43 protein-coding genes, 2 rRNA genes and 1 pseudogene (1 of these 46 only partly in view) are annotated in these 48752 nt (G+C 50.0%); 39 read left to right on the top strand and 7 right to left on the bottom strand.

Translation table 11 applies throughout. The features are described 5' to 3' along the window. From BM412_RS16395 to BM412_RS16345, 11 genes are all read left to right on the top strand, one after another. Nucleotides 1–86, top strand: a 23S ribosomal RNA gene (locus BM412_RS16395); the annotation flags it as partial. 121 nt (nucleotides 87–207) lie between these two features. Next, nucleotides 208–324: ribosomal RNA gene (gene rrf / locus BM412_RS16390) — 5S ribosomal RNA — on the top strand. Nucleotides 325–1020: 696 nt separating this feature from the next. Continuing rightward, a complete protein-coding gene (locus BM412_RS16385) occupies nucleotides 1021–1347 on the top strand; it encodes an Mpo1-like protein (RefSeq protein WP_091220003.1) in 327 nt (108 codons plus the stop codon). Nucleotides 1348–1364: 17 nt separating this feature from the next. Continuing rightward, nucleotides 1365–2612, top strand: a complete 1248-nt coding sequence (locus BM412_RS16380) for an MFS transporter (protein ID WP_091220001.1) — start codon at nucleotides 1365–1367, stop codon at nucleotides 2610–2612. Between the two features lie 188 nt (nucleotides 2613–2800). Then, nucleotides 2801–4612 carry a type 2 periplasmic-binding domain-containing protein gene (locus BM412_RS16375; RefSeq protein ID WP_091219999.1) on the top strand — a complete coding sequence of 604 codons (1812 nt, stop codon included), beginning with the start codon at nucleotides 2801–2803 and terminating at the stop codon, nucleotides 4610–4612. A gap of 91 nt (nucleotides 4613–4703) precedes the next feature. Continuing rightward, nucleotides 4704–5600: an ABC transporter permease gene (locus BM412_RS16370; protein ID WP_256256377.1), complete on the top strand. Its 897-nt coding sequence runs from the start codon at nucleotides 4704–4706 to the stop codon at nucleotides 5598–5600. A gap of 12 nt (nucleotides 5601–5612) precedes the next feature. Then, complete coding sequence (locus BM412_RS16365; RefSeq protein WP_091219996.1) at nucleotides 5613–6491, top strand: carbohydrate ABC transporter permease; 879 nt, start codon at nucleotides 5613–5615, stop codon at nucleotides 6489–6491. Between the two features lie 49 nt (nucleotides 6492–6540). Next, nucleotides 6541–8304 carry a histidine kinase gene (locus BM412_RS16360; RefSeq protein ID WP_177245862.1) on the top strand — a complete coding sequence of 588 codons (1764 nt, stop codon included), beginning with the start codon at nucleotides 6541–6543 and terminating at the stop codon, nucleotides 8302–8304. Nucleotide 8305: 1 nt separating this feature from the next. Continuing rightward, nucleotides 8306–9928: a response regulator gene (locus BM412_RS16355; protein ID WP_177245861.1), complete on the top strand. Its 1623-nt coding sequence runs from the start codon at nucleotides 8306–8308 to the stop codon at nucleotides 9926–9928. A 109-nt stretch (nucleotides 9929–10037) separates the two neighbouring features. Continuing rightward, the gene (locus BM412_RS16350) at nucleotides 10038–10994 is read left to right on the top strand and encodes a 3'-5' exoribonuclease YhaM family protein (protein WP_091219988.1); all 957 of its coding nucleotides are present in this window, start codon (nucleotides 10038–10040) and stop codon (nucleotides 10992–10994) included. Nucleotides 10995–11070: 76 nt separating this feature from the next. After that, entirely contained in the window at nucleotides 11071–12057 is a 987-nt protein-coding gene (locus BM412_RS16345) for a Gfo/Idh/MocA family protein (RefSeq protein ID WP_091219986.1), read from the top strand. 69 nt (nucleotides 12058–12126) lie between these two features. Here the strand turns inward: BM412_RS16345 and BM412_RS16340 are convergent, their stop codons facing one another. Continuing rightward, entirely contained in the window at nucleotides 12127–12999 is an 873-nt protein-coding gene (locus BM412_RS16340; RefSeq protein WP_091219983.1) for an AraC family transcriptional regulator, read from the bottom strand. A 156-nt stretch (nucleotides 13000–13155) separates the two neighbouring features. Between BM412_RS16340 and BM412_RS16335 the strand changes: the two genes are divergently transcribed. The 5 genes and pseudogenes from BM412_RS16335 (at nucleotide 13156) to sigK (ending at nucleotide 16955) form a co-directional block, all read left to right on the top strand. Further along, on the top strand, nucleotides 13156–13482 hold the full coding sequence (locus tag BM412_RS16335; RefSeq protein ID WP_218163147.1) for a UxaA family hydrolase: 327 nt from the start codon (nucleotides 13156–13158) through the stop codon (nucleotides 13480–13482). Beyond that, entirely contained in the window at nucleotides 13479–14642 is a 1164-nt protein-coding gene (locus BM412_RS16330; protein WP_091219981.1) for a UxaA family hydrolase, read from the top strand. The genes BM412_RS16335 and BM412_RS16330 overlap by 4 nt, the downstream gene beginning before the upstream one ends. Before the next feature lie 32 nt (nucleotides 14643–14674). Then, nucleotides 14675–15772: a Gfo/Idh/MocA family protein gene (locus BM412_RS16325; RefSeq protein WP_091220579.1), complete on the top strand. Its 1098-nt coding sequence runs from the start codon at nucleotides 14675–14677 to the stop codon at nucleotides 15770–15772. A 233-nt stretch (nucleotides 15773–16005) separates the two neighbouring features. Next, a pseudogene (locus BM412_RS16320) lies at nucleotides 16006–16200 on the top strand (RNA polymerase subunit sigma-70); the annotation flags it as partial. 53 nt (nucleotides 16201–16253) lie between these two features. Continuing rightward, nucleotides 16254–16955: an RNA polymerase sporulation sigma factor SigK gene (gene sigK, locus BM412_RS16315; RefSeq protein ID WP_091219978.1), complete on the top strand. Its 702-nt coding sequence runs from the start codon at nucleotides 16254–16256 to the stop codon at nucleotides 16953–16955. A gap of 82 nt (nucleotides 16956–17037) precedes the next feature. On the opposite strand, the gene BM412_RS16310 is transcribed toward sigK, so the two are convergent. The 3 genes from BM412_RS16310 to BM412_RS16300 all read right to left on the bottom strand — a co-directional run bounded on the left by BM412_RS16310 (nucleotide 17038) and on the right by BM412_RS16300 (nucleotide 19092). Next, nucleotides 17038–17349 (bottom strand): collagen-like protein, encoded by a 312-nt coding sequence (locus BM412_RS16310; RefSeq protein ID WP_091219976.1) that lies wholly within the window; start codon nucleotides 17347–17349, stop codon nucleotides 17038–17040. A gap of 188 nt (nucleotides 17350–17537) precedes the next feature. Further along, complete coding sequence (locus BM412_RS16305) at nucleotides 17538–18302, bottom strand: glycosyltransferase family 2 protein (protein ID WP_177245860.1); 765 nt, start codon at nucleotides 18300–18302, stop codon at nucleotides 17538–17540. Nucleotides 18303–18321: 19 nt separating this feature from the next. After that, nucleotides 18322–19092 (bottom strand): glycosyltransferase family 2 protein, encoded by a 771-nt coding sequence (locus tag BM412_RS16300; protein WP_091219971.1) that lies wholly within the window; start codon nucleotides 19090–19092, stop codon nucleotides 18322–18324. Nucleotides 19093–19620: 528 nt separating this feature from the next. Between BM412_RS16300 and BM412_RS16290 the strand changes: the two genes are divergently transcribed. From BM412_RS16290 to BM412_RS16260, 6 genes are all read left to right on the top strand, one after another. After that, on the top strand, nucleotides 19621–20010 hold the full coding sequence (locus BM412_RS16290; protein ID WP_143111639.1) for a hypothetical protein: 390 nt from the start codon (nucleotides 19621–19623) through the stop codon (nucleotides 20008–20010). A gap of 177 nt (nucleotides 20011–20187) precedes the next feature. Then, a complete protein-coding gene (locus tag BM412_RS16285) occupies nucleotides 20188–20910 on the top strand; it encodes a sugar phosphate nucleotidyltransferase (protein WP_091219964.1) in 723 nt (240 codons plus the stop codon). A 34-nt stretch (nucleotides 20911–20944) separates the two neighbouring features. Next, nucleotides 20945–21580 (top strand): SDR family oxidoreductase, encoded by a 636-nt coding sequence (locus tag BM412_RS16280; RefSeq protein ID WP_091219962.1) that lies wholly within the window; start codon nucleotides 20945–20947, stop codon nucleotides 21578–21580. Continuing rightward, nucleotides 21573–22580, top strand: coding sequence for a glycosyltransferase family 61 protein (locus BM412_RS16275; RefSeq protein ID WP_091219959.1), 1008 nt, complete (start codon nucleotides 21573–21575; stop codon nucleotides 22578–22580). Before BM412_RS16280 ends, BM412_RS16275 begins: the two co-directional genes overlap by 8 nt. Nucleotides 22581–22610: 30 nt before the next feature. Next, complete coding sequence (locus BM412_RS16270; RefSeq protein WP_091219957.1) at nucleotides 22611–23858, top strand: glycosyltransferase family 4 protein; 1248 nt, start codon at nucleotides 22611–22613, stop codon at nucleotides 23856–23858. A gap of 280 nt (nucleotides 23859–24138) precedes the next feature. Further along, nucleotides 24139–25761, top strand: coding sequence for a glycosyltransferase (locus BM412_RS16260; protein ID WP_091219951.1), 1623 nt, complete (start codon nucleotides 24139–24141; stop codon nucleotides 25759–25761). Nucleotides 25762–26192: 431 nt separating this feature from the next. Here the strand turns inward: BM412_RS16260 and BM412_RS16250 are convergent, their stop codons facing one another. After that, entirely contained in the window at nucleotides 26193–27428 is a 1236-nt protein-coding gene (locus tag BM412_RS16250) for a glycosyltransferase family 4 protein (RefSeq protein ID WP_091219945.1), read from the bottom strand. Between the two features lie 202 nt (nucleotides 27429–27630). On the opposite strand from BM412_RS16250, the gene BM412_RS16245 reads away from it, so the two are divergent. The 15 genes from BM412_RS16245 (at nucleotide 27631) to BM412_RS32530 (ending at nucleotide 43451) form a co-directional block, all read left to right on the top strand. Beyond that, nucleotides 27631–28908 carry a nucleotide sugar dehydrogenase gene (locus tag BM412_RS16245; RefSeq protein ID WP_091219943.1) on the top strand — a complete coding sequence of 426 codons (1278 nt, stop codon included), beginning with the start codon at nucleotides 27631–27633 and terminating at the stop codon, nucleotides 28906–28908. A gap of 28 nt (nucleotides 28909–28936) precedes the next feature. Continuing rightward, nucleotides 28937–29911, top strand: a complete 975-nt coding sequence (locus BM412_RS16240) for an NAD-dependent epimerase/dehydratase family protein (RefSeq protein ID WP_091219940.1) — start codon at nucleotides 28937–28939, stop codon at nucleotides 29909–29911. Next, nucleotides 29908–31071, top strand: a complete 1164-nt coding sequence (locus BM412_RS16235) for a glycosyltransferase family 2 protein (protein ID WP_091219938.1) — start codon at nucleotides 29908–29910, stop codon at nucleotides 31069–31071. The genes BM412_RS16240 and BM412_RS16235 overlap by 4 nt, the downstream gene beginning before the upstream one ends. Nucleotides 31072–31083: 12 nt before the next feature. Continuing rightward, nucleotides 31084–31812 (top strand): GT-D fold domain-containing protein, encoded by a 729-nt coding sequence (locus tag BM412_RS16230; protein ID WP_091219935.1) that lies wholly within the window; start codon nucleotides 31084–31086, stop codon nucleotides 31810–31812. A gap of 5 nt (nucleotides 31813–31817) precedes the next feature. Then, on the top strand, nucleotides 31818–32612 hold the full coding sequence (locus BM412_RS16225; protein WP_091219933.1) for a glycosyltransferase family 2 protein: 795 nt from the start codon (nucleotides 31818–31820) through the stop codon (nucleotides 32610–32612). Between the two features lie 18 nt (nucleotides 32613–32630). Further along, on the top strand, nucleotides 32631–33644 hold the full coding sequence (gene galE / locus BM412_RS16220; RefSeq protein ID WP_091219931.1) for a UDP-glucose 4-epimerase GalE: 1014 nt from the start codon (nucleotides 32631–32633) through the stop codon (nucleotides 33642–33644). 13 nt (nucleotides 33645–33657) lie between these two features. Next, a complete protein-coding gene (locus BM412_RS16215; protein WP_143111638.1) occupies nucleotides 33658–34425 on the top strand; it encodes a GT-D fold domain-containing glycosyltransferase in 768 nt (255 codons plus the stop codon). A 145-nt stretch (nucleotides 34426–34570) separates the two neighbouring features. Beyond that, nucleotides 34571–35275 (top strand): hypothetical protein, encoded by a 705-nt coding sequence (locus BM412_RS16210; RefSeq protein ID WP_091219926.1) that lies wholly within the window; start codon nucleotides 34571–34573, stop codon nucleotides 35273–35275. Next, nucleotides 35266–36123, top strand: a complete 858-nt coding sequence (locus BM412_RS16205; protein WP_091219923.1) for a hypothetical protein — start codon at nucleotides 35266–35268, stop codon at nucleotides 36121–36123. The genes BM412_RS16210 and BM412_RS16205 overlap by 10 nt, the downstream gene beginning before the upstream one ends. 23 nt (nucleotides 36124–36146) lie before the next feature. Next, nucleotides 36147–38456 (top strand): sensor histidine kinase, encoded by a 2310-nt coding sequence (locus tag BM412_RS16200; protein WP_143111637.1) that lies wholly within the window; start codon nucleotides 36147–36149, stop codon nucleotides 38454–38456. A gap of 34 nt (nucleotides 38457–38490) precedes the next feature. Further along, the gene (locus tag BM412_RS16195; protein ID WP_091219916.1) at nucleotides 38491–39150 is read left to right on the top strand and encodes a response regulator transcription factor; all 660 of its coding nucleotides are present in this window, start codon (nucleotides 38491–38493) and stop codon (nucleotides 39148–39150) included. Between the two features lie 138 nt (nucleotides 39151–39288). Further along, nucleotides 39289–40083 carry a CRISPR system precrRNA processing endoribonuclease RAMP protein Cas6 gene (cas6, locus tag BM412_RS16190; protein WP_091219913.1) on the top strand — a complete coding sequence of 265 codons (795 nt, stop codon included), beginning with the start codon at nucleotides 39289–39291 and terminating at the stop codon, nucleotides 40081–40083. After that, nucleotides 40080–40844: a hypothetical protein gene (locus BM412_RS32160; protein WP_177245859.1), complete on the top strand. Its 765-nt coding sequence runs from the start codon at nucleotides 40080–40082 to the stop codon at nucleotides 40842–40844. The genes cas6 and BM412_RS32160 overlap by 4 nt, the downstream gene beginning before the upstream one ends. Then, nucleotides 40834–42966 (top strand): AAA family ATPase, encoded by a 2133-nt coding sequence (locus BM412_RS16185; protein WP_177245858.1) that lies wholly within the window; start codon nucleotides 40834–40836, stop codon nucleotides 42964–42966. The genes BM412_RS32160 and BM412_RS16185 overlap by 11 nt, the downstream gene beginning before the upstream one ends. Before the next feature lie 362 nt (nucleotides 42967–43328). Further along, entirely contained in the window at nucleotides 43329–43451 is a 123-nt protein-coding gene (locus tag BM412_RS32530) for a hypothetical protein (RefSeq protein ID WP_256256331.1), read from the top strand. A 4-nt stretch (nucleotides 43452–43455) separates the two neighbouring features. Here the strand turns inward: BM412_RS32530 and BM412_RS16180 are convergent, their stop codons facing one another. Then, nucleotides 43456–44187, bottom strand: a complete 732-nt coding sequence (locus tag BM412_RS16180) for a class I SAM-dependent methyltransferase (protein ID WP_091219909.1) — start codon at nucleotides 44185–44187, stop codon at nucleotides 43456–43458. A gap of 302 nt (nucleotides 44188–44489) precedes the next feature. Continuing rightward, nucleotides 44490–46025, bottom strand: a complete 1536-nt coding sequence (locus BM412_RS16175) for a sulfatase family protein (RefSeq protein ID WP_091219906.1) — start codon at nucleotides 46023–46025, stop codon at nucleotides 44490–44492. A gap of 105 nt (nucleotides 46026–46130) precedes the next feature. Between BM412_RS16175 and BM412_RS16170 the strand changes: the two genes are divergently transcribed. Together BM412_RS16170 and BM412_RS16165 are read left to right on the top strand one after the other, a co-directional pair. Next, nucleotides 46131–47006 carry a helix-turn-helix transcriptional regulator gene (locus tag BM412_RS16170; RefSeq protein WP_177245857.1) on the top strand — a complete coding sequence of 292 codons (876 nt, stop codon included), beginning with the start codon at nucleotides 46131–46133 and terminating at the stop codon, nucleotides 47004–47006. A 296-nt stretch (nucleotides 47007–47302) separates the two neighbouring features. Continuing rightward, nucleotides 47303–48752: the 5' portion of a response regulator gene (locus BM412_RS16165; protein ID WP_091219900.1), read on the top strand. It continues 122 nt past the right edge of the window; the window shows 1450 of its 1572 coding nt (coding positions 1–1450); its start codon is at nucleotides 47303–47305; the stop codon falls past the right edge of the window.

The raw sequence follows: 48752 nt of genomic DNA, 5'->3' as shown, positions 1-48752 counted from the left end.
GAAAGACGATCAGGTTGATAGGTTCGAGGTGGAAGTGCAGCAATGCATGCAGCTGACGAATACTAATCGGTCGAGGGCTTATCCTACGAACATTCAGCTCGGATGTTCAACTTCGGACAACATCAGCTAAAACAAGACCTTCGCAAAGGTTCGTATCCAGTTTTCAGGGCGTAAGCCTTGTCTATAGTATCGCTAACGCGATCACCGTTTGGTGGCGATGGCGGAGGGGAACCACGCGTACCCATCCCGAACACGACCGTTAAGCCCTCCAGCGCCGATGGTACTTGGACCGCAGGGTCCTGGGAGAGTAGGACGTCGCCAAGCACGATGAACCGACCACAACTATTGTGGTCGGTTTTTCGTTGTTTACGAGCTTAATTACCGATGGCGATGGCAGAGAAGGATGAGGCTGGATCCAATGAGCAGGTCACGGGCACAATCACCTAACCCCATTAATCTCTACTATAATGTTCAAACGGGGCCGCCGGACCTGGTCCTTGAAAAGATTACAGCCACCTAACGGTCATAAATATCTGTTATAAGCCCAGAACACCAAAAATTTGTTATCTAACGGTCAATAATGTCTGTTAGAAGCCATGGTACCCCAAATAAGAAATCTAACGGTCACTAATGTCCGTTAGAACCGAAAATCTGCTCAAAACACTAATGAATCAGCTGTAATGGACAATAGTGACCGTTACAGTCGGGCTAATGGCGATAAATGGCTGTAATGGTCATTTAAGACCGTTACAATTTTATTAGGAGAGTAGGCCCGGCCGCCAAGCACGAATTACCGGGTGGTCGGTTGCTGCCAGCCGCAAACTGCCCAGCCGCAAGCTACCCGGCCGCCCAGCCGGCCCAGCCGGACTCCAGGCAAACTTGCCTGGAGATGCCTCAGCGTCGACTCTACTCCGTAGAGTCGTTTTTTTGTTGTGCGAATACAAGGGATGTGGTACCTTGGATTTCGTAACATAACTTCATCGAAAGAGAACGCTTACATCCGAATGGGGGATAACGTCGATGCAATCATTTCAAAACTACGAGGAATTTTGGCCGTTCTACCTTTCACAGCATCGGAAAGCATCGACAAGGGCTTGGCATTTTGTAGGTACGTCATGTGTACTCTTGTGTGTGGCCGCGAGCTTTGTGTTTCAGTGGTGGTTGTTTCTGCTGGCACCTGTTATCGCATACGGACTGGCCTGGTTCAGCCATTTCTTTATCGAAGGGAATAAGCCGGCCACTTTCGGGCATCCCGTATGGTCGCTGCGGGCGGATTTTCGAATGTATGGTTACATGCTGTTTGGCAAGCTGGGTCAAGAGTTAAAGAAGAATGGCATCAATAAATAACGAGTCGGATCAAGGGGATGCCGCGCGTGTGGAGAAGAATTCAAGGGAATGCGAGAAATTGCTTGCTCTATGAGCCGCTGTTTCTGATCCCATTTAACATGTACATGACGTATGCTTCGATTTATATGCTTGAGTTGGGAGTAAGCGAAACACAGATAGGGCTTATTACATCGATCGGCATGGCCATGCAAATTTTCACTTCCTTAATCAGCGGGCACTTGACTGACAAAATGGGCAGGCGGCGCGCGCTGCTTGTATATGATCTCATTAGTTGGAGCGTTGCGACTTTGATCTGGGCGGTATCGCAAAATTTCTGGTTCTTCCTGGTGGCCGCAGTTGTGAACAGCTTCCAGCGCGTGCCGACTACAGCTTGGTATTGTCTGCTCGTAGAGGATACCGATCCGGAGGATCGTTCCATCGTGTTTACGATTCTGATGTTTATCGGGGTTATCGGGGGGCTGTTCGCACCGCTTGGCGGCTTGTTTGTCAGCCAATTCACATTAGTGCCGGCTATGCGCATCATGTATGTCATTGCCTTCATTGGGATGACCATCATGATGATCGTGCGTCATTTCACGACACACGAGACAGCGATCGGCTTGAAGAAGATGGAAGAAAGCTCAAAAGTCAGCCTGTCGGATACGATAACGGAATACAAAGACGTTATGAAGTTGATCGTAGCGAATAAAGCGCTGATGATTATTTTCGGCGTGTACATCTTGTTCAATTTCCAGATGACACTGCGTAATACGTACTTGTCTGTCTATTGGGTGGATGCCCTTCACATCAATGATTCGATCATTTCCATATTCCCGGCGATTTCTTCGGCTGCCATGATCCTTTTTCTGATGGTGGCTACCCCAAGGCTCAAAGAGCGGCTTGCCAATCAGTATATGATTGCGGGGTTCTTGATTTCGGCGGTGTCTTTCGTCATGCTGCTGACAACCGCACCTGAGAACATTACGGCGACGATCATTAGTACGGTACTGATGGCCATTGGGGGTCTGCTGGCGAGCCCTTATTTGGAGTCCTCCATACAGAATGCAATCGATGACCATAACCGAGCGAAAGTCTTCTCTATTCTGGGCGTGCTTATCCTGATTTTCACGTTTCCTGCGGGCATACTTGGCGGCTGGACGTATACGATCAATGCCAAGTTTCCGCTTGTCTTTATCGTCGTGGCGTTCCTGGCAAGCGTGATTATGATGATCCTGTATGGCAGAAGAACCTCACGAACCGACTTGCACAGCTCCATCTCGGGGTAATAGTTCTTGGTAAAACAAGGAAAAACCGTGCTGCTGATATTGAATCAGCGCATGGTTTTTTACGTTTCAGCAGGAAGTGCGTCAATGTACAATTTGCGATATGAAGTAAAGAATGGAATATATAAACATCAAATACGCGCCTCTATAATTAGCCTTGTAAGCACCACTACAAAGTAAAGGGGTAGAACATGAAACGGTATACAAAGCTAGCAAAAGGCGTTACGCTCTCTCTCGTCCTTGGCATGCTTCCAACGCTGGCTGCTTGTTCCGACAGCAACAACAGCAATCAAGAAGCCGCGAACAATTCAGCAACGAAGACGAACAATCAAGCTGCAAACAACGGTGCGGCAGCAACCAACGAGAAGCCGGCGGCTGATATTTGGAACCTGAAATTCGATCCTCCGATTACGATTACAACTGCGGTTGTAGATGATGGCGCCTCCAGGGGGAATGCTTTCAAGCCCGGTGAGTCCATGGAGGACAATGTGCATACCCGCTGGATGAAAGAAAACATGGGGATCGACATTAAGTTTGATTTTATCGTTACGAAACCGGAAGATTACGATACGAAAATTCGTTTGCTGCTTTCCAGCAACGGGAAGCTTCCTGATGTATTCTCGGCTCCGGGCGACTCGGTTCAGAATCTGATTGCCGCGGATCGGGTTATGCCGCTGGATGAAGCGATAGAGAAATATGCGCATCCGGAATACAAAAAGATTCTTGAGAAATACAACTATGCGCTAGGCGGAGTAAAACGTGACGGCAAGCTTTACGGATTGCCAAGCTTCTTCATGGGCGATGAAGGTACGGTCATGTGGATTCGTAAAGATTGGCTGGATACGCTCGGTTTGCAACCGCCTAAAACGGTAGCTGAACTTGAAAACGTTCTCAAACAATTTACCGAAAACGATCCGGACGGCAACGGCAAAGCGGATACATTCGGTCTGGCAGTACCGTTAAAAGAAGGTCCATGGACATGGATGGGGCAAACGGACGCGATTGTCGGCGCATTTACGAAACAAATGATCAATACGTACGATGTTACCAGCTACTGGAACTTAGGCGATGACGGCAAATTGAGCTACGGCGCGATTCATCCGGATGCGAAGAAGTACCTGGAAACGATGAGGGACTGGATGAGCAAAGGTTACATGGATAAAGAAGCCGGAATCAAAGATCCAATGAAAGCTTCCGAAATGGCTGCCAGCGGCAAAGCAGGCGTTATGTTTGGACCGTTCTGGATGGGCGACTGGCCGCTTAGCGACGTCACCAAACTGAATCCAAAAGCAGATTTCGAGCCATTCGAGCTTCCTGCCGGTGCTGACGGTACAGTTGGCCGCGCTGAGAAGTCGATCACGGGCGGCTTCACAATGTTCAACAAAGACTTCAAAGATATCGAAGCATGGTTCGCTTACTTCAACAAAATCTTCGCTAAAAACTTGGAGCAAGAAGGCGATCCGTACTTCGATCCACGCTTCAAGGACGGTTATCACGAAGGGTACGATTATGTAAATATGGACGGTAAAATCGTCAAAGGGAACTACAAGGACGCAGGCGTGCCGGAAGACAAATGGCCGCTTAAAGACGGCAGCCGCATGGATATGCGTTTCATGATCGCAAGCATCATTGGCGGTACAACGACGATTCCGTTCTCCAATGACGCCCCGATCAAGAAATTCCTTGCCGATCCGAATGCAGAGCCGCTGACGACAAGAGAGTTTGACGTCAAGCAAATGGCGAAGAAGCAAATCATTGCTGCCGGTGTCCGGATGAACCAAGGCATCGAAGAAGGTAAAAACTATTTCACCGGTCCGATGACGGCTACAATGAAATCCAAAGGCGAGCTGCTGAAGAAACTCGCTACGGAGAGCTACCTGAAAATTATTTACGGCGAGAAGCCGCTCGAGTTCTTCGACGAATTCTCTAAGCAATGGCTGGATAACGGCGGCGAGAAGATTACCGAAGAAGTGAACGAATGGTACGCCGAAAGTATCAAATAACAACCATGAAGTGACAGCGTTCAAAACGGGGGAGAGGCTGCTGCAAGCTGTCGCCGATCCCCCGTTTTTCTATGGAAAGGAAGGATGCAGCGTGGCGTCATATTGGAGGAAGACATGGCCGTTTCATTTACTGGTGTTGCCTGCGTTAGTGTTATGTATCATTTTCAACTACATTCCGTTATTCGGCGTCATCATTGCCTTTGAAGACTACCAGCCATGGCTTGGCATTACGAAGTCGGCATGGGTCGGACTGGAGCATTTCCGCACCTTGTTTGAATATCCGGACAGCAAACAGGTGATTTGGAACACCCTCATTATTGCATCATTTAAACTAGTCATTAATTTGTTCGTACCGATCATATTCGCGCTTCTGCTAAACGAAGTTGCCAAAACATACTTCAAACGAATTCTGCAGACACTTGTCTATTTGCCCCACTTCTTATCTTGGGTCATTCTTGGCGGGATCATGATCGATATTCTATCAACGGACGGCGGAATCGTGAATCGGCTGATCGAAGCGTTTGGCGGCAAGAGCATCTTCTTCCTGGGCGATGGCCAGTGGTTTCGGGTTACGGTCATTATCAGCGACGTGTGGAAGGAATTCGGCTTCTCGGCGATTATCTTCCTGGCTACGCTCGTCGGTATTAATCCGGCTTTATATGAAGCGGCAGAGATTGATGGGGCCACCCGTTGGCAGCAAGTCATTTACATATCCATACCCCTCATATTGCCTATCGTGATCGTAGTAGCAACGTTATCTCTGGGTCGTATTTTGGATGCCGGATTTGATCAAATCTTAAATCTCTATAATCCGCTTGTATTCTCGCATGGCGACATTATTGATACGTTTGTTTACCGCGTAGGCTTGAATAATGGTCAATTCAGCTTTGGTACGGCCGTGGGGCTATTTAAGTCGGTAATCGGCTTCATCTTGATTATTGTCAGCTACAGATTGGCTTACAAGCTAGCCAACTACCGAATCTTCTAAAGGAGGCCCGTAATGAAATTTCGCTCCCGAGGTTACGCTGCATTTGCGATTTCCAACAATATTCTGTTAAGTTTGCTCGGCATTCTCTGTATCCTTCCGTTGATCCACGTATTTGCGGTGTCCTTCAGCTCACGTGCCGCAGCGACAGCGAACATCGTCAATTTCTGGCCAATCGGTTTTACAGTGGACGCCTATGCCAAGACATTAGCCAATGAGAAGTTTTTGATGGCCATGTGGATCGGTGCAGAGCGTACGATTCTGGGGACGGTCATATCGATGGCTGTTATTACGATGGCGTCCTACAGTTTATCGAAAACAAGCCTTCGATTTCCCGGGCGTCAAGTGTATACGTGGGTGTTCGTCTTCACGATGTTATTCTCAGGGGGATTAATTCCTTCTTATATTGTGATCAGCAAGCTTCATCTGCTGGACAGCATTTGGGCTCTCGTATTGCCCGGTGCGGTAAGCGTGTGGAACATGATCCTCATGCTCAACTTCTTCCGAACCATTCCGCAGGACTTGGAGGAAGCGGCCTACATCGATGGTGCCGGCCATTTGCGCGTACTATGGAGTGTTTATTTACCGGTATCGATGCCCTCTATCGCGACGTTATCGCTGTTCACGATGGTATCGCATTGGAACTCTTGGTTTGATGGCATCATCTATATGTCGAAGCCGGATGGCTACCCGCTGGCCTCGTATCTGCACTCCATGATTGTCAGCGACAACTTATCCCGAATCGGCGTATCGACGGAATCGATTGCCAACTTCTCGAACCGAACGGTCAAAGCGGCACAGATCTTCATCGGAGCTTTACCGATTCTGATGGTGTATCCGTTTCTGCAGAAATATTTTGTCAAAGGGATCGTGCTCGGTTCTGTAAAATCCTAATCTAGTCGTTATTCATCTCAAAGTGGAACGGATTCGGATGGTGAGCCAGATGAGATTCAGACGTGCCGTAGGCGGCAGAATCAATATTTTTACCAAGATCATGATCGTCATCGTGCTCCTGCTTGTGCCGATCGTGATGATGTACAATTCTTCTAACAAAATAAGCACGGGCGTAGTGGAACGAGAGCTGCTTCAGGTTAACCTGAACCGGCTCCGTTTCTTTGTCGATCAAATGGACACGGAGGTAGACCGGCTGTGGAGAGCGGCTTTCGTCATCGCCAGAGAACCGGATGTCGTTCAGCTTCAGTTCCGATCCTCAAACGCGCAAACCTATTCAAGACTGGAAGCGAAAAAGCTGCTGCAGGAGAAGCTCGACATGCAGTCGACCACCTTAGCCTGGACCAACAAATTGACTGTTTTCTCACCGCCGTCCGGCGTAGCGGTATCGACCAATTGGATGGAAGAGTACAACGAAGCTTACTTTGAGAGTGCGGTTCAAGACTATTGGGATTATCGGCAAATTGTAACGGAACGGGGGCAAGAGATGGCGTTCGTGCGCCATTTGATTCTACCCTTCACCCCGCTGGGAAAGCCCGAAAATCCAAATTTATATGTAGAAGTAACCTTCTCCACGCAGAATCTGGTCAGCATGCTGGAGAGGTTCATGCAGGGCAGCGGCGGCAAGCCTTTCTTGTATCATCCGTCATTTGAAAGCATTCAGACGCATGACTCGGATAAACAGCTCGTCAAGGAAATGACTCGTCAATTCGCCATCCTTAATCAGAATACGCTGAATAAAGAAGGCTCCGTCAAGATTACGTTTCATGATGAGCCCTACCTGGTTAACTATGCTGCATCTGCCGCGTTAGGCTGGTACTTGGTTGATTTTGTGCCGATGAAGAAGGTGCTGCAGCCGATCGATCGGAGCAAACGTATCTTCTATGGGGCAGGATTGCTGCTTCTGGTGCTCGGCGTTGCTGCCGCAGCACTGCTGTATCGGAACGTACAGCGGCCGATATATGATCTCATTCGTGCGGTAAAGTCGCTTCGCCGCGGAGAATACGGGCATCGCATTGAACGTGAGCCGCAGAATGAATTTCATTATTTGATCGAACAGTTTAACTTGATGTCCGACGACATCAAAACGTTAATTGATAAGGTCTATATCGAGGAGCTCCGCGCGAAGGAATCCTCGCTCAAGCATTTGCAAGCGCAGATTAATCCGCATTTCTTATACAATAATTTTGCCTATATTCAAAGTATGGCGCAGCTGGATCGTACGAAAGCAATTGTCGCTTTCACGCAGCATCTAAGCCAATATTACCGCTATACGACGAAGACGGAGCAGCAGCTCACTTTCCTGGCGGAAGAGATGGATCTGCTTCGCAATTACTTGGAAATTCACCGGATGCAGTCGGAACGGCTTCGCTACGATGAACATATTGAAGAAGGCATGATGCAGCTGCTGCTGCCACGGCTGCTCCTGCAGCCGCTTGTGGAGAACGCGATCGTGCACGGCATGGGAGGAAGAAAAGGAGAGTGCCGGATTATCATCTCCGGCTATCGGACGGAGAATGGCTGCGAGCTTGCGGTAGAAGACAACGGAATCGGCATGAAACAGGAAGCACTGGAATCCCTGAGAAGTTCGCTGCAGCAATCCAGTGCGCTGCAAAGTCTCGGATTGTGGAATGTGCACCAGCGGTTAAGGCATTATTTTGGCCCATTATCGGGCTTACACCTAGATCACTCTACGTTAGGCGGACTGCGTGCACGGCTCATAATTATCAATGAGGGAGGCGATTCCCATATTTGAAATGCTGATTGTCGACGATATCCCTTCCCAGGTGGACAGCATTGCGGCAACAATACCGAAGGCGGAGCTTGGTATAGCGCGCATTCATAAAGCGTACTCGGGCGAAGAAGCGCTCGCGATCTTCCGGGAGCATCCGATTCAGCTTGTGATTACGGATATCCGTATGCCGGAGATGAGCGGCGTGGAATTAATCCAAGAGATCAGAAGGATGAACCAGAAGGCAAAATTGATCGTTCTGTCAGGTTATGCGGATTTCGAATATGCGCAAAGCATCGTGCCTTATAATACTTCGGGCTACCTCATGAAGCCGGTTAACCCGGAACAGCTTCGAGCGATGCTGGAGAAACTCGTAGACGAGATTGCGGATGAGTTGAAGGTGCATACTCAGCAGCAGCGCAGTGTATATGCCTACAGAGAAAACCTGCCTTCATTGCGCGGCGAGCTGCTTGGCAGACTGCTAAGTGATGGACGAGTACCGGATGCGGAGCTTCAAAGAAAGTTATCCCTGCTGGAGCTGCCGTTCTCCTCGCAGCAGGATACGGGGATGTTCATCGTACGATTGGAAGGACGCATGCAGGATTATAGAAGAATGGATCGCGCACTGATTGAATATGCGGTCATGAATATGGCGGAGGAAGTGTTTCATGATGCGTTCCATCTCTGGTTCTGCTTGGATCAGAATGAGTATCTCGTATGTGTCGCTTCGCCCATTGCCGGCAGAGACGGCTTATTCTCGGGAATGGACCGCTCGGCGCTGGATTGCCGAGCAGCCAAGCTGAAGAAGAAGGCGGAATCGCTGCTTAACAACAGCTTGTCCATCGCGCTTGCCGTGAATGGGACCGCCTTCCCGGAGGGACTGCCAAAGCAATACCGCATGATCGTGAACGGGATTCGGGCCATCGAGGAGGAACGTAGGCAGAGCGTGTTTCTGCGGGTGGCTGATCAACCGGAGCCGTTCGCAATCGGCAATATGACCTCATTATATAAGCCGCCGCTGCTGCTGCATTTGCTCGATACCGGAAACTGGGCCGGAGCGGACAAGAAGCTGAGCGAGATTTTTAATGAATTGAGAAGTGTACACTATCCGCCGGAGTATGCGAATGAAGCGTATTTTACGATTGCAGGAGCTTATCAATTTATGGCGCACAAGAAGGGGAAGCTGCTGAGTGAGCTTGGCAGCTCTACCTTTGGCCTCATGCCTGCCGCTCCTTCCCTAGCGCAGCTGGAGAGGTGGGCTTACGTAATCTTACGAGGTATTCAGGAGCTGTTTCGCGATCAAGCAGACAAGCAGAAGGTTAGCCTGATTGATAAGGTCCATCATTATGTGGAGCAGAACATGAATGGCTGTCTGTCGCTGCAGACGGTTGCGGCGCATATTGGCTTGCATCCGGCTTATCTGTCGCGAGCCTATCGGGCGGAGACCGGCATTAATCTAAGCGATTATATTCTGAAATATCGGATGGAGCTGGCCACCTACATGCTGCGCAGCAGCGATAAGAAAATCTACGAAATTGCGCAGACGCTCGGTTATCAGGCCGTTCCTCATTTTATCAAGCTGTTTAAGGCGCACTCCAATATGACACCGCAGGAATACCGGGAGCGGGCAGTACTGTCATCGGGGTAGCAGCCTATGGATCGGTTTCATAGGAAATTGCGCGCTTATAAAAGGATTTTGCCATGGCTTTCCCGAAGTTCTAGGAGCTAGGTTGTCGAATGGGTGGAGGGAAATGTGCATGACGATTGTCAAAGATTTACGAGATGGCGATGAATTTGTCGGTTTCTATCTCATTAAAGAGAGTGAAGTGAAGCAAACCAATACGACGCCTCCCAAGGATTTCATGAATGTGGTGCTTTCGGATGCCAGCGGTCATGTGGCCGGGAAGCTGTGGGATGTGAGCGCCTCGGATAAAGAAAACCTGGTTCCGCTGACGCTTGTGAAGGTGCAAGGTGTTGCGCAGCTCTACCGGGAGAAGCTGCAGGTGAAGATCGTTCGCATCCGCAGGACGACGGAAGCGGATGGCGTGCAGTTAACGGATTTCGTAAGATCGGCGCCGGTTCAGCCGGAGGTGCTGCTTGCAGGCATTCATAAGGCCAAAGACAGCATTACGGACAAGGAGATCCGCGAGGTTGTAGACTATTGCTTAAACAAAGTCGGCGATAAGCTGATTCACGCGCCTGCGGCAAAATCGCATCATCATGCTTATTACGCAGGCCTCGTGTACCATATCTCTCGCATGCTGGAGCTGGGTGAGTTCATCTGCAAGCAGCGGCCGTTCTTAAACGCGGATCTGCTGAAGGCCGGCATTATTCTGCATGATATTGCGAAGCCGGTGGAGATGGTTTCCGAGCTTGGCATTGTGTCGGACTATAGCAATTCGGGCAAACTGATCGGGCATATCTCGCAAGCTTCGCTGTGGGTAGCGGAAGCTGCCATGCGCCTTGGGATGGATCCCGATTCGGAGCGTATCATGGCGCTGCAGCATCTCGTGCTCTCCCATCATAATCTGGGCGAATGGGGAAGCCCGGTGCAGCCGCAGCTGGCCGAAGCGCTGGCCCTGCATCATATCGATTCGATCGATGCAAAGCTGCAAATGATCGAGGATGCTCTCGACACTACGGGCAGCCATGAGGCATGGACGCCGCAAATTCGCGGTTTGGAGAATAAAGCCTTCTACCGGCTTACCTTCTAACAGCTACTTCGGAAGGATGGCGGCAGCCGGTTCTTCTTGCTACAATAGAAATTATCACCATTGCCGGAGGATTGTTATGATTAGATTTGGCGTTATCGGAACCAATTGGATTACGGATCATTTTATCGAAGCAGCAAGAGTAGCGGAAGGGTTCAGCCTAACCGCAGTCTATTCCAGAACCGAGGAGCGGGCGGCAGCGTACGCAGCCAAGCATAACATCCCGTTTACATTCACGGACGCTGCCGAGATGGCAGCAAGCAGCGAGCTGGATGCCGTCTACATCGCATCGCCAACCTCACTCCATGCGGAGCTCGCGATTATGTTTATGAGCAAAGGGAAACATGTCCTGTGCGAGAAACCGGCAGCATCCAATACGCGCGAGCTGCAGCAGATGGTCGATGCGGCGAAACAGTATGACGTTGTGTTCATGGAAGCGATGAAGAGCACGCAAATGCCCGGTTTCGCGGCGATCATGGAGAATCTGCCGAAGCTGGGTAAGGTTCGTCGGTATTTCGCCAGCTACTGTCAGTACTCCTCGCGTTACGATGCCTATAAAGCGGGACAAGTATTGAATGCCTTCAAACCGGAATTCTCGAATGGGGCTTTGATGGATCTCGGTGTGTATTGCATCTATCCGCTAGTTGTTCTGTTCGGTCAACCGGATGAGATTCGGGCGAGCGGGTATTTGCTGGAATCAGGCGTGGACGGACAAGGAAGCCTAATTGCGAAGTATGCAGACATGGAAGCCTCCATCATGTATTCCAAAATCAGCAACTCCTCGCTGCTTGCGGAAATACAAGGTGAGGAAGCGACAATGACGATCGACAGCATTAATTTGCCGATCAACATACGCATCAGTTACCGAGACGGCCGGGTTGAAGATGTGTCTAAGCCGGTGGATCGCCCTACGATGAGCTATGAGGTGGAGTCCTTCATCGATTTGATTCAAAGCGGAGAACGGGAATCCAAGCTCAATTCGCATGCGAATTCCTTAGCCGTTATGCGCGTTCTCGATGAGGCGCGGCGTCAGCAGGGTTTGGTTTATCCGGCTGATCTGAAATAATTGAAGAAGCTGCAGGTGCATGAGTGCGATACTCACGCGACTGCAGCTTTTTTTGTGTGGCGAGGGCCATTATCTGGTTCGATCATCCACGCGTTTATAATGTGCAGGGGTGCTGCCGGCCACTTTCTTGAACATGCGGTAGAAATGCGGCAGGCTCTCGAAGCCGCACTGGGACGCAATTTCGGCAACCGTATAATCGGTATCGCCGAGCAGTTCCTTGGCATGCATAATTCGTTTGGCGATGATATATTCCGTTACGTTCAACCCGGTCATCTGCTTGAACATTCTGGAGAAGTAGGAAGGGCTGACGGCTGCACGCGCCGCCAGAGCGGACAAGCTTAAGCTCTCTACCAGATGAGCATCAATGTAGTTCAGCGCCGATTGCAGCCATCCCGGTCTTGATCCGCCAAGCTGCTGCTTAGGTTCACCGGGATTCATTTTGCGATTCGTATGGAGAAGCACGGTTTGCAGCAGCAGCAGCACCGCTTGACTATAGCCGGGTTGACGCAGCAGAAGCTCCTTGTTCATCTCGTCGATGATGGATTCAATCCGATTGCGTTCGGCAGGGAGCAGCTCAATGCGGTAATTTCGTCCTGTCTTGGCCATATCGAAACAGCGCAAGAAAGAGTACGCATCCTTGCCGATCGCGGTCGTTTGCACATATTGCCCGCTAAAGAACATGGCCGATGACGTGATCGGTTCATCCGAATGCGGGAGCGTACGATGAATCGTATTGCCGGGGATCAGATAGAGATCACCGGCCTGCATTTCATAGAAGGTATGATTGATAAAAAACGTGCCGGCGCCGCTGTGGACATAAATGATTTCATACCAGTCATGCAGATGGTCGGGCAGCTCTGATTGCAGGTTCTTCGTGCTGCGCAGAACGAGCTCGATCGGCAGCGAAGTGTCGGGATCAAAATGTTTGCGAAGCGGATTCAACGACTGGCCACCTCCAAGATGTACGTTTAGTTCAAAAAAAGGTATATTTTCAGTGAAATCGATTATTTATATTCTGTTTCTTTGTTTCTATAATAAGACTATATCGAAGCCGAAGAAGATTGTCTATCATTCTGTCAACCGGAAGGTGAAGCTAACGTGGAACACCGAATTGAAACAGGCGCTGACGCGTTGTACATGGACGAGCGCGATCATGTAGCAACAGCGCTTCGCGATATGAAAGCAGGAGAATCCATCCATTATCGCCATGCAGCGGGACTGCTAATGATATCGCTTGCAGAGGATATCCCTTTTGGCCATAAAGTGGCGATCTCGGACATTGCGTCCGGACAGGACGTTCGCAAATATGGAGAAGTGATCGGACGGGCCGTCAAGCCGATTACACTTGGCTGCCATGTGCATGTCCACAATATAGAAGGCATCCGCGGCCGTGGTGACCTGGGAACGAAGGAGGCAGCGCAATGAGTAAGACATTCATGGCGTACGAACGTCCGAACGGAGATATCGGAATTCGCAATCATCTGTTGATCATTCCGACCGTGATTTGTTCGAATCAGGTGTGCAGCCGCATTATGCAAATGGTACCGGGCAGCGTTGCGATTCCGCATCAGCACGGATGCAGCCAGATCGGCGCAGATAAAGAGCGTACGTTCGAGGTGCTTGCCGGCACGGGCAAAAATCCCAACGTTGGGGCAGTTATCATCATCAGCTTAGGCTGCGAGGTTGTAGACCCGATCGCCTTAGCTGAGGAAATCCGCAAAACGGGCAAACCTGTCGAAGTGTTCGATATTCAATCCGTCGGCGGATCGGTTAAGGCCATCTCCTACGGTACGGAATTGGCGAAACGCATGATGGCCGAGCTGGAGAAGGAAGAGAAAGTGCCGGTTCCACTTAGCAAGCTTAAAGTGGCCGTGAAATGCGGCGGCTCTGACGCGACTTCCGGTCTGGCATCCAATCCGGCGCTCGGCGCTGCAGCGGATTCGTTAATCGCAGAAGGCGGATCTATCGTTATCGGTGAAACGACAGAGATCATTGGCGCGGAGCATTTGCTGGCTGAGCGCTGCGTGACGGAAGAGCTGTCCGACCGACTCTACTATATCGTGAGCCGCTTCGATAAAGAGGTTGAACGGATGGGAGCCGACATGCGCGGCGGTAATCCGAGCCCGGGGAACATTGCCGGCGGATTGTCTACGATCGAGGAGAAATCGCTCGGCTGTATTAGCAAATGCGGCAAGGCGCCGATTAAAGGGATCATTGAATATGCGGAGTATATTCCCGAGAACGGGCTTTATTTTATGGATTCGCCGGGCAATGATATTGAATGCGTATCGGGTATGGCTGCCGGCGGCGTTCATATCGTATGTTTCACTACAGGCCGAGGCACGCCGACAGGCGCTGCAGTCGTACCGGTTATTAAAATTACCGGGAATAAGATGATGTTCCAGCGAATGGAAGATAATATGGATATAGACGTCAGCGATATGCTGGACGGAACAGCCAGCCTTGAACAAGCGGGCGAGCGGATCTGGCAGGAAATTGTTGAGGTTGCGGAAGGCAAATGGACGAAAGCGGAAGTGCTGGGCCATCAGGAGTTCAGTATTAACCGGATCGGACCAAGCTTGTAAAATCTAGCGGAGGTGCGTGAGGCGTGAGCGCGATGAAAGAGAATTGGCTGGATTTAGAGTATCGCCCGGCTCTGCCTGCCAATAAAGAAATGGGCATCGGCATTATCGGTGCAGGTGAAATTGTGGACGCCTGCCATCTGCCGGCCTATCAAATGGGCGGCCTTCGCGTTGTCGGCATCTATGACGTGAATCGGGAGCGAGCGGAGCAGCTTGCGGCAAAATTCGGCATTCCGAAGGTCTATAAGGAGCTCGATGAGCTGCTTGCAGACCCGGATGTGCGAATAGCGGATCTTGCCATCCCAGCGAAGATTCAGCCGGAGATCGCGGAGCGGGCAGCGGCGGCGGGCAAACATATTCTCTGCCAGAAACCATTGGCGGAATCCTACCCTGAGGCTGTGCGCATCCAACGGGCATGCGAGCGTTATGGGGTAAAAGGAGCCGTCAACCAGCAGATGCGGTGGTCGCCGAGCATCCGTGCGAGCCATACGATTATTCAGCGCGGCTGGCTGGGGGAGCTGCTGCAGGCTTCGATTCAAGTGAATGTGAAGCAGGATTTTGCCAACTGGGGCTGGTTGCGCGAAATGCCGACGTTGGAATTCATGTACCACAGCATTCACTACATGGATGCGATTCGGTTCCTGTTCGGCACACCGGAGTATGTGTACGCCGACGGAGCGCGCTTCCCGGGTCAACGCACGATCGGGGAGACGCGCACGCTGCTGCACATCAAGTTTGCGGGCGAAGCACGCGGCATTATTCATGATAATCATAACCATATCGCGGACGAAGACGATTGGTATGCGACTTATCGGTTCGAAGGCACGGAGGGCATCATCAAAGGTACGAACGGATCGTTATACAACTATCCGGTTGGCCGGGAAGATACACTCAGCTTCTTTACGAAAGCGATTCATGAGGATTATTGGTTTACGCCGAAGCTGCATGGCAAATGGTTCCCGCATGCTTTCATGGGGACGATGGGCGAGCTGATGCGCGCCGTGGAAGAAGAGCGCGAAGCGGAGAACAGCGTTGCGGATAATTTGAAGACGATGCAGATGGTATTCGGGGCCTATTTGTCCATGCAAGAGAACCGGCCTGTGACGCTTCAAGAGATTGCGGATAACGCATAAATACAGCAGAGCCTTGTCATGCGCAATTGCGCATGACAAGGCTCTTTTTGTCGTGGATACGATAGCTGTAGCAGCCGGCGACCATGGGCACTTGACTATGGAATAAATGCCGTACAGGCACGTATAGGCCGCCGCCCACATACACTGTAGAACAGTCTTCACTGCCCGTAATGGGAGAACGGCTTGTCGTTGTCCTCCTGTTAGAGGCGAAATTGTATGGAGGTGGCTTTTCGATGCCCGGATTGTTTGCGGCGATCGCATTGTTTATCAAACAGCTGTCGCTCCTTGTTTCTTACGTTAAGAACAACGCCTTTCCTCAGCCGCTGCATGAAGAAGATGAGCTTAAGCACCTTCAGCTCATGGCAGAGGGAAATCAAGTTTCGCGCAATCTGCTCATTGAGCATAACCTACGATTGGTTGCCCATATCGTCAACACGTTGTGTACTCAACCCGATGTCAATTCCTTACGGGAGGGATACTAATGCCTGGATTGTTTGCTGCTATTGCGCTGTTCATTAAACAGTTATCGCTGCTCGTTTCTTATGTGAAGAATAATGCTTTTCCGCAGCCCTTGCAGGAGGAGGAGGAAGCAAAGCATATCCAGTTGATGACGAACGGGGACCAAAAATCCCGTAACCTGCTGATTGAGCACAACTTGCGATTAGTCGCCCATGTCGTGAAGAAGTTCGACAACTCGAAGGAAGATACCGAGGATTTGATCTCCATCGGCACGATCGGGCTGATTAAAGCGATCGAATCCTATTCGCCGGATAAAGGAACGAAGCTGGCTACTTTCGCCGCGCGATGCATCGAGAATGAGATTCTCATGCATTTCCGCTCCAAGAAGAAATCCAGCAAAGATATCTCGCTCAATGATCCGATCGGGACAGACAAAGAAGGCAACGAAATCTCGTTAATCGATATTCTGGGCACCGAACAGGACGAAGTGCTTGAGAAGGTGCAGCTGAGCATCGAGAAATCAAAGATCTATCGAAATCTCGATATCCTGGATGCACGGGAACGGGAAGTCGTCGTCGCGCGGTTCGGCTTGGAAACCGGAGGCGAGGAACGCACGCAGCGGGAAATCGCGAAAGAGCTGGGCATATCCAGGTCCTATGTATCGCGTATCGAGAAGCGGGCCCTGATGAAGCTGTATCATGAGTTTTATAAGGTGAAGCGATGACGTTATCGCTTCAACCTTTCGTTCGGCTGTAGCAGTTTGATTTACAAAAGGCCCATAATATGGGCCTTTTGTGTTTCATAATTTAGTTACCGCGGGAGCCATTGGAGCCGCGAGTACCTTGGGAACCATTGGACCCGCGTGTTCCACGGGAACCATTGGAGCCGCGAGTACCTCGGGAACCATTGGAACCGCGAGTACCTTGGGAACCATTGGAGCCGCGAGTACCTTGGGAACCGTTGGAGCCGCGAGTACCTTGAGAACCATTAGAGCCGCGTGTTCCGCGGGAACCATTGGAGCCGCGAGTACCTTGGGAACCATTAGAGCCGCGTGTTCCGCGAGAGCCATTGGAGCCGCGAGTACCTTGGGAACCGTTGCTGCCTTTCGAATTTGCCATCTGCAATCAACCTCCTAACTTATGGAATACTTATATGGTATGTAGCCAATCTATCAAATGTTATCGTTGCATACCTATTTACTAGAGAATGGGCCAAGCCGGATGTTCATCTATCCTCTATTGAAAAGAACCCCTCCAGAGGAATGGAGAGGGCTCTTGACGACCGTAATGGGGCGAATATTTCGTTCTTACTTCTTGCGAAACAGCAATTCGATAAGCGCATCGATACGATTCCGTCTTTTGGAATTGTTTTTCGAACTTTCCGTTATTCCGAGGTACACCTTTTCTTGCCGGTTGTGTTTAGCTTGAATGGAATGTTCATGATATCTATGTTCGTCAGTGACAAAATCAACGGGGTGAAAGTCCCAGTTAGCCGCTAATTGCTGAAAAAACACGGCATCGGCCCAAGCCCAAATCGCAGGGTCGTCATTCCAAGCAGGAACGAGTTGGAAGCAGGATGTTCGATGCATGACGGAATTGTGGTCTATTTTCTCAATGGGTTCTCTTGTAATGCCTACAAGAGGTCTAATACCGCTTTTATGAATTTGATCATCTACGATGACGGCAAAACATTGCTTGCCATACACGATATGAATGTGCTCATTTGTTTCAAACGCCTCGACCATCCTCTCAAATCTCTCCGGATAAAAAATATCGTCATCCGTCAGGTACGTAACCAAATCTCCCGTTATGCGAGGGATAGCCATATTTATGCAAGTCGCATAGCGGGTCGTCTTTCGTCTGTCTTGTTGGCTGACTCCGGATTGGATGATTTGAATTCTGGCATCCGTGCTTGCAATAGCGTGGATCACATCTTGCGTTTCTTGCGTAGAATGATCATCCACGATCCACAACTCCCAATGCGGATACGACTGATCCAGTACGCTCGCAATAGCATCCCTAATCATTACGGGACGATTATAGCTGGTTAATATACAGCTGACTTTAAGCATAACGAAGCTCCTCCCGGTTTTATCGAAAAATCCAGCCGCACGATACATCCCTGCGTAAATCTTTCGTATGGGTCGCACGTTCGCGATACATCTCTTCCAACCTGCGTCTGTCTACATAATGCTGCCAGCCTAACCCATTATCTCTGTACTTCTGCGGGATTCTTGTTTGTATGAACAGCTTTCGTCTGATCATCTCTTCATTCCAAGGACTAAATTGAAAATGCAACGTATAGGCATTCTGCAAATAGATGTCATGATTGCCGGTATGAGTGGAACGATGCCTTCCGATTTCGTATGCGCCATCTGAATACTTATGGATGAATCGATCTCTATGGAATGTTTCCAATTGAATAATGCCATGGTGTCTTTGCTTGACAAGAGGCAAGTTCGCGTCCGGCTCCGGAGGATAGCCGTTATCCAGCGGATCCAGCATCGTAATCCCGGTCGTTCTGTACATGGATAGACCGCTGAGATTCAATTGGTTTACGAACGCAGCTTTATCGCGAACACATAAAAATTCAGTCGTATTCAAAACCATTTTCCAGCCTTGACATTCACGTTCAATTTCCATCACTTCTTGATCGCAGCCAACCAGATCGAAATCCTTATTTCGCGACTTGCGTATTTCCCACTTTGGAGCTAGCTTGCGAATAAGGTCATTGGAACGGTCCGTAGATCCATAGTCAATCATTACACCGTGATCAAACAACCTGTAGTGATGTTCGAGCCACCACCTCAGCATATAACTCTCGTTATAGTAATGACACAGAACGGTCAGCCCAGATGACATTCGTCCATCCCTCTTCTCTAGCGGCTCTTAAATCGGTTTATTTACATTACTCAATAGAATAGGAAACGGATTGGGTAAAGGACACCTGCAGCAAATTATCTTCACGTCAGATATGGAAAGTTCCGCATGTGTCCAAGCACTGAGAGGGGAATGGAATACTATGAAAATAAATCATTGGAAATCAATGGGAGTCTATGTTTTCCAAGATTTAATTTAGGATAGAAGAGAGTGATGAGATTGCCGATTAACAAACTAGCAACAATGGTGAGCAATTCCGGGACAACTTGGTACTCGACTGTAAGCAGAGTAGACGCGATTACCGGAGCGATTACAGGAGTCCCAACCGCAACAAGAAACACAGTAGAAAGCTTTTCCAGACAATACCCTTTTTGGCCCGAACTCATGTACTACCCTGCTGTAAGCGCAACAAACCCTGATTACGTTTGGAGTGTTTCACAGCCTCCGGATGCGCCGTCAAATGCCCCCGGAACGTTGTTTTTTGCCCAAGCATTCGAAATAGGAGGGTCGTTGTTACCCAACTTGGCCCTTAACCATCTCGCTACCGCCGAAGTTTTTTGCGATAACGCCGCTGCCCTATATATGGACGAGATCTTTGCGGTCAATGTATTAGGCGTTATATCACTTGTTTTCGTGAATAATGTGGTGAGCGGTACGATTAATGGCACATTGAGCGATGTCGGTCAAACGAATACAGCGCCGTTTCCTTGGCAAACCATTTCCAAATTCTCCGAAACGTATACGACTATACTTCCGACTACCATTCCACTTTTGACCGAATACTTCTTCGTAGTATCCTTCGAAGCGGTAAACTATTCACCCGATGGCGGTACGATCAATCCTGCAGGACTTCAATATATCGTTGAGCTTTATGACGATATCGGAATCGATAACGGCTAGCTCCGGGCCGAAGAAACGGCTGCCTAACGGCAGCCGTTTTTTCGTGCGTTTTCGGTGCGGGCATAAGCCAATTTTGAACGGGGAAGGTAATCGTCCATAAGCCATCCGAAGAGGATGCATATCATAGCAGCATGGCATTTATCTGAGGTTGAATTCCGAGAAGAAAGGAGTCACGCCATGAAAGGCATCATTTTAGCCGGCGGAACCGGTTCTCGGCTGAGGCCAATGACGAGTATTGTCAATAAACATTTATTGCCCGTCGGCAATTATCCAATGATCCACTATGCGCTCGACAAAATGGCCGAAGCCGGCATTCAAGATATTCTGCTGGTCATCGGCAAGCCTTCCGCCGGTCTTTACGTCGATTATATCGGGAGCGGGGCCTCCTGGAACGTTCAAGTCAGCTACAAAATTCAGGAGTGTGCCGGGGGCATCGCTCAAGCGCTGGGGTTGGCGGAATCATTCGTCAGACCTGGAGAAAAGCTGTTAGTCCTGCTAGGCGACAATCTGTTTGAGGATTCGCTGAAGAGCGTTGTGAAAGACTTCGAAACAAGCGAAATAGGCGCAGAGGTGTTCTTGAAAAAGGTGACAGATCCTCGAAGGTATGGCGTGCCCGATCTGCAGAACGGCCGGATTGCTCATATTCAGGAGAAACCGGAACAGCCTCCTTCCGACTATGCCGTCACAGGCATTTATCTGTACGAATCCGATGTTTTTGAAATCATCCGCGGCATGAGGCCTTCCGCCAGAGGCGAATTGGAGATCACGGATGTAAATAACGTTTACGCAGGCGAAGGTCGGCTGGGTTACAGACTTTTGTCCGGATGGTGGACCGACGCCGGAACGCAACTGTCGCTGCAGGAAGCCGGACTTCGGCTGTCAGGGAATAAGGAACCATGACGGATTAGCTTCCGCGAGGGGAGGAATAGGACGCATGAACATCATGATTACCGGTGCCGTTGGGCAGCTCGGAAGAGACCTGCTCCGTGTTCTCGGGCAAGGGTATACGTATTCGGCTTTTACCGGAAAGGAATTGGATATTTGTGACCTGAAAGCGGTGAAGAAGACAGTTGGCGAAGTGAAACCCGACGTTGTAATCCATGCGGCGGCCTACTCAAGGGCAGATCAGGCAGAGGAAGCTATTGAGCAGGCTTACCGGCTTCATGCGCTCGGAGTCAGCCATTTAGCCATTGCCGCAGAGGCAGCCGGTGCAAAGCTGGTGCATGTCAGTACGGATTATGTGTTCGACGGTACCAAGGGTGAGCCGCACGGCGAATTGGATCGGACCATTTCTCTTACCGTCTATGGCCAATCGAAGCTGCTGGGAGAGCAGTTCGTGCAAGCGGTTTGCCCCCGGCATTTCATCGTGCGTGCTTCTATGTTATCCAGCAATGATGGGACGAATTTCGTGACGAAAATCTTACCGCTCGCAGAGTGTATCGGTCGACTTATCACGACGGAACGGTACGGAACCTATCACGTTTCCAATTGTTCCAAAGCAGCATTGGAGGACATTTTTCGTACGGACCGGACTCATTCCGATCAGAGAGGAGGTATTGCGTTTGAGTGACAGGCCAACGGATTATTATTATTGGATGAAAGATTGGGCAGTCAGCTCCGGATATAACCTAGCGGATGTTTACTGCGAGGTTGCCGTGAACGGTCAATTTCCGGCCTTTGTGGCAACGATTCCCCGAGGCAGGGTATATGGGGATAGCGGAACCGTGATTTCCCCCACAAATGTGCTGATCTGGGAAGTCTCGTACGATTGGAGCAATGATCCTCACAAGCATACGATTTTTCTCAATCATCATTTACCGCCGATCGACTATGTGCCCGGCAGCATTGCGGTGCTCACGAAAATCGGCTCTTCGAACTATTATCACTGGATGTATGACGTACTGCCCCGTATCTATTTGCTTTCCTGCAGCAGGATTCCAGTAGACAAGTACATCGTGAGTCAAGATTTGCAGCCTTTTCAATCTGAAACGCTTGGAATGCTTGGTATCACGACGGATCGATTAATCTACAGCAATAAGCAATATCATATCGAAGCTGAACGGCTGATTGTGCCATCCATCGGTTTTGGTCAGAAATGGGTCTATCATTTCTTAAGGAGCGAATTTCTCGCGCAAGAGCCCAGGCCATCAAGAAGATTGTATATAAGTCGCGGGCACTCGCTCGGAAGAACATTGACGAATGAAGACGAGGTGATCCGAGTTTTACAATCGTATGGGTTTGAGGTCGTCTATCCGGAACACTTGCCGGTGAAAGAGCAGATTAAGCTGTTTTCGGAAGCCGGTTATGTCATTTCACCTACCGGAAGCGCGTTGACAAACCTGACCTTCTGCAGCCCGCAGACCAAGGTGCTTGAATTTTTCTCTCCGAATTTTATGGTCCATGATATTAAACGAATTTGCGAATACGGAGGGCTGCAGCACTTTGCATATACAGGTATCGGCTCAAGGCCTTCGAGTTATGAAGGAACTCCATGGTATTGGGCGGGTCTAGATAACATATACGTATCGATCTCCGATCTTAAGCACCTTTGCAAACAGATGGGCTTATAGAGAATCCGTATCGGAAAGGAAGAACAATCCATGAAAATACTCCTGGCCACCTTCTGGGGTCTGCCTCATGTTGGAGGAGTGGATCTCTATGTCCGGCAGTTGAAGCTGGGACTTGAACAACGCGGGCACAAGGTGGATATTTTGTGCCGGTTTCCCGATGGCAGCGGCTATTCAATCCTGAACAAACGTCGGCATTTACCGAGAAAATCGGTTTATTCTTTAGTGGAATCGAACGTAAAGACGTATTTCAAGGAGAGTCTGCCCGGCTTAGATCCGATCATCCGGGACGCGGAGACGGAACAGTATTGCTATGAGGTGGGGGCGGCTTATTTGGGTGTGGATTCTTATGACATCATCCATGCGCAGGATGTCATCTCCGCACGGGCATTGTCCCGAATAAAAAGGCCGCTATCCGCGCTGGTAACCACCATCCACGGGCACTTGGCAGGAGAATGGTTTCTTTCCCTGTTAAGACAGGGGGACCTGGAGAACCCGGAGCGCAGGGAGCGGCTATGGCAGTATGCTGTGATGCGCGAACAGATTGGATTGAACTGCGCGGATGCGGCTACATTGCCGACCCAGTGGATGAAAGAGATGTTGGTTGACGAATTTGCCGTTCCCGTTGATAAGCTGACTGTCGTCCCGAACGGCATCGATATTAAGGGATTTACGGACCAGCTGCATGGCGGAGCCGATATGCGTTCTTCTTCCGGGAAGAAGGTCATCATTTGTCCGGCGCGCTTCGATGAGATCAAAGGCCATAAGTATCTCATTCGAGCGCTCGCCAAATTAAGAAGGAATAGAGACGACTGGATTTGCTGGTTTGTTGGCAGCGGCGGGCTGGAATTCAAGTTGCGCGAGCTTGTGAAGCTGCATGGTATCGAGGCAGACGTCGTATTTATGGGGACGCGAAGAGATGTGCCGGCTCTACTTCGGCAATCCGACATTTTTGTCCTTCCGAGCTTGCAGGATAATCACCCGTACGCGGTCATGGAAGCGCAAGTTGCCGGAAAAGCAGTCATCGTATCCGATGCGGGAGGCATGCCCGAAATGGTCACTCACGGAGAAACGGGCCTGGTGTTTCCGGTAGGAAATGACGAACAGCTTTATCGGCATTTACATTTGCTCTTAAGCGATGAACAGCTTCGCAATCATATTGCTTCGCAGGCGAGCCATAGCGGAAACGAACGATGGTCGCTGGATGTCATGATGTCCAGGATGGATGCGGTTTACGAGACAGCGCTGAACCGGAAACGAGAAAGGATAGGCGGAATATGAAGGTGCGGTCACGAACGAGCACTTCTGTTAAACGTCCATCGACGATCAACAGGCTGACTAAGCCTGTCCCAAAAAGAACAACGGCAACCAAAATCCCGGGCAAAGATGCCGGACATCTGTATGCCGGGTTGTTTCATATGCCCAGAACCAAGAAGGATATTGACGTTGATCGGAGAGTATGGAAAAAAATTATAGCCTCGTTACCGATTGGTTATCAAATGCCTGATGCTGAAGCGTTGAAAAAACTACATGCGGCCAGCCGGCAACAGGAGGGGGGCACATGAGCGGAAAAACGGCTGCTGCGAGATCCGGCAGACATAAGCGCAGAAAGAAGTTCGCGGAAAAGAAGCGCTTGTCCGGCTCCAGCCTTCCAGGAAGAGAAGCCGGTGAAAGCCGCTTGAAGGTCATGCTGTTCTCGCATATTTGCGGCAAACGATTCATTACGGGTGCGGAAAAGTATTTGTCTTTGCTCGCAAAAGAGATCTCTCAATACACGGATTGCACCTTGGTCGTGCCTGAAGACGGAATCTTGAGGTGGGAAGCCGAGGCAAACGGGATCATAACCGTGATCGAACCGTTCACTATACTATGGTCGATCTACCGTCCCGATGGTAAGCTTGCGCCGACGGAAACCTCCGTCCTAGGCGATGGAAGCCTTGCCATGCTCATCCAATTGCTGCAGCATCGCAGACCCGACATCGTCATTGTGAACAGCTGCGTGAATGCGCTGCCTGCCATGGCGGCCCAATCGCTTGGCATACCGGTTGTTTGGATGATCATGGAAAAAATTCAAGAGCATGAGGCAGCCCCGCAGTCCGCACAATTGATTAATCGGTATGCTGACCTTATTGTAGGGGTTTCCAATCATTCGCTCGCCCTGTTTCGAGAAATCGCGCCGAATGAGAAGCTCATGCTGCTTCCGCCGTCCTCCACGGTTTGCGAATCGGGCTTGTTGCCGAGATTCCAAGCGAATGAGGAGGAAACGAAACGATTCCGATTCCCTGATTACAAGCATCTGATCGGTTTTATTTCGGCAGGCATGCAGCGGGAGAAGGGACTGGAGCATTTTCTGCACATGGCGCTAATGCTTTGCGCTGAGCGGCAGGATCTTTGTTTCCTTTGCATCGCAAGTCCCGCAGGCGATGCCGATTATGAGCGGTACTGCCTGTCTTTGGTCGAGCAGTCTGAATTCCGGGACCGCTTCCGGTTATTGGGCTTCCAGCCCGACCTGGCGTGTATGTACCGTCTGATGGATGTGGTTGTCGTTCCTAGCTTAATCGATGAAGGGTTCGGCATGATCGCTCTTGAGGCTTTGTTATTCGGGAAGAAGACGGTTGCCTATCGTTCCGGAGGGTTGGAGGAAGTATTAACGGCAGCAGGCCAAGAGAGCATGCTGGTTGATAAGGGAGATATCAGCAGCTTGGCCGGCAAGGTACAGGAAGGGCTAAGATCCCGGTCCGCGGAAGTGGATGTCTATCGGGTGGCGCGGTCCTTCGGTATAGAAGCCTATCGGGCCAGATTGGCCTCTTTTATAAGCAAGCTGGGTGTGTTGGCGGCAATGGCGGGTTTGCAGAAAGCTGCCGCATATCTAAGGCCTTTGAAGCCAGGCCGGTTATATCGGGGCAATCAAACCCCATCCGTGTATTTGCTGCAGCTGGGAGCGAAACGTCCTTTCTCTTCCCCGAAAACGTTCAGGCACTGCGGCTTCCGGCTGAGCGATGTAGTTGTTGTTTCGGAGCGCAGGCTATTTGCTTACCCCTTGGGGTTGGAAATTCGGCAAGACCGTTTTTCTTTGGGCCGAGTCATAATGAGGCGGCGTAGAAAGAAGCCAGGCAAACGGAGTCGCAAGGGTAAAACGGTACGAAGGTTCAATACGCGCAAAAAGCTGCGGAAATCTGTCTAACCAGGCACTTCCTCTAGGAGGGGCTTGGGAGGATGAAGAGGCAGAATGGACAAGCCTATGTAATAGAGACTGATCGGTTCCGAATCGTATACGACGATCACTACCGGAACCGATCAGGGAGGGTTACGAGAACTGTTTCATATGATGTACGACGTCACTATCAGGCGCCAGGTAGGAAGAGGGGAGCTCGGCAGCGATACGATCCCAAACGCGGCGTTCCACCTTTAAACGAATCGTTCGGTGGGGGTGAAGAAAGAAACGGTTGTATCTGTTCGCTGAGACGAGGGAAGCGAAGCGGGACTTCTTCCTCTGTTTCTTCCTCCCAATGCGCAAGGCACGCCGGTTTTTTTTAGGCGAGCTCTTACGTCGTCGAACCCGGGATGGCTTTCTCTTCACAATCCCGGTATTTACTTTTTTCCGCACGGCCATGATCATGACCTCCATCTCTTTTGGAGTGCTTTCTCGTAGATCGCCAAGATTCTCTCCGTCATCGTAGGAAGAGACCAATGCTGCAGGCCAAATGCCCTGGACTGTTCGCCAAGCCGGTTTCTAAGATCGTCCTGGCTGAGAACGGCGAACAGATTCCCGAATAAATCCTGATCGTTCCCTGCGGGAAAGATCAACCCGGTTTCCTCATGCGTCACCATTTCCGGAATGCCGCCCGCATTGGAAACAACCACCGCTTTCCCGGCAACATGGGCTTCCATAATGGAGAAAGGGTGATTATCCTGCAGGCTCGGAAGCACGACTACATCCGACTTCTTTAATAGAGCCGGAATGTCATCGCGTTTTCCCAGGAATACGACCTCGTTCTGAAGCCCGTAAGCTGCAGCCTGCTCTTTCATCCTTTCTTCCAATTGCCCATTTCCCGCCAGCCAGCAAACCCAATCATTTCTAACCTTTTTCAAACAAGTCAGAGCCCGAAGCAAATGAAAATGCCCTTTAACCGGATCGAAGCGGGCCGAGCATAAAATGATCTTCTTCCCGCGGGCGTCGGGCGTAACGGCCGGTTTGTTCATCTCATGCAAAAACTCCTCCACATCCATTCCGTTTGGGACCGTCGTCATCCGATTCTCCGGGATAAGAAAATCCCGAATCATGATGCCTTTCAGCCACTCCGTCGGCATGATGGTTTCATGGTTATGCATAATGCCGAAGTGCTCGATAAGCCCATAGTAGTACCAGAGCTGGGTTTTTCGAAAATCGTCGCTCGGCATGCCATCCGCTTGACGTCTTGCGAGACTTTCGGTCGAGAGGCACCCGTGGATGGTAGAAACCAATGCGGTATGGGGGTGGCGGATCCGAGCAAATGCCCGGGCGGAAATGACGTCTTGCGTATGAATAATGTCATAGGCGGCCGGCCGGAAATAAGCGGCTGCCGCTTCGAAGCAATATTTATCGATTTCCATATATTTCACATCTTGATCAAGCCCCGGGAGGTGGTTGGCGAAATACGTATCCGCTTTGGCTGAAATCATGGGCTGAATTTGGTTTTTATTCAGAACCCAGCCCTTATTAAGGATATAAAAGCCGGAGTCATCGGGCATTCTGCAGAAAATATCCACTTCATGCCCTCTCGCTTCCAATCCCCGCTTCAATTGCAATACATATTTTTCCAAACCGCCTACAGAAGGAAGCCCCCAATAGGTGGCAAGCAGAATGCGCATGGTAACCTTCCTTTCTGGTCTCAAGTTTTTACATGTGTATGTGTCTTCATCTCAATCCGAAAGGGACAAAAACCCGTTTTCACAAATATGCGGTCAGGGACAAATTCCTATTTTTCATAAAGTAAGGCAGCTATCTAGCGCTTTGCCGGATCGACGTGCGTACGATGATGGCAGGAGCATTCTACCTGGGAGGGACTCATACATGCAGCCTAATGAACGCTTTAAGATCGCTATCATCGGGCTCGGCTACGTTGGGCTGCCGCTGGCCAGACTTTTTTTGGAGAAAGGCCACATCGTCTTTGGCGTTGATACAGACCCAAGCAAAATCAAGCAGCTTCGGAAGATGCAGCCCTACTTATCCGATCTGACCCGCATGGAACTGAAAGCGATGTTTGCGGGCGGAAAGTTTCAAGTTGGCGTGTCGTACGAAACGGTTGCCGAAGCTGACTGCGTGATTCTCTGCGTGCCGACGCCGACCAATGAAGAGGCAAAGCCTGACTTGTCCTATGTGTTGCAAGCCATGAGACAGGCGGTTCCTTATTTGCGTCCGGGACATTTACTGGTTCTGGAAAGCTCTACCTATCCGGGGACGACGGAGGAAGAACTGAAGCCGTTTATCGAAAAGCGCGGATTTCGGGTCGGCTTAGACGTATTCCTGGCTTATTCGCCTGAGCGAATCGATCCCGGCCATAAAGGATCGGCTTTACAATCGATTCCCAAAGTGGTCGGAGGCGTTACCCCCGCCTGCACGCAATACGCGGAACGTATCTACGGGAAGGTCTTTGACGAAGTGGTCACCGTCTCCAACGCAAGAACGGCGGAGATGACGAAACTCGTTGAGAACTGTCAGCGTTTCGTGAATATCTCGTTTATGAACGAGTTGGTTAAGTTATGCGAAGCCATGGAAATTAACATCTGGGAGGTGATAAAAGCAGCCCGCACAAAACCTTACGGATTTATGTCCTATTACCCCGGTCCAGGCGTAGGCGGACACTGCATCCCCGTTGATCCGATGTATTTGCTTTGGAAAGCAAAGCAATTCAACATCCCGCTGCCTTTCATCGAGTTAAGCCATCAAGTGAACGAAGAAATGCCCGGCTATATCATGGCGCGGATGGTCAAGAGCCTCTCCCCGCTTCCGCTGGACCGGTGCAGCATTATGGCGATTGGCGTAACGTACAAGAAAGACGTCAACGACCTGCGTGAATCCATGGCCCTGAAAGTGATGGAGCTGCTAATGAAGCAGGGGGCTCAGGTGAGTTTCTACGATCCTTATATTGCCGAACTTCATGTAGCGGGAACAACGCTGGTACGAACCCCGCTTACGACCAGAAACGTGAAGAAGAAAGACTGTTTGCTGATTCTTACAGACCATTCTTCGATTCTTTACGACGAGCTCGCCAAGCATGCCAAGCTGATTGTGGATACGCGAAATGCGACGGAAGGCGTGAAGGACAAATCGAGAATAGTCTTGCTCTGAAGAGAGAGTCGGGAGGTGATCTGCATTCATGAACATTCTTGTAACCGGTGGTGCCGGGTTCATCGGATCCCATTTGGTGCGGTCTCTGCTGCAGCAGGGGCACAGAGTCATTACGCTGGATGATTTGTCAGCGGGCCGGAAGTCGTTTCTGCATGATGTTCTTACTCACGAGAATCATACGTTCATTCAAGGATCCGTTTTGAATCGCCCCGTAATCAAGAAATGCTTGGATCAAGTGGAAGCGGTGTTTCATTTGGCGGCCATTCTTGGCGTGAAAAATACGGTGGAAGATCCAATAAAGGTTATCGAAGGCAATATAGACGGTACGAGGCATGTCTTAGAGTTAGCCTTTCGGAGAGGGGTCAAGGTTATCTTTGCTTCAACGTCGGAAATCTACGGCAAGAATACGAAGCTGCCGTTCTCGGAAACATCGGATCGGGTATATGGAGCGACGTCGATCCATAGGTGGTGCTATGCTGCGGCGAAATCCATTGACGAGCACTTATGCTTTGCTTTTGCCGATAAAGGGCTGCCGGTTACCGTTCTTCGTTACTTCAACGCCTATGGTCCAAACCAGACGAATTCGCTGTATGGAATGGTCATCCCTCGATTCATTCATGCTGCGCTAAGAGGGGAGCCGCTGCACGTTTATGGAGACGGGTCTCAATCCCGCTGCTTTACCTACGTGGACGATATGGTGAGAGGAACCGTAAGCGCACTTGGCCGGCAGGCGGACGGACTCGCTTTCAACATCGGATCGGATCGGCCGACCACGATACTTCAATTAGCCCGAACGATCATCCAAATGACAGGCTCGGAATCGCCGATCCAATTCAAAACCTATGACGAGGCCTTTGGGAAAGGGTACGAAGACATGCCGGCACGAATCCCGGATTTAACGCTAGCTGCCGACGTCCTCGGTTTTTCTCCGGGCGTCTCCTTGGAGGAGGGACTCAAACGCACGATTCGTTGGTTCCGAGAGGAGGTTAACCTGCAGCCATGACGGATGTTCCGCTCATCAGTGTCGTCATTCCATGCTACAACTATGGACAGTTTCTGGGGGAAACGATTGATTCCGTATTGAATTCGACGTTCCAGGACGTCGAGATCATCGTGGTCGACGACGGTTCGACCGATCCGGAAACGGTAGACCTGTTGTCCTCCTTAAAGAAGCCGAAAACCCGTTTAATTAAGCAGGCGAATCAGGGGGTGGCTGCAGCCAGAAACAGCGGGATCGTTGCAGCGAAAGGCAAATATATGCTTCCTCTGGATTCCGACGATTTGATTCACCCGACATTTTTGGAGAAGGCATTGTGGATTATGGAACTCTTTCCTAAGGTCGGCTTTGTATCCCCTTGGGTCAAAGCTTTCGGTACGGAGGATTGGGTGCATGATGCCCCTCAATACAACTTCCATACCCAGCTGTTTCGCAATATCACGTGCGGAACTTCCCTATTTCGAAAGGAAGCCTGCATGCAGGCGGGCGGTTATAAATCCGGGTTTGTCGTCATGGGTTACGAGGACTGGGATTTCTGGATTTCGCTCGGCGAAAAAGGTTGGTACGGGTATCAAATTTTCGAAAGGCTCTTCTTGTACCGAAGACACGGACGGTCCATGGTCCATGAAGCGATCGATCATCATGATCAACTGGTCGAACAAATTAAAGCCCGTCATCCGATGCTGTATCAAGAGGATTATCTAAAGGCACTGAAACGAAAGTGGGAGCGTTCGCCGCTGCTGGATATGAGCCCAAGCATTCTGAATGGAAGTGCCTGGCATCATTATTCGACCAAACCGATGTCAAGGCTGCCGAAGTGGCTGCTGCTGATGCCTCAGACGCGTAGAGACCGCTTATCCACGCAATGCTTGAATTTTATTGATGGGCTGCATGCGAACTATTACTCGGTTACTATGGTGGCTACAGAATTTATTACGGATTCGGATATCGATGAATTCAGCTGGCTGACCTCCGATGTTTTTCATCTGTCGCTGTACGTTCCAAAGATTGAATTGAAGCTTGATATCATGGAGCGTTTGATCTCGAAGCTTATCGTTACCCGCGGGATTGATCGGATATTTCTGCTCGGCTCCCGTCAAGGCCATTACTTAAAACCTTATATTATGAATGGGTTCCCGCATATTCCCTATGAAATCATCGAATAAGGGGAGGTTGTTATGGAGTACAGAGACAATCGTTATTTTACGAATGACTTCAGCTACGAGCGATACCTCCTTTCGACGGAGGAAGTAATGGGTTGTATTGATGAAGCGGTACGGGAAGGTAAAGCGTATTCGCTCGCCCGATTCGGTCACGCCGAAATTGCCGAACTGCGGATTTTCCCTGATTTTTATAATGGCATGACCTATTACCGAAGGTATAACGGCCTTGCGGAGCAGAATATTCGCGCGGAACTTATTAAAGCCTTTACCTCTGCGACGACAGTTGGCTTATTGTCGACCGGCGAGAATGCGTCAGGCGCGGAGTATTCCAAGAAGGCATTTGTGGATCTCGGTTTAGGTTTCTATACCATTTGCTCTGCTTGGGTCACGCATCACATGACGAGGGTTCCTCAATTCTGGGATTGGATGAAGCAGTACCGCGTCATTCTGGCAGGCAGAAGAGCGGAGGAGGCTGCGCCGGTTTTTCAAGCGAACGGAGTGACAGTTGTCGATACCGTGAATTTGGAAGGCTACGAACAGTTAGAGACGGCGTATACGCAGCTTTACAGTAACAAAGAGTGGCAGATCGCGATTATTGCGGCCGGCATTCCCGCGACGCTTCTGGCTCCTCGATTGGCTAATGATACAGGCAGGGTAGCGCTGGATTTCGGTCATGCGCTTGATTTAACGATTGACGGCCAAGACGGATTTGATTTTGAAGCACTAGTCAGAAATTTGAGGTGAGCGGGATGGAATCTGAAGTAACGGTACTCATCCCCACGTATAACGCAGGGGGGTTCCTGAAGGAAGCGATTGAAACCGTATATAAACAAACCTACGGGCACTGGAAGCTGATCGTCGTCGACGATGCTTCCACGGACGAAAGTATTGCGCTTGCGAAACCTTTGCTTGCGGACTCGCGCGTTACGTACATGTGCAACGAGACGAACATCGGACAGTCGAAAACGATGAACGTCGGTTTGGCTGCCGTCACAACTCCTTATGTGATCCAGCTCGATGCGGACGACTGCTTCTTTCCGTATACGCTTGAGGTATTGCTGGCCGAGGCTCGTAAGCAGCCTGAGCATGTCGGTCTGGTCAGCGGGAACATCAATTCCATCTCGATCAATCCGAGCGGAGGGTTATTTTTCAACATTGTGACGAAGAATCGTTCCTTCCGGGATAAGTTCGATTTTCTGCTCTCCAATATGTCGCAATGGCCCCGGTTTTACCGGACGTCCACGTTAAAATCGATCGGCGGTTGGCCGACGGATGATCCTTATGAAGGCAGGTATATGGAAGACAAACGGGTGCTGATGCGGTTGATCGAGGTTTGCCATTTTCATTGGATCGACGTGCCGCTGTACATCCACCGCAGGCATCACCACAATCAAACGAATTTGATCGGTATCTACCGCGAGATTACCGAATGGAATATTCGCGATGCCCTGAAACGCTGGGGGGACGAATATGAGCCTGTGTTTGTGAAGGAGAACGGCTGGATCAAGATCGTCGATCTAAAGCCCAAATTGGCAAGTAATTAAGAGAAAGGAGAGGCATGAATGTCTATCCTATTGACCGGTGGAGCAGGCTTTATCGGGAGTCATACTTGCGTGGAGCTGCTGCAAGCCGGTTATGACGTCATCGTCGTCGACAATCTGTCGAACAGCAATCCGGAATCCCTGGTCCGCGTACAGGAAATTGCAGGCAAGCCGCTGCGATTTTACAAGGTGGATCTGTTGGACAGCGAGGGGTTAAGCAGCGTGTTCGCCAAGCATGACATCGAAGCGGTCATCCATTTTGCCGGATTTAAGTCGGTGGAAGACTCGGTAAGAAAGCCTCTGAGTTACTACCACAACAATATTACGGGTACGTTGGTTCTTGCGGATATCATGCATAAATTCAATGTGAAAAAACTGGTGTTCAGCTCATCGGCGACCGTTTACGGCTTGCCGGGTGATGTGCCGATCCAAGAGGATGAGCCTCTCAAGGCAACCAATCCATACGGAAGAACCAAGCAGATGATTGAAGTCATGCTAAGGGACCTCACGGTCGCTGATCCGGCGTGGAGCATTTCGTTGCTTCGATACTTTAATCCTACGGGAGCTCACCCAAGCGGGCGTATAGGAGAGGATCCGAAAGGCGTGCCCAGTAATATAATGCCGTATATTACCCAAGTCGCGGTAGGCAAGCTTCAGACGCTGAGCGTGTTCGGCAGCGATTATCCGACGGCGGACGGTACGGGCGTCAGGGATTATATCCATGTGGTTGATCTGGCCCGCGGCCATCTGAAAGCTCTGGAACATGCGCTGCGTACGGATGGAATCGCCGCTTACAATCTGGGGACGGGAATAGGATATAGCGTGCTGGAGCTCGTGCACGCGTTCGAGAAGGCTGCCGGCTGCGAAGTACCTTATCAGCTGGCGAACCGTCGGCCAGGCGATGTAGCCGTCAGTTATGCGGACCCGCTGAAGGCCGAACAAGAGCTTGGCTGGAAAGCCGAGAAGGATTTGGAAGCGATGTGTGCAGACGCATGGCGCTGGCAGTCGCATAATCCCGGAGGATATGCATCATGAAGGGGGCGCATCTTTGGCCTATCAAGAACTGAATACCGCGCAAGTCATGGATCGACTTCTCTATTCGCTTGACCGCCATTTACCGCTCTCCGTCATATCCGTAGGGGTTACCGAAACGCATGTCCTTGCTCAATATGAGGTTTATTCGGAAGAGCAATTTATGAGCCATCCGGAAGCACATGTTGCGAATCATGCTAACGTAACAAGAGGGCATACACATCGCGGGATCACGTTTCCAAACCTAGAGGCTCGCGATGCTGCGTTAGAAGCGGTGAGAAATGCGGATATTGTCGGTATCAATATTCGGGTATCAAGGTCAGGGGAATTTACCCGACATGTATTTGATGTTTATGGCATAGCGCCGAACTATGTTTTCGAGGCTTACACCAGGCGAGTCATCATGATTTCTCAACAACGGAAATTTCATGACATGCTGACGAACAGAAAGATCTGCATCGTGTGCAGTTATGCGGACGAAGTAAAGAGAGCGTTGGAAAACAGGCTGCAGGCCAGACTGAATTTCCGAATAACGGGCACGATCAACATCGAGCGGTATGAGGATATCCCTCGGGTAAAGCAGGAATTAAAGGCATGCGAATTTGATTTGTGCTTGCTTGCCGCCGGAACGAATGCGGTCATTCTTGCTCCGCATATCGCCAGAGAGTTGGGAAAGGTTGCGCTAGATCTCGGTCAGGGCATGGAAACGTTAATAACCGGCATAATCGAAGGAGAGCAGTGGCTATCCGGACAGATCGAGTTAGCTAAACTCATGGAAATGTAAGGACGCTGTCGGCCGGCACCGGTATATATGAGGTCGCCGGTTGATTTATTCCACTGACGGAACGTTCTCGAGATTGAATTGAGGACGCCGAATTAAGTCATGAACCATTTTTTCCCGGAGTATTCTATACGGGAGGGATGATCATATGGATGTTGACGCTCAGACCAGCTTGTCCCGCCTCATATTCAGCAACTTTCGGAACGCGGACTTGGAGCGAAGGCTGCGCTTGACATCTCCCCGGGAATGCGAAGTATGCGCTTATTGCGGCAACCGATTTGAATCGATGGTGCCGATGAAGCAGCTTGAGCTGTCTCGCTATACCGATTGGCATCTCCATCAAGCCCGAACAAGCGCCTTATTCTGTCTTCCGTGCACGACGGTTCTCAGAACGGATGCCTTTCGGCGGAAAGCTGTCGTTGCCGGCACGAATGCGGTCCGATTCTTGACGGTAGCAGATCCGAAAGATAGAGAAACGCTCGTCCGATCGTTATTTTACACGCCCCCTCGCCCTCCTTTTGCAACTAGCATTCCATCGGATTATCGAAAACATATTACGCTTCGCGCAAAGCTTAATTACGACCAATCGCAGTTTTATGTGCAATTCGGCGAACATTCGGTTCTGCTTATACCCGCTTTACATCGAAACGTGTATGAATCGGCAAACGCTTTGATTCGGTCCGGCGTTTCCTCCGTTCAAATCGAGAGGGGCACGTATGCTCAAGGTAGTTCTCAGCACTACGAGTCTTGTCTCTCGTCCTATCGTCCCTCACCCGTATTAAGGCTAGTATTGGAGCTATCCAAGTTTGACCATCCGCATTGGAAGGAGCAGGAGGGATCGACATGTCCGTAATCGAAACGATTCGCGGCACGGTCAAATCGCTGCAGCCGATTGTTCACGGAGCCGACATTCCGGACGAGGGGATAGCTGCTAAAGGGAATGAGCAATTTTTTCGTAAAATGAAAGTCTGGTATGAAGGGAAGGCCGTACATATCCCCGTAATCAGCGGCAACAGCATTCGCGGCATCATGCGTCGATTAGGCGCGCAATCCTTTCTGGAAATGCTGGAGCTTGATCCGGAACGCATCGGTCGAAAATTGCATTATCTGTTATATTCCGGTGGATCTCTCGAGACAGGCGCGGCGAAAGGAAGGCAGAAAGCAAAGCAGGAACCGAACAGGCCATTCGTCGAGGAGCTTCGGGAGCATATCCCGCTTGCCTCCTTAATGGGCTGTTCCTATAAACGGCAGCTGCTTCACGGCAAATTGATTACCGACTTCCTGGTCCCGATCGTAGACGAAGTGGCTGAGCTGTACGGGCAGCCGAAACCGGGCATTCGCGCCGCCGAAATAACCGATTGGATGTTCTATACCCGGCAGGACCGTTCGGATTATCCGCAATCGGACCGGAACCAAATGATCTACAAAACGGAATATATCGTGCCCAACACGACCTTTGTGCACGGCTTCACTTTAATGGGGGCAAGCGGAGTGGAAACGGCTTTGTTCTATCATCTGCTGGAGGAACTGAACCGTTATGGCAGAGTCGGAGGCAAAGTAGCGCAGGGCCATGGTAAAGTCGAGTTCCGGTATACCTTGCAGGCTGATCGATCATCGGAGCCTTATATCCGCTATATCGAAAAGAACAAAGAAACGATAGCGGCGTTTCTGCAGTCCAATTGGAACAACGGGGAGAACTAGCATTGAAATGAGGGATACCCTTGGTGGTCCGTTTTCATATTAAATATTTGATGCTGCCGATTGTTATTTTTGTTGCGTTCGTATTTATACTGACCATTCAAAAGCCCTATATCGGGATCAAGCTTCATGAGACGGCCGGCGGCGAGTGGCGAATTACCAGTATCGATGCGGATGGTTGGGCGCATAAGCAAAATATTGGAGTGGGCGATTCCGTCATTGAGGTCGATGAGAATGAACCGGGGCTTGCGTCAACGGTCAAAACCTACGGCATTCTCGAGCAGGCGCGCAGCATCGCGGTTGAACGAAACGGCACGGTCGAATCGTACGAGATCCCAAGCGGATTGACGGAGGATCAGTTTAGATTATTCGTGTTGTATCCGGGGTTTACTTTCCTTATTATTATGGCCATCTCGGGATTCATCGTGTTTAAGAAGCCTGATCTTCCCTACTTTTACGGTCTTTTTTTCTTTCTCGTTTTAGTCGGATTGAGTTATGTTTGCGGGGGAGCATCTTCCCAGGGGCATGTATTGCCCGAGTTATTCAGCGGAGCGGCTTTCTTGTTCATTCCCTATTGTTTCCTGCACTTTTTAAGTAGCTACATCCAATCCATTGGCGGATCAAGCATCGTTCCCCCTTTTATTCTACGATTATTCATTGCGCTTAACGGATTGCTGATCGGCATGGAAGCTGTTTTTACACTCCTGCAAGTAAGCTCTGCCTATGAGATCGTAACGCTTTCCCTGCTGAGCTGGTTCGTCACCGAGTGCGCGGTGTGCGTACTGCTGCTGGTTATGGCCGGAGTGCGGAACCGGTTGCTGATCTATAAGACCGAGATCAAAATTATGCTCCTCGGCATATTTTTCTCGTTTGGACCGTTTATCGGACTTTACGCGATTCCGAAGCTAATGGACGGCTCCGGATGGGTATCGGCGGGACAAACCGCGATATTCCTTGTATTGCTCCCTGCAACGTTTATTTATTTGATTACGGCCAAACGATTGCTTGATATTGACTTTTATCTCGGGCGATTTCGCTATAATGCCGGACTAGCTTTCATATTGTCGTTCATTCACTGGCTGCTGGATTCGGTTCTGAGCCACTCGCCGGATCTGGAAATCGAATCGCTGGTCTACTTTCCTCTCATTGTGATCTTAATGCTGTATCTTAAGGAAATGCTGGATTTCCGATTCCGATCCAGGCACTTTATGATGAAAAAAGATTTTCAATTGAGAATGGACCGATTTGCTTCCCGGATTTCGAAAGTTATGAAAGTAAGCGAATTAGAAGAACAATTCATACTGGAAATCAAAGAGGGGCTTGGCATTCAAGCCGTTTCCTTATTGGAGGTGGACCGGCGCGATTCCACCATCGAGTTGATCGTCGGTTATGAGAGGTACCCGATCGAATTGGTGACGAATGCGCTGTTCATAAAACCGCTGCCGCTCGGCGTGATTGAAGTATTGAATAATGGCGCGATCTTATTGGCCGGGGAGAGAATGGGGAAGCGGTGCATCGTATGGATCGGAGAAAAACAAAACGGCACCTCGCTCAACATCGACGAAAGAGTGTGGCTTAAAACCTTATCCCGCTACGTCAGCATCGTTTATGAAAATTTATCCCTCGTTCAAGGTCTTTCCGACGAATTCAAGGATACCGTGAAGCAGCAGTCCGAAAGGAATACGCCGCCGTGGCTGATGCGCTTCATCTTTAATTTGCAGGAAAACGAAAGAAGCCGGTTCGCATTGGATCTGCATGATTCGGTCTTGCAAAATCAACTGTATTGGTACAGAAGAATCGGGGAAGTAACGACTGATTTCGAAATGTCGGACGCGGTGCGGCAGGAAATGATCGCCATTAGAGAAGGGTTGCTCGACGTCATTCATGAAACGCGTTCAACCTGCAATGAGCTTAGGCCGTCTTTGCTGAAGGAGATCGGGCTCGTCGAATCGTTAAAAGAGTTGTTTCATACGATACAGATGCGCGAAAATTTTACGATTGAGTTCGATTACGATGAATTCGATACGGAATTGGACTACGAGTATACGATTGCGATGTACCGAATCATGCAAGAGCTTCTCGGAAACGCCGGGAAGCATTCCAAAGCATCGAAGGTGAAGGTTCACATCTCTATCATGCCGCAGGAAATCTCGTTGTTATATAGTGACGATGGAGTAGGAATAGGCAATGCCAAGAAGCGTGGCGATTTAAGCCGCATCGGGCTTACCGGCATAAAGGAACGCGTGACCAGCCTGGAAGGCAGAATCCAATTTAGCGGGAATAAAGAGACCATTGTCAGGATCTGGCTGCCGCGAATGGTTTCTCCGGTCGATTGACCTGTAGTCGGAAGATCACTGAAAGGAGTGCCCCATGATCAGCATATTGCTTGCAGATGACCATCCGTCGGTCCGAGAAGGGACCATTCATATGCTTGAAAGGGAAAGCGATATGTCCATCACTGCCGTATCTTCGGGAGCGGAAGTACTGGAGATGTTTAAGCAGGCCACGTTTGACGTCCTGCTGCTCGATCTGATCATGCCCGGCATGAACGGACTTGAGGTAGCCCGCAGCATCAGCGAACAAAATCTCGATGTGAAAATACTCATCTATACCGGTTACGATATTGAACCTCATTTTAATCTATTAATAGAAAACGGGGTTTCCGGATTTATCAGCAAACTGTCGTCGCGTGAGCAAATGATCCAATCTTTGAGATGCGCCGTGAACGGGGAGGCGTTGCTCCCGATAAGGCTTCTTAAGCAACTCAGAAGAACCGACATCCAGGTGCAGCACGCCAAAGGGGAGAAATCGCTTGATCGCATATCGATCAGCCCTAAGGAACAGAGCATCCTAAACGAAATTGCCAGCGGAAAAAGCAATAAAGAGCTGGCCGAGATTTTTTTCATGAGCCAGCGTACGATCGAGTACCATTTGACCCGCATATTCGAGAAGTTGAATGTGAGCTCCAGAGGGGAAGCCATTGCAGAAGCGCAGCGGCTGGGATTGATTTCCGGTTTGGACTTGCGGTAAAGGACTTGCGGTGTGCGTATACGGCAACGCTTTTTATATGCGGTAATTTGCGAACACATTGGCGTTCAAGAACTGGAAACGGATTACATATCCTTAAGATTATACAGCTGCTTATACGGCAGCTAAGGATGTGTTGTCTTGATCGCGAATACGATCTTGCTGTTGCGAAACAGGCGGGATTGCCCAGACCGCAACGTTTATCCGAACTACATTCATGGTTGGGTGTACAACGAAATCCGCAATACGCCGGTCGGCCGTTACTATCATGAAGCGCAGACAGCCCCTTTCGCGATTAAGGAAATCCAGAAAGATCGTGATGGCACACTTACGCTCCATTTCATATTTTTTGACGTAAAGGTGATGCTGATATTCTTCCGTCAAGTCGAGAAGGGAAAGGAAGTCCGGTTAGGTCAGGATTATTATTTGGTGGAAGACATCTTCTTGCACCATGATGATCACCCGAAGGCGGGAATCGTCAGCTATGATCTCTTTTACAGCCTTCCTATTGCCGAAAGCATAGAACTGAACTTTCAATATACGGCGTTCAACAGCGGACGTACAACCGTGACGCTGCCGTTCCCGGACAAAATCGTGAACAGCCTCTTAAGCAAATGGAATGAAGCTGCACCGGAAGCGATCGAATCGACCACGGAGTATAGAAAGCGCCTGGAATCCGGCCTGCACATTACCTCCCATCACATTCATTCCGTAACCTATCCGATTCGCAAGGACGTTTCCTTGAACGCCTTCTCCGGAAAGGTAGTATTTCGTAATGCGCACGGAGTTGGCAGCTTGAGGGGCGTCCTTAATCGGCTGCTTCATTTCTCGCACTATTCCGGTGTCGGATGGAAGTGTTCATTCGGTATGGGACGCGTGAATCTGAACTCTCACTCGCTGAAGCTGACATTCGGGGAGAGGAGTCTGCTTCCATGAACAGCTACAGGAACCTTCAGGTCACATTTACGTTAAGCTCGGAAATGATTATTCCCGACCATCCGATTGGCTTTGATGCACTGCTAATGAAGGCGTTAGCCTTGCAGGAGAACCGCTCGCCGGAACAAGGTGAGGACATGTTTTCTTCGCTGGAGCTGCCGATTGAACGTCATCAGGGCTCTTCGCTATATTTGGCTAGCGTAGGGTTCACCCGTTCAGAGGGAAGAAATCTTCAATTCTATACGAAACGTTATGCCGGCGACCTGCCGGAGGATCTTGATATAAGCGGAGGCTATTTCAAGGCGTATCACCGAATCATCTATACGCTGGCTTGTCCGGCGGAGGTCACGTTCTATTGCCGGGGAGTACCGTCCTCGGTACGGGAGCTGACCGCGTTGATTCCTGCATTGGGAGCGAAGCGCTCGCAAGGATATGGAAAAGTGGCAAGCGTTCAAGTGGATGAGATCAAGGAAGACAGAAGCTGGATTTATCGAAATGAACCGATGAGGGCCATTCCCATTCGATATTACGAGGACAAATTACAGCAATGGTATTATGCGTTCACATCGCCGGTTCCTCCGGGTTACGCTCCGGAATCAAAGGAAATTTGTTACCTGCCGCGCCCGAGTTCATGGCTCGATATTTCTGCCGGCAGCGCTCAGGAGCAAGAGGAGCAGCATGCGGATTCGATTGGATCCGCGTCCTTTAAGAAGAAGAGAAGCTTGCGAAAAATATGGAGTGATCGGAGCAATGAAGGATAACCTTAACTACTCAGGGCATCTGACGAAGATCAAGTCCAAAGGGCTGGAGAAGACCGGCTGGTTTCAGCCCGATCAGGGCTTGCCGTTCCGTATCCGGGCAAGAGCGCTCCCGACCGTTTTCCGGAATCTTATTATTGAGGGACTGTACACGACGGAGTCTGTATTTATCATCAATCGTTACCGACTCCTTGCGCCGATCTCCGAGCTGCTCCCGAGCCATTTCGCATCCGGACATCCCATTGCTTTTCAACGTATGTCTCCTCATCTTGACGACAATATCCGGACGCTCATCGAATGCCCGGAGCTGTTGGACCTATGGACGGCCGGCGACAAACAGGCATTCGTTCTACTAAAGAATAGCCTGATTGAGCAGTACACCGTTCCGAATCTTTCAAATTACCTGCTACGGTTCGAGCTCTCTCGCAAAATGCTTCACGAAATCTGCGATACGCTGGGTTTTTCGGCCATTGATCGCATTGAAGGGCAGCCTTATCTATTGAACCGTGTCCCATCCGTTCCCTTCCGGGTTGCCGATATGCTTGCCCTGGAAGCCGGGATCGCGGCGAACAGTCCCAGTCGAATCGGGGCGGCCGTCCAATATGTATATATGCAGTATCTAAACGGGGGAAGCAGCTACATTAGCGGCGACGAATTCGTGAATAGGGTCTATGCCTTATTGGGGAAGTCGCTGCCGAAGGATAACATACGCCTCGAAATCGAACGATTTGCGCAGGAGCAGGATCATGAGCTCATTTGCAGAGGCAATCTGTTTTTCGACCGGCATTTGTATTTTGCGGAAATTCAAATTGCGCAGCGATTAGCCGACCTGATATCGTGTCCTGTATCGAAGCCGGGGGACTTAAGCGGCACGATTCGGATCTTGAGCGGCGCTGGCCGGCTTCCGGAGCTGGATGAGGATCAACATGAGGGGATCGAACGATTTTTCGAACATCCGGTTCTTCTCGTTCGCGGAGAAGCAGGCACGGGAAAAAGCAGCTGGATCGCGTATCTGTTAATTGTATTGCAGACCCTGCTGCCGGGCATTCACATCAAGCTGGCTGCTCCTACGGGAAAAGCCGCGAGACAGCTGGAAGCGGTGACCGGCCATCCGGCTCAAACCATTCATTCGCTGCTGGGGAAGGGAAGAGAGAAAACCAGCCGCATATGGTATCACCATAAGAGAAATCCGCTGAATGCGGATGTGTTAATTATTGATGAAGCCAGCATGGTCAACGAATATTTATGGCGCGACTTGCTCTGGTCCGTGGAGCGCGGGACGAGGCTGGTCTTCGTCGGCGATCCGAACCAGCTGGAGCCGATCGGTCCGGGACGTCCGTTCCTGGATATGATTTCCCTTGGATTCCCTACAGTCACATTACAACGGAATTATAGGAACGACAGCGCGATCCTTTCGCTCGCGCGAGCCGTCCTTCTGGGAGAAGTCGATGCTTCGCATTTGGAAGTAGCGGGCATTCAGACGATTCCTACTGAATCTGTAGAGGAAACCAAAGAAACCATCGTCAGGCTGTACCTGGATAAAGTTAAACAGTACCCGGTCATTACCATGTACAGGGAACAATATAGTCTCGGTACAGACCGTTTGAACGAATATATGAAGCAGCGAATCAACCCGGTGCGCATGGCAGATGGAATGGGAGAAGGCGATCCCGTCATTCAAATGACCAATACATCAAGAGCGGACAATGGCGAGGTAGGACTGATCCGATCCTTTCATCCATCCCGAAGCAGCTGTATCTTATTTGAGCCGGATAAAGAGGTGCACTACACATTTCCGGAGTTAATGAGCGAAATGGAGCTTGCCTATGCCATTACAACGGCTAAGACACAAGGTAGCCAGTACGAAGGAGTCATCATTCCGCTAACCGACATCGGCCTTGAGATTCCGCATCGGCAATCCATGTGGTATAAAAATTCAATATATACGGCGCTGACGAGAGCCCGGAAAGAGTTAGTGCTTATCGGAGATCCTTACATTCTGATCACCGGCGCGCAACGAAAAGGGACGCCGCGCAAAACGATGCTGGTCAAACGAATACAGCGTGTTTTTAAAGGCTCCGGGATTCTCCCGGGCGAAAATGAAAATGCCCTGCCAAAGGGATGACAGACAATTAAAACTAGAGAAGGTTCTAGGATTGTTTTTTCCCTGCTACAAGGGATATTGGCGCGCAGCCGACGCTGCAGCAAATGACGGCGCTCGTCGCAGGTCTCCAAGCGCGACAGAGCTAAACTAGGCCTCGCCAAAATTCCACTTGGCGGGGCCTTTTGCGTTTAGGTGATTGCCGTGAAGCTCCGGCTCTGCAAATGAATGCGCGGAATCGGGTATTATTATCAAGGAATCGGAAATGATCATTGATAATACCAGAGTCTATATACCTATTTTTAATAGGTCTGCGGTAATTACCTAGAAACACACTCGAAAAGTTGAATAGTTTGTAATCCAACTTTAGAGGAAGGAAGCACGGAATGAAACTGCTGATCATTGCACCTGAACAAATTCCGGTACTGCCGCCAATTGGGGGGAGGGGGGCGTTGAGCGTTGCATCTTTCAAATTACGAGGAGCCAAACTGAATGGTTCCTCTTTTTAATAGGTTAAATGATCCGTTCTATTTGAGCCGAAACTTCCGGTGAATCAAGCAGTTTCGATCTATAATCGGAGAGATCGTTGTTTCCAAGTACAAGCAACGAGGTATTCTTATTATTACTGACATTGTCGGATACCGTTAAGTCTCTATAAGTAACATTAAAATGCAACGAACGAAATAATTGTGTGAGCTCATGAAGATTCCATTCCCTTACATGTGACCGATTTGGAGGAGGTCCAAGATGGTTAAAACCTCTTTCGATATCTCTTTCTGGCGTTGACAGCAGACAAGCAGCAGAAAGCTCCATCATCTCTTTAAGATTACCTAACAAAAAAGCCGGATTTACCAAATGCTCAATGACATCTGCACAAATAATAATGGAATTTTTCAGGATCGATTCTTCAATGGGGAGCCTCTGAGGACTATCGAGGTCATGTTCAATCCATGTTCCATTCGGGTACATTTCTCTGCATAACTGAATATTGGTCCCATAATCAATTCCAATAATCTGAAAATCAGGATACATTTTTGATAATTTAAATGCCATACCGCAGCCGATATCGATCACATAGTTGCCATTTAATATCGCACCTAAATAACGGGCAAGAACATATACCTGTGGTTGCCAAATATCATTCTCCACCAAGTCTAAACAATACTCGGGCTGTTCTCTAGACCGGTAACCGCTTTTTAGGTAATAGTTGTTGAGGATTGCACGTTGCATAGCCAGATTATCCAATAGAATCGCTCCTTCTCGTACTATTCTTTAGCCACAACTTAATTTGGCTATATTACTATATTCACGTGTTATTGGACATGCTCGGGCTATAGCATCGCACTGATAGGGTTGACTAGGAATACAATGATTTCAAGGAGAGTTTTGGAATAAATGTAGAAGTAGTCGAATTAATCATGAATCTCAAAATGGAATCTCAGGAAAAGCAAATTAAATCGAAATGTGATCTTGGAAAAGGCTTATAATCGAAGACGGCAGGGGATTAATGAATCCCTTGCCGCCTTTGATTGATTTGCCGGAGCCGCCTATGCGCCCGATATACGAGGCATCGGCATAACTTCTTTCCCAAGCTCGGCCCAAATGTACTTGAGCATCAGCTTGGATTTTAACCCTTCATATTCGGGGTTGTCCCACAAGTTATTTAACTCGTTCGGGTCTTCCTGCAAATCGAAAATTTCGCCGTAGGTTTGATTGTAATAAACGGTGAGTTTGTAACGCTCATCCACGTATGTTTTCTGATGAATCGTCGTTGGCTCATGACGGAATTCGCAAATTGCGTGATCTCTGGCGGAAGAAGCGGCGCCTTTCCATACCTGGCTTTGGTCTACTCCTGTCATCGCAGGCGGAATAGGAATTCCGCTCAGCGACAGGAACGTTGGCGCCAGGTCAACGAGCGATTGAATGGCATCCGATGTTGCTCCTGCGGGAACATGTCCCGGATAACTCACAATAAACGGCAGGCGAATCAAGTCCTCGTAATGGAAGCCGCCTTTGGCCTGCAACCCATGCTGGCCGAAGAAATGGCCATGATCGGTCGTAAACACGACAATCGTGTTGTCTGCGATCCCCAGCTCGTCGAGTTTATCCAGAATGGTGCCGATATAGTTGTCCATCAGGCTGATCATGCCGTAATAGACGGCAACAAGCTTCTTCTTGTCGTAATCGGTAAGCTTCTTTCTCTCCCCGTATTCGTAATAATGATGCGAGCGGTACCCGTGAATGCCTTTGCCGGTTTCAGCCCATGGAGAGAAATCCGGCGCGTGCTCTTGGGTTAGGCCGAAATGAGGCGGGTTCTTGTCATGCTCGCCCGGTACGAGAGAAGGAATGGTGAGCGTATCCGGGTCGTACATCGTATCCCAGGGCTCCGGCGCCAAATATTCCGGATGCGGATCGAAGAAGCTGGACCAGAGGAAGAACGGCTTGTCTTCATCGTTGTACTGCTCCATAAGCGCGTTCGTGCGCTCAGCAATCCAAGTGTTGTAATGGTATTCTTCGGGAATGGGCCATTTGTACGTGATAGCGGGATCCATATGGCCGGTAGGGGGAAGGAAGTAGTCCCGCCAATTTGTGCAGCCCTTCTCCTCTAACCATAAGGCATAGTGCTGACCGACATGCGCCTCGTTTGTATGGTTGCGCGTGAGCTCGACATGCTCGAAGCCATAGAAAGGACCATGGAAGCTTTTCCATTTTTCTAAGTCCTGCAAAATCGGGTAAGCCTCCACCGACGGATATTGTTCCGTTGAGGAAAGCGGCTGAAAATGAGCTTTGCCGACTAGGGCCGTGCGATAGCCGGCAGCGCCGAAGTCCTCCCCTACGCAGTGGCGGTCTTCCAATAGCTTCGTACCAAGCGTCCATGCGCCGTGCTGGCTCGGGTATTGCCCCGTAATAATGGATGCCCGGCTTGGCGTGCAAGTCGGATTCGGGCAATAGGCCCTGGTAAACGTTGTGCCTGAACGAATGAGCCGATCCAGATTAGGAGTTCTTAATTCGTTATTGAAATAACCTAGCGTGTTCCAATGCTGTTGATCGCTTGTAATTAACAAAATGTTGGGTTTCTTCATGAATGATACACCTCCGTTATTAAATTTTATTGGAAAGCATGGAGTTGTAAAATAGCGTTGTGTATGCTTTGTTTATCAATTTGTCAGGTCGGAGGGCGGGGCAGAATGGATTCTACGGTAACAGGCGGCAATGAATCGGCTGCGTTTATCTATTACGCTTTGAATGAACTGGACAAGCAATGTTCCATCTGGCCGGTACGCGGAGGGATCACGGAGACGAAGCCGAACTACTATGTTGGACCCAAGCGGATCGAAAGCTATAGCTTGCACATCGTGAAGGAAGGCTTTCTTCGCGTAGAGTGGGATGCAGGAAGCGTGACGTTATCGGAAGGAGATATCTTTTGCTTATTCCCCATGCGTACCTATACTTATTATGCGATTGAAGGCGAAGCTCCGCCGAAAATGAGTTGGATCGTAATTGACGGCCCATTAGCAGCAGAAATGGTCGCGCTCACCGGGATCAAGATTGAGTATCCTTTCCTGCATGGCAAATGGACGAAGGAAGCGGGGCTGGCGCTCCATGATCTGCTTAATTTGATGCGTGGAACGCACAAGGAAACCGCCATTGTGCACTCGCTTGATATGCAAGGTTTGCTTTACCGCTACTTTGCGGCACTATGCCGGACAATTCCGAAATTATATGCAATGGAGCCGGCGGATTGGGTGGAGCAAAGCATGTCCTATATCCGGCAGCACGCCTCGGAAGGCATTACCGTCGAACAGGCGGCAAGGGCGGCGGGGATGAACCGTACCTATTATTCGGTCGCTTTCGCGAAGAAGGCGGGAATGCCGCCAAGCGATTTCATTACGCAGGTACGGATGGATGCCGCCAAGCGGCTCCTCGCGGAGACGGATGCCTCCATTACGGAAATCGCGTATACGACCGGGTATTCCTCCTTATACGCGTTTACGCGAACATTTAAGAATCGTCTTGCTGTGTCGCCGACGTCCTATCGGGAAGCGATAAGGAATGGAATATAGGAACTTGCGTTGATTTGGTTTAGATTTCGTTGTACTTCTATATGTTCGAACTTAGACTTGTTGTCTTACACTGAAGTTACGAATGTTGAAAGCGCTTCATGGAAGTTCCACTCCCGGCCTGAAGAATCTTCACGCCTTCATTACTACTTGCTTTGAGAATTGGACAAAATAGGATCATTCATAAAATCATGCATGTCAGTCATTTCGTTACAACAATACCGGGGATGACCTTCAATGGTATCTCCGGTTTTTTTGATTTTTCACGTATCCACCCGGGAAAATAGGAGAGATAGGAAATGGACATCACGATTCTGCTTGTAGACGACGAAGCGATAGATTTGGAATGGCTGCAAGTGAGGGTGGAGAATGGCGGTTATGAGGGACTCCGAATCGCAGGAGCGGCAAAAAGCGGGTTTGCCGCACTTGAGCTGATGGAGAAGGATAGAATCGACATTATCCTGACAGATATCAACATGCCGATCATGTCGGGCATGGAGTTCGCGAGGCGAGCGAAGGCGCTTCAGCCTGACGTGCGAATTATGTTTATCAGCGGACATGAGGATTTCAATTACGCGAAGGAAGCCATACAGCTCCAAGCCTATGAATATTTGCTGAAACCCGTGGACGATCAGGACCTGGAGGCGGCGCTGTCCGCAGTGTGCACGCAAGTGCGGGAAGACCGCCGCAACCGTTCCTCCGCGATGGAGGCGCGGCCTTACGTGCAGCGTGAATTGCTGCTGCGCTGGTTCCGTGAGGTATCGCCGGGTCCGGCTGCGGAGCGGGTGACTTCATTTCTGGCTCCGTATCTGAACAAAGGAATTGCAGCCGTCTTAATTGAAACGGATGATCTGGAGAGGTACGCGAAGGAGATGACGGTCGAACAGAAACGCGCGCTCTGGCTGGACGTGGAATCCTTTCTCGGCAGCTTCGTTCAAACGGAGGGGCTTGGCGACCTCATGACCGGCTTCGATAATCGGTTTGTACTGCTGACTTCCGGGGTGGATCATTACGGCGCCGCTCTGGATAAAATGATCCGCGCCTTTCGAGCGGCCTTTCCGTTTACGATTACAATCGGTCTTGGTGACGATGCTTATAATGAGGAACGACTACATGAGTCGTACCGGCAAGCCGAGACGGCTCTGAGCATTAAATGGATTATGGGCAAAGACAGGGTCATCCGGGATGCCTCATCGCGATCGATCGGCAAGCCGGCCGCAGCAGGGGTCGAAATGCTTGTCAATGAAATGCTGCAGGCCATACTCGACTACGATCTCGTGAAAATCGACGATTGTTTGCTTGCATTGTTCTGGCAAGACCATGGTCCGCTGCGCAAGAGCGAGGCCTATGATCTTATTGTACGGATTACCTCTAAGCTGCATAGCGATTTGCAGCTGCTGAACGAGAATTTATACGACCTGTTAAACTGGGATTCGCATCAGCCTGTTGTGTTATTTGAATTCGAGACGATGTATGACATCGTGTCGTGGTTAAGAAGACGGTTCTTCGAGCTCTCCGAGTTATTGTTCAATAAACGGCGCAAGCAGGATCGGAAGCTCATTGCCGAAATCATCACCTATATGGAGGAACATCTGCTGCAGAAGGTGACCCTGAAGGAGGCTGCGGCGAAGCTCCATTTTACGCCAAACTACCTGGGATATCTCTTTAAAGAAGAGACAGGCGTGACCTTCAGCGACTTCTTGAATGAAATCCGAATTAAGAAGGCGCGCGTCATGCTGGATGACCCGA

The organism is Paenibacillus sp. BC26, from assembly GCF_900116125.1.
Lineage (GTDB): Bacteria > Bacillota > Bacilli > Paenibacillales > Paenibacillaceae > Paenibacillus_Z > Paenibacillus_Z lignilyticus.
The sequence above is the reverse complement of the archived record's forward strand: the minus strand, read 5'-3'. Positions and strand labels throughout refer to the sequence as shown.

Bases quoted from the DNA above. Each gene is read 5' to 3' on its own strand.
- BM412_RS16235 (WP_091219938.1), top strand. From the start codon at position 29,908: ATGACGGATGTTCCGCTCATCAGTGTCGTCATTCCATGCTACAACTAT.
- BM412_RS16300 (WP_091219971.1), bottom strand. From the start codon at position 19,092: ATGTCATCTGGGCTGACCGTTCTGTGTCATTACTATAACGAGAGTTAT.
- BM412_RS32530 (WP_256256331.1), top strand. From the start codon at position 43,329: ATGAAACTGCTGATCATTGCACCTGAACAAATTCCGGTACTGCCGCCA.
- BM412_RS16325 (WP_091220579.1), top strand. From the start codon at position 14,675: ATGAAAGAGAATTGGCTGGATTTAGAGTATCGCCCGGCTCTGCCTGCC.
- BM412_RS16270 (WP_091219957.1), top strand. From the start codon at position 22,611: ATGAAAATACTCCTGGCCACCTTCTGGGGTCTGCCTCATGTTGGAGGA.
- BM412_RS16230 (WP_091219935.1), top strand. From the start codon at position 31,084: ATGGAGTACAGAGACAATCGTTATTTTACGAATGACTTCAGCTACGAG.
- BM412_RS16240 (WP_091219940.1), top strand. From the start codon at position 28,937: ATGAACATTCTTGTAACCGGTGGTGCCGGGTTCATCGGATCCCATTTG.
- BM412_RS16355 (WP_177245861.1), top strand. From the start codon at position 8,306: ATGCTGATTGTCGACGATATCCCTTCCCAGGTGGACAGCATTGCGGCA.
- BM412_RS16205 (WP_091219923.1), top strand. From the start codon at position 35,266: ATGTCCGTAATCGAAACGATTCGCGGCACGGTCAAATCGCTGCAGCCG.
- BM412_RS16360 (WP_177245862.1), top strand. From the start codon at position 6,541: ATGAGATTCAGACGTGCCGTAGGCGGCAGAATCAATATTTTTACCAAG.
- BM412_RS16175 (WP_091219906.1), bottom strand. From the start codon at position 46,025: ATGAAGAAACCCAACATTTTGTTAATTACAAGCGATCAACAGCATTGG.
- BM412_RS16260 (WP_091219951.1), top strand. From the start codon at position 24,139: ATGAGCGGAAAAACGGCTGCTGCGAGATCCGGCAGACATAAGCGCAGA.
- BM412_RS16285 (WP_091219964.1), top strand. From the start codon at position 20,188: ATGAAAGGCATCATTTTAGCCGGCGGAACCGGTTCTCGGCTGAGGCCA.
- BM412_RS16375 (WP_091219999.1), top strand. From the start codon at position 2,801: ATGAAACGGTATACAAAGCTAGCAAAAGGCGTTACGCTCTCTCTCGTC.
- BM412_RS16330 (WP_091219981.1), top strand. From the start codon at position 13,479: ATGAGTAAGACATTCATGGCGTACGAACGTCCGAACGGAGATATCGGA.
- BM412_RS16385 (WP_091220003.1), top strand. From the start codon at position 1,021: ATGCAATCATTTCAAAACTACGAGGAATTTTGGCCGTTCTACCTTTCA.
- BM412_RS16305 (WP_177245860.1), bottom strand. From the start codon at position 18,302: ATGCTTAAAGTCAGCTGTATATTAACCAGCTATAATCGTCCCGTAATG.
- BM412_RS16365 (WP_091219996.1), top strand. From the start codon at position 5,613: ATGAAATTTCGCTCCCGAGGTTACGCTGCATTTGCGATTTCCAACAAT.
- BM412_RS16210 (WP_091219926.1), top strand. From the start codon at position 34,571: ATGGATGTTGACGCTCAGACCAGCTTGTCCCGCCTCATATTCAGCAAC.
- BM412_RS32160 (WP_177245859.1), top strand. From the start codon at position 40,080: ATGAACAGCTACAGGAACCTTCAGGTCACATTTACGTTAAGCTCGGAA.
- BM412_RS16225 (WP_091219933.1), top strand. From the start codon at position 31,818: ATGGAATCTGAAGTAACGGTACTCATCCCCACGTATAACGCAGGGGGG.
- galE (WP_091219931.1), top strand. From the start codon at position 32,631: ATGTCTATCCTATTGACCGGTGGAGCAGGCTTTATCGGGAGTCATACT.
- BM412_RS16195 (WP_091219916.1), top strand. From the start codon at position 38,491: ATGATCAGCATATTGCTTGCAGATGACCATCCGTCGGTCCGAGAAGGG.
- sigK (WP_091219978.1), top strand. From the start codon at position 16,254: ATGCCTGGATTGTTTGCTGCTATTGCGCTGTTCATTAAACAGTTATCG.
- BM412_RS16350 (WP_091219988.1), top strand. From the start codon at position 10,038: ATGACGATTGTCAAAGATTTACGAGATGGCGATGAATTTGTCGGTTTC.
- BM412_RS16245 (WP_091219943.1), top strand. From the start codon at position 27,631: ATGCAGCCTAATGAACGCTTTAAGATCGCTATCATCGGGCTCGGCTAC.
- BM412_RS16185 (WP_177245858.1), top strand. From the start codon at position 40,834: ATGAAGGATAACCTTAACTACTCAGGGCATCTGACGAAGATCAAGTCC.
- BM412_RS16380 (WP_091220001.1), top strand. From the start codon at position 1,365: ATGCCGCGCGTGTGGAGAAGAATTCAAGGGAATGCGAGAAATTGCTTG.
- BM412_RS16250 (WP_091219945.1), bottom strand. From the start codon at position 27,428: ATGCGCATTCTGCTTGCCACCTATTGGGGGCTTCCTTCTGTAGGCGGT.
- BM412_RS16345 (WP_091219986.1), top strand. From the start codon at position 11,071: ATGATTAGATTTGGCGTTATCGGAACCAATTGGATTACGGATCATTTT.
- BM412_RS16310 (WP_091219976.1), bottom strand. From the start codon at position 17,349: ATGGCAAATTCGAAAGGCAGCAACGGTTCCCAAGGTACTCGCGGCTCC.
- BM412_RS16280 (WP_091219962.1), top strand. From the start codon at position 20,945: ATGAACATCATGATTACCGGTGCCGTTGGGCAGCTCGGAAGAGACCTG.
- BM412_RS16170 (WP_177245857.1), top strand. From the start codon at position 46,131: ATGGATTCTACGGTAACAGGCGGCAATGAATCGGCTGCGTTTATCTAT.